Source organism: Bifidobacterium aemilianum, assembly GCF_003315635.1.
Classification (GTDB): Bacteria; Actinomycetota; Actinomycetes; order Actinomycetales; family Bifidobacteriaceae; genus Bifidobacterium; species Bifidobacterium aemilianum.
In genome coordinates, this window is record NZ_PDCG01000002.1 from 288,358 (window position 1) to 346,028 (window position 57,671).

Genomic DNA, 57,671 nt, shown 5'->3' on the forward strand with positions numbered 1-57,671 from the left:
CGTCAGAGCCGCCTCGGCCGGGGCAACCATGGCAGAGTCCGTACCAACTGCCACAGCGGTTAGGTCACTGCCATCGTGGGCAGCGTTCAGATAGGTGCCGATCCGAACGGCCGTGAACTTATGCCCATTCATAGCCTTGCCCTTGCCTTTGATGGCCAGGGTGCCGGTGGTCCCCTCAAGGTCAGCTGCAGGAATCTGCTCCTCAGCAGCCGATGCCGTACCAGCCCCTGCCAGCGACAGGCCCAGAACCATGGCAGCACTGAGAACCAAACCCAGAGCTCCCCTTGTATGTGATAACTTTCTCATATCTACTCCTTATTTTGTTATGCATTTTGTGTTTGTTCGGACCCAGTGCCGTAAGTGGTAAGTGGGCGCGCAAAGCCCAACGGACTACCCCGGATGGGACAGAAGGAAGAAACCAACGAACCGCATAATCTGATATCGATGGTCAGAGTTTCAGCCCGCTCCGCTTATGACGGGCCAGCAATATGGCCACAAGGACCAGGGCTGCAATCAAGCTGGCCGTTCCGCCCAACAGAGACCAAATCTGCCTACCAGTGAAGGGCAGAGCCTTGACCGGCGGTATGCTGTTGAGTTTGTACTCGACTTTGGCTGACTCGTTGCCCTGAGAATCCTTGGCCCAGACACCGATGTCGCCGGACTTCATGGCTGCCGGCAGGGAAACCTGCCAGCTGCCATCGGATCCCGAAACATTTCCGACCTCGTAACCGGTGCTGCTCCTGTCCGGCCAGGACACTTTCATTCTGGCGGCCTCCTGAGGGGCACTTGCGGAACCTACCTGCCCGTTGAGGGCAGTCCCATGAACACCGGTCCAGTTGGCCAGCGTCACCCCAGGATCAGGAGGGGTCACATCCACCACGTCTGTCTTCTCTCCTGAATCCGAGACCAGGTCCGTCGAACTTGTCAGCGTGGCCGTAAAGACATACGTCAGATCTGCCCACGACTGCGGGAATGTGGCCGTAGCCAGATCAGTGGACCACGAGACTGTGTGTCCGCCGGTCGGTATGGTCTCACTGTAGACCTGCCTGGGTTGGGCTGACTTATCAGCCTTGGACTGGACGTAGAGCTTGAGCACCGAATGCTCATACCTGGGAGAAGCCGTTCCTGAAACCTTGACGACCGCACCGCCCGGCAGACTCCCGTCAACGGTGTGCGGCACCAAAACCTGGGTGATGCTTGGGGCCGGATCCGCTGTGCTATTGAAGAAGAGGTCAGCTATGTTGGAGAAGCCCGAAGCAAGCTCATAGCCGTCGTTGAGCTCCACCAGCCGTGCGTGGTAACGTGCCTTACTGCCATCAGTGTTTTTGCCGTCTGCGTTGCCGTCTTTGATCGACCAGTGTCCGCTGGCATCGGTCTGCACTGAACCTATGAAGACTCCCTCCGTATCATAATCATCAGGTTCACTCGCATTGATCGGCTTGCCGGGATCCTCACGGAAGAGGTCGACCCGGTACTTCTTGCCACCGGCGCTCGCCGTACCTGTACCACTGATAGCGGGAGTCAAGGTGGATGAAAAGCCATTCACCGGTATGGCGTCTATGGTCGGGTTCTCCGGAAGAGGCACTGTGTACTTATAATAAGCGGTATCTACGGTCCATCCTTCGCCGATCCTCTTCTGGACCTCAGGCTGGGCCATGCCATCGGTGATACCTGCAGCAGGATTGGTGGCCACGCCCCAGTCGCCGGTCGCGCATCCATCTACGCTGCCGTCAGCATTCGTCGTGATTGGCCAGGTTACCAGCTTGAAATAGCCATCCAGACCGTCCTTGGCTTTGGCGGTCTTGAAGTCGATGGAACCATCCGCCTTTTGGGCCTCTCCGGTCGACATAAGGGTGTTGCTGGTGTGGGCACCATTGCTCGGCGCGTTGAAGGCGGCTATATCACCGGCGCCACCGATGATTGCTGGCGGCCAGTAATGCGTATTCGGAACCTGTCCGTCAACCCTTTGCACCGTCGGCGTCAAGGCACTGACCGGAACCCAGTCATTGCCATCCTTTAAGCCCACCCACTGGTAGTAGAAGGAAGTAGTCTTGGAACACGGATAAGGCTTGGCAAGTCCCTTGGCATCCCTATATGTGGCTTTGTAGGCTGGATTGTTCCAATAGACGAAGAAGGACCGGGGCGGGGCCACACCCTCTCCCATATTGAACTCCTTGGAACCCTTACCATCCGCATAGTCGAAGGTGTACTTAAACCCGTAATCGGTCACCAGGCCCCAATTGGCCTGTCCTTTGCTCCATAGCAGCGGTAGGTTGTCCCAGCCGATGAAGGCTATAGGGCCGTTGTGTTTGCCTGTGTTGCTAGCTTTCGGATCGGATAAAGAATACTCATAGAGTTGAGCAGGAATTTGGTCCGACAGGCTGACTATGGAACTGTCGGTGAACTGGCTGGTGTCATTGGTGTAGATATTTCCGTTGCCATAGGTGGCGCCAGGCCGTTGGTTGGGTACCCACCCCCAATAACCGGCATCCTGCCCGACGAATGCATAGAGCCATTGAGGGAATTCGGTGCCACCCAGATTGCTGGAGCTTATGGGGGCTACCCCTTTGTCGAATTTGTTGAAGAGGCCGCTATTGTTGTCAGGATAGTTGATATCAGCCTCTATGGAGATGGTCATATAGTCATATTCACCTGAGTTCATCAGGCTGTGAATGGTATAGAACTGATTCCAATTGGAGGCCCACTTGCTAACGGCGTCGACTGAATCAGCCTGTTTGCCACCATCGTCGGCCATGGTTCTGATGTAGTTGATCCGCCCCCATTGCTTGGTGCCATCATGACCCCCATAGTATGAGTACAGGAAACCCAGATTGCCACATGCATTGTTAATCGCACGGGAGCCGGCAGCTGGGGTTCCTCCGACGGGAACCTGCCCTCTACAGGTGGGGTCCACATCACCGTGAGCCACACGGAGAACGAAATCCATTCTTATTTCATCATCCTCGGTGGAGATACGGTTGTTGTATGCCAGCATCTTGAACAGTTTTGGCTTGTGGTCAACCACAGCTGGACTACTCGATGGATCAGCATTCGCCCCTGGTATCAGCGCAAAGGATCCGAGCAAGAATGCAATCAGAGTCAGGAGAGCAAGGAGTTTACCCCTCATCCCCCCGCAGAAAGTCATATGCGAGCCAAATTTGGCTGTAGAACGATACGGCATGAAAACTACCCCTATCTCAGCCTTTTCGTCTACAACGTCCTGGAACGTGTGTGGAATCCAGGCGGAATCCACAGAATCAGCATATTGGTCACAGCGTATGCCCGTACCTCATTTTTGACAAATGCTGCATGTTGTGTCAATAAATTGGAGGAGTCGACCATGCAATACACGGACCCCAGACATTGAAGCCGACATGAACACAAGGTAGGGGTAAACCAGGAAAACCCGGCACCACAGCGAACAACAGATAGGCAGATAGAAGTAATCCAGGAGCCCGCGACCGACCAAGGCAGTCTAGAGACCTCCGCGGATTCCACAGAACTTGGCACGGAGGAGCTCATGCATGGCCTCCATGAAGACTTCCCCCTGCCCGCCCGTAGGAGCAGGAGGATGGCCATCAGCAGCACCTACGGAATGGCTATGCAGCAGCAGCCCCATTCCAAGCCCTAACCGCACGAAAGAGTGAAGCCCGCAATGAAGGACTCAACAGATGCGCCGATTCCTCACATGCGGTGCAGACAACTCATGTGCCCGCTCTCACAAAGCACAGCCCCATAGCTGTTCAGAGCGGCATCGATCCGCCCGGCACCCAAGCCGTATGGTAAGGCAACGCCAGAAGGACACAGTAGTTGGACACCAGCGAGCAAGCAGCCGGCGCAACGGCCGTCAGACACAAGGAGCAGGCGGTGACCTTGCCGGTAGCGAACCTCAGCGCAATGCTATCGGACACGAGGGCCGAGGCGATGGTGCAGGCGGATACGACCGTGGAGATGCGGCTGCCCAGGTGACCGGTCCAGCGAAATCATGGCTCAGGGAAACCAGACAGAACCCAGCAGGGCATCGGTAAACCCCAGACTGATCAAGGCCAGGTAGACGTGACAGACATGAGCAACTGTGCCACGCGATGCTTCAGATCAAAGGAACTTGTCAATGTGGGAACATGATCATTCACTCACATGAAACCAAACGACTCGCTTGACCATTGCTCTTTTCTTATTCTCAGCAAGTATCTAACGTATCCCTAGCCACACTATCGGAATACCTGACCACAAGCGTACCCGCAACCGGCCCGAAGGACTGCTGTGCCATCACGGAACCCCTCTGCCGCCAGCCCCTAGCTGCGAGCGTGGCGTATAGGCGGTGCGGACCTGTGGCTGCTACTGGCCCAGGGAATGACCATACCGGTCATCAGCACTCCCATGACCACCATACCGGCCATCAGCAGAGCATCGACAGGAGCTTGTTCCGTCTCAGGAATCTAATGCGGGCTTGCCTGCCGTACCCCTTGGACGACCAGCCGCTGGTTATTGACCACATAGGGAGTACAGGTTATCGAGGTGACCAGGTCACGCCCGACCTGACCCTTGTACCAATGGCTATCGTCAGGATTAAACCTATCATATAGATAGATTCGACCCTGTAGCCCCGTCGTCTAATTGCAAGTGCAACGCCTCTTCATGCAATGGTGATTCGTCTTGAAAAACCAGTCGGAAGAAAGTGTCGCACCGTGAACCCATCATATTCGCACCTATCGGCACACGAGCGTCATGAGATCATGGCCGGTGTGGCCTGCGGGCTGTCCTTCCGCGCGATAGGCCGTCGACTGGGCCGTCCGGCCAGCACGGTCAGCCGCGAGATCAGGCGCAATACCTGGTTCACCCCTCCAACCACAGCGGGGCCTGGCGGCCCTACCGGCCCACACGGTTGAGGACCGGGCGGTGGACGGGCCGCTACTACGTGTCCGGCGAGGCCCAGAGCAAGGCCGAGCAACCCAGGGCCATGGCACGAAAGCCCTATCGCCTGGCCTGCTACCGGCTGTGGGCGCAGATGGCCCGGGGCCTGATGGCGGCTGGTCGTTGGCGGCCATATCGGGCTGGCTGGCCCGCTCCCACCCGGAGGACAGGACCATGGGGGTATGTGCCGAAAGCATCTACTGGTGGATCCACGTCGACGGGGAGGGCGCGGGAGGTGGGTCCAGTACTTGGCACGCGCCCACCAGCGACGGCGAAGGGCCAAGGGGCGGCGGGCCAAGGGCTCCTGGATCGAACGGCGAAGGCCCATCGGCAGCCGGCCCGCCGGCGTGGACACGCGCTCCGAGTTCGGCCACTGGGAGGCCGACTCGGTGATCGGCTCGGGCCGTTGCAACCTGCACACCGTGGTGGAAAGGAAGACCCGGTTCCTGGTCGCACGCAAGGTGGTCGGCAAGAGCGCGGCCAACACCATAGCCGCCCAGCTTGCCGTTTTCACGCCCTTGCGACCGCGGCCCGTCTGAGCGTCACGGCACGACAACGGCGCCGAGTTGGCCCGACACTATGAGCTGGCCGACTCGCTGGGCAGGGACACCGGGTTCGCCACCCCCTACTCCTCCTGGCAGCGCGGGTCCAACGAGAACCGCAACGGCCGCATGCGCCGCCACCTGCCCAAAGGCACCAGCCTGGACGGCCTGACGGACGGCGAGCTACAATCGCTCGTCGCCGAGATCAACAACACCCCTTGAAAGTCCTGGACTGGATGGCACCCGCCCAGGCCTGATAGGAGGAGATCGACCACCTATTAGCACCAAACCAAGACCGGTGTTGCACCTGCAAATAGACAACGGGAATGTTGGCTTAGAACGAAATCGTCAGATAATCATAATCACCTGATTTAATCAAGCCATGATGGCGTATAATAAACTCTGCTTCATGACCCAACCGGTTACCGCCTGGGCGGTCTGAACCGGCGTGGAATCCAAGCCCGCCATAGTCTGCATGCATTGAACCCGCTTCCACAGTTTGGCCCCTTCATGGCCACCACAGAAGGAGTGGATGAAGGTCAATCTGCCGCAGGCATTGACCAGGTCCCGGTTGGAGGCTGTATTCTCCCCGACCGTGACAAGATCCTTACAATAGGGATCCACCGCCCAATATGCCACGCGAAGCACAAGGCCCAGGCGAATCTCATCTTGCATTGTCTATATGCGGTTGTTGTAGGCCAGCATCTTGAAGAAGCTTGGGATCGGGATCACATCCGTCTCTGCCTACTCGCCAGCAGACTCAATCGCACGTACTGGAAGCAGAGCACCGCACAAGGCAATTATCACTATCAGACACAGCGCTCCAAATATGGGCCGCAACTGGCCGCGTCTGCCTTCCCCACCACTCTCATTTTCCTTACCTCTTGTATCACAACATACGTTCAACCTTGCCAAGTCCGCAGTATCTGGAACCAGACCAGGATTCCTATCAGCCGGGGATGGAACACATAACAGGCCCTTGCCTCAGCAAGCCCCCCCACATGCACCTGAGCCGTTTACCTCGCCCTCTTCGCCTTGAAGGACATGTCTTCGTTTGCGCGTGTACAACCAGTTGCTTACTCAGACGCCCAGTAATCTATCAAATGGTTTTACCAGAAAAAACGCTGAAACAGTGGGCTTTCTCGTGTTCAAGCTCAGCAAGGGAAGACCGGAACAGTAACTTGAGCTAGACCGACAAACAGGCTTGGACGGGTAGGTGGAAACTCCACCGTCACCATTGACCATATCCCTCGACTCAAGGAATCGTGCCCGTTGAGACCCTCCCCAAACCAATCTCCCAACAACTTTGAAAGCTTGGTTTCCCGCCGGAGAAATATGACAATACAAACAGGAATAAGCAAATATAACCAATACGCTGTCGTATGGCATATATCACATCTGTTTAGACTTGGAGACCAAGGATATGATTGTAAAACGATGCTTGGCAGAGCTAACCCACCAGTAGCCGCGGGCTTCAAACGAACCCAAGAGCACCAGTCCATCGCTGGTGGTGATATTGAAAAGTGAGTTTGTCCCTCATTCCTGTCCTCTGGCCCAATGCGGGAGCTGACCGGACCTGGGGCGGGAAAGGACCGGACATATGCGATGGTTGCGTGAATTCATGGGGCTGCCGGCTTTTCTGAGGGCCATGCTCATCATTGATCTGATCTGCAGCTTCGGCATCGGTCTGGTCATGCCCATCGAATTGCTCTTCACCACACATTCTCTGGGAGCCTCCATCTCCGAGGCCAATTTGACCGTCACTGTCAGCTCCGTGGGCTCCTTGATCTGCCACCCGCTGGTAGGCTGGCTGTCGGACAAGAAATCGCCCTGGCTGGCCTTGCACCTGACCCTGGTCCTCTCGGTTGTCGGACCGCTGCTCTTCGCCTTTGCCCAAACCTTCACCATGGCTCTGATCGCTGCCCTGGTCTCTGGCATGGGCATGTCCATGTACACAGCCTGGACCTCCATTCTCACCCAGGTCTCCACCGAGGAACAGCATAAGATCGTCTACGGCATCAACCAGGCCGAGGTGAACCTGGGCATCGGTCTGGGGGCGGCGGTGGGAGGACTCCTGGTGGTCGGCGGATCAGACTTCTACTTCCGTCTGGGGTTCGCTGGCCGCGCCATCGGCTATGCCATTGTGGCCCTAGCCCTGCTGATCGTACAGCGTCACTACGGGCTTACCGGCCTGAAGGCCAGCAAGCCTGTGACCCCCATCGAAGTCCCGGCACAGTCTGGGTTCCAGGAGGCGGACGGCCAGAAGCGGAAGGGAATCGCGGGCATTGACCGGCAAGTCTTGACCACCATGATCCTGCTGACCGTGGGCACACTCTTCATGGACATCTTCGGCTACGCCCAGTTCGATTCGGGCATGGTCACCACCCTGATCTCCGACCCGCATATCCCCTCCTGGTCACTGTCCCTGGTGGACACGGTCAATACCTTCGGCCTGGTGATCATCAACGTAATACTCCTGCCCCGGCTCAAGGACGGCAACCATGTACTGATGCTGAGGACCGTGCCAATCTTCTGGGCCCTGGGCTGGACGGTCATTGTGCTGGGACTTCGGTTCGATTCCCCCGCCATGGCCTTGGCCACAGCCTGCCTGGGCGGCCTCATCTTCTGCTTCGGCGAAGTCATGCTTGGCATCTCCCAGCCAGTCGTAGCGGCGGAATTGGCGGGGCCGCGCTTCAGCGGGAGGATGTTCGGTCTGCTCAACACGGCCGGCTCCACAGGCTACATTCTGGGCCCCCTCTTCTCCTCCTTCGTTCTTGATGGCCACCAGCCCATACCGCTGCTGACCATGTGCTCCATAGGCCTGGTCCTACTGGCCTTCCCCTGGTTCCTGGCCATCAAGACCAGCCACAGGAACCCGGAGATCTTCCTGGACGGTCCATCCACAGGGCAGGCCGACCGCCGTAAGTAGCAGCCCCCAGGGCACATTTGCAGTCTCCTGTCGGCTATGCCGACATTGGGATGTCGGTCCGTGCCTCCTGCATCCCAATGGCCCATACGTCTTGGCATGACCTATATCAGCCTGTTCGGCGAAACACCGAAGAAGGGCGGTGAACCAAGACTATGCGCCCGTTCGACTGACAAATTTCAGCCAGGCCTATATAATCGCGATGATGAATATGGCAGCATTCCGATGAAAGACGGTCAAGTCATGAATCACAGCGAAGGTTCCCAGTCCACTGTTCACTTTTCCGATACAGGGACTGGCCAAGGCCAGAAATGCCGTATGGAGCACGATTGCCTCGGCCATATGTCGGTCCCCCGTGATGTCTACTGGGGCATCCACACCTTGAGGGCCATGGAGAACTTCAGCATTTCAGGGGTCCATGACGCCGACCACCCACAGCTGATTCATGCCCTGGCAGCCGTCAAGGAAGCCTGCGCCGCCGCCAATGAGGAGCTGGGACTCCTGGAGCCGAACAAGGCATCATTGATTATCTCCGCCTGCAGGGAGGTCCAGGAGGGGCGGTTGTCCGACCAGTTCCCCATCGACGTTCTCCAGGGTGGCGCGGGCACCTCGGCCAACATGAACATGAACGAGGTTATCGCCAACCGGGCCTTGGAACTGGGAGGCCACGAGCGAGGCCAGTACGAGGTCATCCACCCCAACGACCATGTCAACAAGTCCCAGTCCACCAACGATGTCTACCCGGCCGCCTGCAAGCTGGCCCTGGCCTGGCATGCCCAGGACCTGTCCGCCAGCTGCGGTCTCTTGGCCCAAGCCTTCCACGACCTGGCAGACCGGCACAGCAAGGATGTGACGATAGGGCGCACCCAGCTTCAGGACGCTGTTCCCATGACCTTCGGCCAGGAATTCCACGCCTTTGCCAGCATGCTCAACACCGACCTGCAAGCCTGGCGGGAGCTGGAGGGCCAACTATGCGTGCTCAACCTAGGAGCCACCGCCATCGGCACCGGTATCTGCGCCGACCTGCGCTTCCGACAGCTAGCCACCAAGCATCTGGCACGAATCACCGGACTTCCCATACAAGCCGCCCCTGACCCCATTGCTGCCGTTACAGACACCGCCGCTTTCCTGGCTGTATCTGGGAGCTTGAAGACCCTGGCCATGCACCTGAAGAAAGCCGCCGATGACCTGCGACTGCTGAACTCAGGACCCCGCACCGGTTTCAACGAGCTGGACGTGCCAGCCCGGCAGGCTGGTTCCTCCATCATGCCCGGCAAGGTCAACCCCGTCATTCCCGAGGCCGTGGACCAATGTTGCTTCCGGATCTTCGGCATGGACACCACCGTCACCTGGGCGGCCTCGGAGGGCCAGCTGCAGCTCAACGCCTTCGAGCCGGTCATGATTCACGAGCTGCTCAAGGGCATGACCATACTGGCCTCGGCCATGACCATGTTCCGCACCAAATGTGTGGAGGGCATCACCATCAACACCGACCAGGGCCTGACCCATGCCAACTCTTCGGCCTCGGTCTCCGCCGCCCTCAACGCATCAATCGGCTATGAGAAGGCCGTGGCGATTGCCCAGAAGGCCACAACTGAGGGAAAGACAGTACGACAGGTGGCAGGCGAGGACACGGACCTGTCTGGCGAAGAGCTGGACCGGCTGCTGGACCCCCTGGCCCTTTCACGCGGCCTGGGCCAGACCTGCCGCCAACAGCAAGATGACCACGCCTAGTTCGCTCGGTTGGAGTTACTCCTCTAGCTCCGCAGCCGACCACCACCCCTGTTCCAGCGGCACTTGTCACTCGCCACTGAGTTGAAACGGCCTTGCAATAGCTATCACCACAGGCCACGGCAAGGCACAGCTCAGCAAGGCACGGGAAATAACAAAAGCCAGCTTCCAGCGGAAGCTGGCTTGACCATCCCCCATGGGAGGGGCAGGCTGTAGATCAGGTGTCGATCTTGGAGCGGTCGAAATCATCGGCGTTGTCGACGATGAACTGCTTGCGAGGCGGCACGTCATCGCCCATGAGCAGGTCGAAGACCTGACTGGCGTGCTCGGCATGCTCCATGCGGATTCGTCGAAGCATACGGGTTCGGGGGTCCATGGTGGTGTCGGCCAGCTGGTCGGCATCCATCTCACCCAGGCCTTTGTAGCGCTGAATGTCAGGGTTGAAATCAATCCCCTGGCGCTTGAGGTCATCCAGTTTGCCGGCCAGCTCATCATCCGAATAGGTGTAGATGTACTCCCCCTTGTGCTTGCCGGCCAGGGAGATTCGGTGGAGGGGAGGCACAGCCGCGTAGACCCTGCCGTTCTCGATCAGGGGCCGCATGTAGCGGTAGAAGAGGGTCAGCAGGAGAATGCGGATATGGGCCCCGTCCACATCCGCATCGGTCATCATGATGACCTTGTTGTAGCGGGCCTGGTCAATGTCGAAGCTGGCCGAGGAGCCGGCGCCGATCACCTGGATGATGGCCGCGCACTCCTTGTTGGCCAGAATCTGGGCCAGGGAGGCCTTCTGCACATTGAGAATCTTGCCTCGAATGGGCAGAAGGGCCTGGAAGCCGGCGTTTCGGGCGGCCTTGGCCGTGCCCAATGCCGAATCACCCTCCACGATGAAGAGTTCGGCCACATCGTCATTGCCGGGTTGGCAATCGGAAAGCTTGGGTGGCATGGAGGCGGACTCCAAGGCATTCTTGCGCCTGGTGACCTCTTTGGTCTTACGGGCTTGGATACGAGCGTGCATCTCTGAGGTGATCTTGTCCAGCACCCTGCCGGACTGCTCCTTGTAGCCACGCTTGGAACCGGAGATCATCTCACCGAACTGCTTGTCGGTCATTTTGGAGACGATGGGCCGCACCGGGGCCGTACCCAGCACGTCCTTGGTCTGGCCCTGGAACTGGGGCTCGGCAATCCGCACGGTGACCACTGCCACCAGGCCGGACATGATGTCGTCACGCTCGATGCGGGTCTTGGCGTCCTTGAGATTGACCTTGTACTTGCGCGCGTTGGCCTCCACAACCTTGCGAATCTGCTTGGTCAAGGCCTGCATGAACCCGTCAACGTGCATGCCACCACCGGGGGTCTCCACCACATTCACGAAGGAGCGGATGACCGAATCGTAGCCATTGACCCAGCGCAGGGCTATGTCAACGCCGCAGGTGCGCACAATCTTCTGGGCGTGGAGGTTACCATTGGAGTCGACCGCCTGGGTCTCCTCCGTATAAGTGTCCTGGCCGGAGATGTGCCAGATGTCGGATACAGGCTCTCCTGAGGAGAGGAAGTCAACGAAGTCCTTGACACCTCCACGATGGAGGAACTCCTCCACCCGACGGTGGGCGGGGGGCCGGCCGGCCTCAAGGGTCAGGCCTGCGATGGCGTCCAAATCCCGGGCGGAGTCCGAGTCACTGTCGGAATCCCCAGAGTCCTCTCCTTGAGACTCTTCGCCCCTCTCGCCGGCACTGTCACCAGCAACGGCGCCTGCAAACAGGCCCAAGGCTTCGGATGGGTTGTCAGCATCCGCATCGCTGTCAGCACCCACAGACTCCACTGCCAGCAGGTCCGCAGAAGCTTGCGCAAAGACCTCGGTATCGGAGGCTTCAGAAGCCGCTGCCACCTGCTCGCGGCCTTCACCGGCTGCATCCGTCTCGATGAGGTCGTCGATGGCGGCGTCACCGGTTTCTGGTATGGACTCGTCGATGACGGTTATCTTGAGGCCGGGAACCAGGAAGCTGGTCTGCCGCACCCGGTCTATGAGCTGTTCATAGCTGAACATGGCGGTCTGGTTGAAGATCTCGGGGTCGGCCCAGTAGCGGATGCGCGTGCCGGTGGTCTTGGCAGGGACCTTGCCGACCACCTCCAGCTCAGTGGGCTTGTTCTTGCGGGTTTGCTTGAAGGGCGAGTCGGGAGATGGATGGTCCGGGTCCGCATCCTTGTATACGCCAGCATGGCCCTGGTGGAAGGCCATGTGGTAAGTCTTGCCGTTGCGGTCCACCTCCACATCCAGGCGGGAGCTCAGGGCGTTGACCACCGACGAACCCACACCATGGAGGCCACCGGCGGCATTGTATGAGGCGTTGCCGAACTTGGCTCCGGCATGGAGCTTGGTCAGCACCACCTCCACACCAGTCAGGCCGGTCTTGGACTCGACATCGACAGGGATGCCGCGGCCATTGTCCGCCACTTCGAGGGACCCATCGGTATGGAGGGTGACGACGATGTTGTCGCAGGCCCCAGCCAGGGCCTCATCGACGGAGTTGTCGATGATCTCCCAGAGACAGTGCATAAGCCCCTGGCTATCGGTGGTGCCGATATACATGCCGGGGCGTTTGCGGACCGCATCAAGCCCTTCAAGCACCGATAAGTCTTTGGCGCTGTACTCCTCAGCCACTTCTCTCCTTTAGGTCGGTATGCCTCATTCCTTGGTAGGCACCCCTGGCGCCCCTGGCGAATCAGGCAAGTCTCAGCAGCTTACACCCCAGCCGCCATATTGCAAGACAGCGACAGCGGGGTCCGCTAACCCTCCAGCTGCCTGGCTTCTGGCCCTATCTCGTCACTGGTCCAGGAAGTCACGCAAGGTCTGCGAGCGTGAGGGGTGGCGAAGCTTGGACATGGTCTTGGATTCGATCTGGCGAATACGCTCTCGGGTCACTCCGTAGACCCGGCCAATGTCGTCCAGGGTCTTGGGCTGGCCATCCTCCAGGCCATAGCGCATTTTGATGACACCGGCCTCACGGGGGCTGAGGGTCTCCAGGACCTGCTGGAACTGGTCCTGCAGGAGAGAGAAGGCCACAGCGTCGGAGGGGGCGATGGCGTCGGTGTCTTCAATCAGATCACCGAACTCCGAGTCACCGTCCTCGCCCAGGGGAGTGTGCAGGGAGATGGGTTCACGGCCATACTTCTGGACCTCCTGAACCTTCTCGACCGGCATGTCGAGTTCGCGGGCCAGCTCGTCGGGCGTGGGCTCGCGGCCCAGGTCCTGGAGCATCTGCCGCTGGACTCGGGAAAGCTTGTTGATGACCTCGACCATATGTACGGGCACACGAATGGTACGGGCCTGGTCGGCCATGGCACGGGTGATGGCCTGGCGAATCCACCAGGTGGCGTAGGTGGAGAACTTGAAGCCCTTCTTCCAATCGAACTTCTCGACGGCGCGAATCAGACCCAGGTTGCCTTCCTGGATGAGGTCCAGGAAGAGCATGCCACGGCCGGTGTAGCGCTTGGCTAGGGAAACGACCAGACGGAGGTTGGCCTCCAGTAGATGGTCCTTGGCCTTCTTGCCGTCATTGGAGGCCCACTTGAGCTCCCTCTTGCGCTTGAAGTCCATACCCTCGGACTCGGTGTCCAGCAGATGCTGGGCGTAGAGGCCGGCCTCGATACGTTCGGAGAGGTCAACTTCCTGCTCGGCGTTCAGTAGGCTGACCCTGCCGATCTGTTTGAGATAATCCTTGACCGGGTCGGCGGTCGCACCGGAGGTGACCACACGACGCTTGGGGTTGCCCGAAGGGGCCAGGTTCTCATCGTCGTCGTCATCGCGAACCACGAAGGCACCCTTGGCCTTGATCTCAGGCTCCTCGGGCTTGGCCTCGTCCTCATCGCCGTCGTCCACGTCGTCTGAATGGTCGGAGATATCCGAGTCATCATCATGAGACTCATCGGCGGAATCCGCATCTTCCAGATCGACGTCAACATCCTCCAGTTCGGCATCGTCAAGGTCCACGTCCTCCTCGTCGTCGAGAACCTGGCTGTCCTTCTCCTCCTTAGCCACAGGAGCCTTGCTGCGGGCGGTCTTGGTCTTGGAGGTCTTGCCCGCCTCCTTCTTCTTGGCGGGGCCTGACCGGGCAGTTTTCTTGCCAGCCGCAGCCTTAGGGGCCGATGTCTTGGTCCTCTTGGCTTTCTTGGCTGCCGATGCAGATCCACCCTTGGTCTCGGCGGTCTGATCAGCTGCTGCTGGTTGAGCTGTCTGTTCCTTCTTGGCCAAGCTTATCCTCCTGAGGTTCCTCGCCAGCGAACGCATACCATAAGGGCAAACTTCTAGCAAGGGCAAATTATCAACTATTGGAGTAAACCATCTCGCAAGGACTATTATTCCCAGCTGTGATAAATCCCTGTCAGCACCGCAGGCGCCAACCCCTTACTCATGCCCGCCAGACCGCCAGCAGTCGCCTTCCCGGCACGGACGGCCTCAAGAGCCGCAGGACCCTAGTGTATCCAAGCCGGCCAGATGTGATGGTCCAAGGCGGAGCAGACGATGGCCGCCAGGGTGCAGTTGGGATCCATCTCTATGGCCTCCCGGGAGTATTGGTGCACCTCCTTATAGCCCATCCACCAGCAGCAGTAGGCCACCACGGCCAGTATCTGCGCCCGGGCCGGGCTCTCCAGCCTCCAGGACATCTCATCGAGAATGAACAGTCCCCTACGGCAGCGGCCCCTATCAGCCGGGGGTTCATCCTTGGTGAAGGCCTGTTGAAGTAGGTGGTAGAGGGTATCCACCGTGGCCGGATCATGGGGGTGGCAGGCCAGGTTCATCATGACCTGCTTATCGTCCTCCTGGCCGGTGCCAGCCACCAAAGAGATGATCAGAGCGTCACGGATGGAAAGCATTTCCGAGGCCCCCACAGCCAGCAGGTTGATGTCCTCATCGGGAGGCATATAAGGGTAGATGATGGGTGCAAGCGTGTCATCCTGCGAATAGCCATCCCTAGCCAAGCTGCCGTCGGAGTCCCTGAGTGGTTCCTGCCTGAATTCCTCGTCTTCCACCAAACATCGCAACCATCTGTCGAAGGGGCCATCCATCCATAACCTGACGGCCTCCCCAATGCCCAGTTCCTTGCGGTCCCTACGCAGTTGGCCGACCAGAGGTGCAATGGCGGCAGCCGATTTCCCCAGATGGTTATCTGTCGGCCCCTCACCTTCGAACATTGACTGCCCACTGGCCCACTGACGACTTGAATCCTCCGGCTGTTGAGCACACCGAGGCCCACCAGGACTCTGGCCGGCGGCTCCCCCATTCTGGCCCTTTCGTCGTGTTGTCGTACTGCTAGCTGTCTTCGTGCTCACCATGGGTCTCCTATCATCCTTGCGCTGGCCCGGCTGGCCGTCAGCCACCGGTTGGTCAGACTGTCTGGGGCATCAGGGGTTGCCAATCCCTGTTTTACCTCTCGTTCAAGGTTGCCCGATATACGGCCGCCAGCGGAGGAAAAACAACCCTTGTGGTCGAAGGCTTGGAGAAATCGGTCAGGTCGCGTGTCCCTTGTCGTAACCTTGTGGATAACCTCGTGTCATGAGCATGGACCTGAGAGGCAATTCCTTGGATGAGCGGATGCGCCGGCTGTTGGATGAGGCACTGGAGCTTGACAGCGATCAGCTGATCGCCCCTGCCTGCCTGCCGCTCCTGAGGTCGGCCTTGGAGCAGGGTCAGACCTCCAACCAGGGAGGCAAGCACCTGCGGGCGCAGCTGGCCCTCACCAGCTTCAGACTGGCCAGGCGTGAACAGTCGGACAGGCGGCCGGTGGAAGCTCCTGTGGCAGCTGATGAATCCGCCATGGCCGACCTGGCCTGCGCCGTGGAGATCTACCAGACCTCGGCCCTGATCCATGACGACATCATGGACGACGCCGACCTGCGCCGGTCCAAGCCCAGTGCCCATCAGGCCTTGGGCCAGCTGACCGGCACGGCCGACCTGGGTCGGAGCCTGGCCCTGATGCTGGGTGACCTCCTGGCCACAGCCAGCCTGTCCATAGCCCAGCAGGCCGCGCAATCCCTGGGCAACCCCCAAGCCATCCTCGGCTGTTTGCTGGCCATGCAAAAGAGCGTCGCCATCGGCCAGATGCTGGACATGGCCACCGAGCTGACCAACCTTGACGACCCACAGGTCCTGGCCGACCAGGCCCTCAGCGTCTACGAGTGGAAGACCGCCTCCTACACGACCATCGCCCCCATAGAACTGGCCCTGCTGGCAGCAGGCACAGACCCCAAAACCGCCCACAGCCAGTCACGGACCATCGGCCTGCCCCTTGGCATAGCCTTCCAACTGGCCGACGACCTCCTGGATGTCATCCCCGGTTCACAATCCAGCGGCAAGCCCCTGGGCGGCGACATCCGCGAGGGCAAACGCACCGTGTTGCTGGCCGACACCCTGCAATCCCCATCAACCACCACCCAAGACCAAGCTCGGTTGGTCAGCGTCTTCTCCAAAGCCTCCCGCTCCAGACAGGACGTCGAATGGGTCACCAAGCTCTACCAGCGCAGCGGAGCCATAGACCGGGCCCATAGCCGCATCGAGAACGCATGGGAGCAGAGCCGGTTAGCAATCAGCACACTGCCATGGAAGGGCGAAAGTCAGGACAAACTGATCGCCATGTGCGCCCATTTCGTCCCCACCGTTGAAACCTGAAAGACCAAGGGAACAGCGTTAATCGCCCAATTCGAACCAGATGCCCAATGGCCCCGGCCACACGACTGTCACGAACTGGCGAGTGCGAGCAGCACACGATTCCTCATGACATTGCCTGACGCAGGCACAAGCAACTGCGGCCGAGGGAAACAGTTCCATTTCCCATCGACGCAGTTGTCTGCTCCCCGCCACCGGCACAGGCAGAGCATGGAAGAGTGAATCCGGCCCACCCACTTGTGTACATACCCTGTGGGAATGGGGGTGGGGCGCCCTGGCGCATAGGGGCTGGCATGTACACTAATGGTTGGAATTGCACGAATACAAGGAACCGCATAGACAACCATGACTGAAGCTGTGGAGAATCCCCTGGGGCAGACGATCGACGGGCGCTACGACATCGTTCGTAAGATCGCGGACGGCGGTATGGCTACGGTCTATGAGGCGCGGGATAACAGGCTTGATCGCAGGGTCGCCATCAAGGTCATGCATACGCAGCTGGCCCAAGGGCCCCATCGGGAGCAGTTCGTTCAACGCTTCCAACGGGAGGCCCGATCCGCCGCCTCCATCGCCAACGCCCATATCGTGCAGGTCTACGACACCGGCGAGTTCCAAGGCCTGGACTACCTGGTCATGGAATATGTGCATGGGGTCAACCTCCGCCACGAGATGAACCAGCAGGTCACCTTCACCGTGCGTGAGACCCTGCGCATCGTCTCCCAGACTCTTGATGGGCTGGCCGCCGCCCACCGGGCCGGCCTGGTCCACCGGGACATCAAGCCCGAGAACATCCTGCTCAACGACCGTGGCCACGTGCAGATCACCGACTTCGGCCTGGCCAAGGCCGTCTCCCAGGCCACCCTCTCCTCCACCGGCATGCTGCTGGGAACGGCCGCCTACCTGGCCCCCGAGATGATCGCCGACAACCTGGCCACACCCCAGGGCGACCTGTATTCCGTAGGCATCATGGCCTGGGAGATGCTGACCGGCCAGGTGCCCTTCCAGTCGGACAACCCTGTGACCCTGGTCTTCAAACATGTGCATGAGGATGTGCCCTCGCTCCTGACCCTGTGCCCAGAGCTGGACCCGGCCGTGGCTGAGTTCATAGGGCAGCTGTGCGCCCGCAAGGTGGAAGACCGGCCCGATGATGCCGGTCAGGCTTCGGCCATGCTGCGCAAACTGACCTCAACCCTGGCCATTGATTCCTGGCTCTACCGGCGGGGCCCCAAGCTGGCGGCCGCAGGCGGCCAGGAGACCGGACTTAAGGCGGGTATCCTGGCCGCGTCAGCTGGAAAAAATGCTGGACAAGAGACAACAGCCGTCCCAGCAGCCAGCCCTGCCAGCGGCACCACTCCCAATCACGGTGCTGACGATGCCGCAGTCGGCATCAGCCATGAGGAAGCCAATCGCCCACTGCCTTCCGCCGCCTCACCTGCCCCAGAGGAAGGCAAGCCCAGTCACAGCGACCCTGAAGCAAATACAGGTTCAGATTCGACCCTACCGGTTGCCGTACAGGCGACTGGCGACAGTGGCCAGCCTGCTCAGGCTTGGGAAGATCAGTATGCCGGACAGTCCGATGGTCCGGTCAAACAGGACGGACCGACCAATCAAGCGGCCTGGCAGACTTCCGTCCTGCCGCCAGCAGACCAGCCCACACAGGACCTGGCAGGCGCGAATCAAGCCCCCAATCAGGCCCAGGGACAGACCGCCCGCGCCGGCAGGTCCTCCGCATATCGTCCCCAGCGCTTCGCCCAGACCCAAACCATCGCCACTGCAACTATGAGTGAGGGCGGCACCGCAGACCTCATTATCAGTCCGGCAACGGAAGATTCCATCACAGGCCAGTCCGTGGACCCAACCACTGGGCAGGCCAGGGAAGTGCGGGGTCATAAGAGCCATAAGGGCCTGATCATCGGCCTGGTCGCATTCCTCATACTTGCCTCACTGGGTGGCGGCAGCGGCTGGTGGTACTTCATGGGCCCCGGCAGCTACTGGACCATGCCCAAACCCAGCGACCTGACCTGCCCCGACCAGGGCGTCTGCACCATCAGCGATGTGTCCTGGGACTCCTACGAGAGCACCCTGAAGGTTGCCGGCATCCCCTACCGGATCTCCAAGGACTACAGTGACAACGTGGCCAAGGGCAAGGTCATCTCCACCGACCCTGATGCCGTGGGCTCCAGGGTCTCCAAGCGGCATGAGCAGCCGGTGAAGGTGGTCATCTCCCGGGGTATCGAACAGGCCACCGTCCCCAAGGATATCGACAATTCAGCCTCAGTGGCGGGAAAGGACCCCATCGCCGCCCTCAAGCGTGCCGGCTTCAGCAGGATCGACCACCAAGACGACAAGGACCAGTACAGCGAGACCCTGCCCGCCGGCGCCCTGGTCAGCATCGACCCACAGCCTGGTAGCACCGTCAACCATAACCAGACCGTACACCTGGTGCTCTCCAAGGGTCCCATGCCCGTCTCCATGCCTGACGTGCTGGGCCGCGACAAGGACCAGGCCCAGACCGCCTTCGACGATGCCAAGCTCAGGCCCTCCTACAGCGAGGAGTTCAGCGATACCGTGCCCGCCGGTTCAGTCATCTCCGCCTCGGTCGACAAGGGTGCCCAGCTCCACTGGGGTGACGAGGTGAAGGTGGTCGTCTCAAAGGGCCCCGAGACCGTCACCCTGCCGGATGTGCGGGGCAAGGATGCCAATGAGGCGCAAAAGATCTTGGAGGCCCTGGGTCTGCAGGTGAAGGTTTCAGCTCCCCTGCTTGATTTCACGCATGTGGTGCGTTTCCAGGATCCGGCACCGGGCCAACAGGTTCGGGTCCGCGACGACCAAGGCAAGAAAACCGTCATCACCCTCACCGTGGTCTGAGGGGCAAAGCGCCGCCGGGTAGGGCGACGGCTTCATTGCCGCCTTACTGCCCTCTGGGGTGCCAGGCTACGTAGGACAGACCCGCAGCTGGCGCCAGCCCAGCTTACCGGGCCTCCTGCTCCACTTGGAGCCGGGCCTTGACCGTCTGGGCGTACTCATCCACGTATTCCTGACCACTCATCTTGCCGATCTCGCCCACCAGGCGGTCGGTCAAGGTCCGCAGATCCTCGTGGCCGATGGCATCGGCTGGCTTGCGCTCCACCGCAATGGGCTTGCCATAGATGACGGTGGTCGATCCCTTGCCGGGAATGACCTGCCCAGGCTTCTGTATCTCACGACTGCCGATGATGGCTGTTGGAATCAGCGGGCAGCCGGTCTCCAGGGCCAGCTTGGCCGCACCTGCATGCCCCCGGTAGAGCCGGCCATCAGGACTGCGCGTGCCCTCCACATGGATGCCGAAGAGATGGCCCGCCTCAAGAATCTCCTTGGCGTGGGCCAGGGCCCCCAGGGATTTGGACCCGCCGGACCGGTCGACCGGGAATACGCCGACCGAACTGAACCACCACTTCTTGAACTTGCCCTTGATGTCCTTACCCTCAAAATACTCTGCCTTGCCCATGAAGTGAATCATCCGGGGGCATGTCAAGGGCAGGAGGGCATCGTCGATCACGGCCAGATGGTTGGCGGCGATGATGGCCCCACCGGTCCGTGGAATGTTCTCCAGCCCCTGTGCATGGGGGTTCATACGCATGCGTGCGACCCCGCCCAGGGCCTTGACGAAAAACCAGTAGAGCACCGACCCTCCCCTTCCTTCTGACGAGTTCCGGCGGCACTTGGCCGCGCTGTTGATTAGAGTAGTGTCTATGACTGACCTCAACAATAGCAAGGCTGACCAACCGGACCCCAAGGACGAGCCGGAGCAGGTGGCCGGAACCCCGACACCAGAGGCTGCTGGCGCCGCCGGGAGTGGAGAGGATGATCTTTGGGCAAGCTTCGAGCAGGAGCATGCCGACGACCTGCAGGACATCGCCGATTCCAAGCATGCCCGTCGTTTCGAGAGGCATATTAAGCGTCAGAAGAAAAAGGCCCTGCTCTCGGTTGATGATCTGGACCCCAAGGCCTTCACTGGTGGTTCCCGGTCCAAACGCGGCAAGAACCAGCAGGGCGTCGGGCCGCGTGATTTCACGGGGACCAGCTGGTTGGACACCGATGACGTGATGGATACCTATGGTGATGACTTCGTACCACCAAACATATCCCTGGGGCACTTTGGTGGCTCCAGATTGGTCTTCTGGATACTCTTCCTCCTGGGCATCGCAGGATTGATCGCTTCGGTCCTCCTGCCCAATCTCACCCCCCTACTGGGCACCGTATTCGGCCTGTTCGCACTGCTGGGCGGTGGAGGGCTGCTCTTGGTGCACAAGGGATTCTCCGAAACCAAGGATGACTATTGCGACGACGGCGCACGCGTCTGAAAACCCGGGTGAGCCTGAGCCTCATAGGGCACGGATACAGCTTGCTGGCCATGTCACCATTGATGATACGGCCAGCAAGTGCCAGAGGAAACCCTCGGTCTTGCCTACCCTAAGCCAGGGACTGGGCCAATGAGATCCAGCTGTCCAGGAGACTGGCCGCGCATCCTGAGTCGACGGCTTCCTGGGACATGCCGTATGCCTGCCTGAATCTGTCCTCAAGGCTGCCTGGGTCCAGCAGATGGCCGTCAGCCACCACGGCCGAGGCGGCATTCAAGAGGGCCGTGGACCGGCAGGGCACGGGCTTGCCGGCCAGGAACTCCCGGAAGATGGCCGCATTGACGGGAGGCTTCCCGCCACGGAGGTCTTCCAGATCAACCCGGTCCAGTCCCAAGTCCTCAACCGGGTCGAAGGTCAACTCCCTGACCTGCCCATCGGCAATCTCCCAAATCGAGACCGGGCCGGTGGGTGCCATCTCATCCAAGCCCTCATGGGAGGTGAAGACCATGCCGTCCTGGCCACGTTTGGCGTAGACCTGGGCCATGAGAGGGCTCAGACGGCTGTCCGCGCAGCCGATGGCCACATGCTGGGGTCGGGCCGGGTTGGTTAGGGGGCCCAGAACGTTGAAGACGCATGGAACACCCAAAGCCGACCTGACGGGCCCCACGAAACGCATGAACGGATGGAAGGTCTTGGCGAAGGCGAAAGTGATGCCGACCTGGTTCCCCACCTGGGCCACGGCCTCTGGGGCCAGGTCCAGGGGAAGGCCGAGTTCCTCCAGCACATCCGCGGCCCCGCATTGGGAGGAGGCGGCCCGGTTGCCATGCTTGGCAATACGCACCCCTGCCGCCGCAGCCACCACGGAACCCATCGTGGAGAGGTTGACGGTGGATGCACCATCGCCGCCGGTGCCGACAATATCGGTCACCTCCCCCTGCATATCCAGAGGGACGGCGTGGGCCACCATGGCCTGGGCGGCACCCCCGATCTCGGCTGCTGTCAGTCCCAGCTGCTGCTGAGTGGCCAGAACAGCGCCGACACTGGCCGGGTCCGCATTGCCCTGCATGAGGTCGTCAACGAACCATCGGGACTCCTCCGCACTCAGGTGGTCGCCTGCGACCAGCTTGGTCAGAATCATTTTCCAGGTCATCTGAACCATGTCACTTCCCTTCCGTGCGGTGGATAGATGGTTGACAATACTAGGCTTGTGTCAAGTCACCCATGGTCCTTGTCCCATATGCTGGAGCGTAATCTGGCCCGTAAGGCTTGCCAATCCGGCAGGCTCGGCAGACCCTGCTCAGACAGAGCAAGCCCACAGATAGATCCTTGCAGAGGTCAGCCGGGACCATGCCTGGACCTATAGCGACATGACTCCCGCATATGACTGAGGGGGCCGGGCAAATGGCCGGCCCCCTCAGGGTTTCAGATCTTCAGTGCCTGAGTCACCTTACTGTTCATTCTGGCCGTGGCACATCTTGTACTTACGGCCTGAGCCACAGGGGCATGGGGCGTTCTTGCCGGTGCCGGGGAAGGTGCGTCCGTCAGCCCAGGGAGTCTTCAGCTCTTCGCTCTTGGGCTTTTTGCTGGTCGGAACCTTGCCGTCGGCATGGCTGACGGGAGCGGGGCCCACGATGACCGAATCATCCACGGGACGCTGGTCGTCATCAGCCGACTCCTGATTCCGTCTGTCGGCCACGGCCTCCACGTCGGCATCCTCATCACGCTGGTCGGGGTCGGCTGGCCCGGAGGCGGATGTGGCGGCCTCCAGATCGGCTTCCTCGGCACCATGCTCGGACCCAGGAACAATAGGCGATTGCTCGTCGATGTCCTCGTACAGATCCTGGGTCTCGGATATCTGCTGGATATCCACATGGAAGAGGAGCTGCACGCTCTCCTCCTTGATGGCCTCGACCATGGAGTTGTACATCTGGAAGCCCTCGCGCTGGTACTCGACCAGGGGGTCGCGCTGACCCATGCCACGCAGGCCGATGCCGTCCTTGAGGTAGTCCATCTCGTAGAGGTGCTCACGCCACTTGCGGTCCAGCACCGCCAGGACCACACGGCGTTCCAGCTGGCGCAGGGAGTCCTCACCCAGCTGCTCCTCGAGCTCCTGGTAGAGCTTGTCGGCGTCCTCGACCACCAGCTCCGTGAGCTTCTTGACGGCCTTGTCTCCCTTGAGCTTGGAGACCTCCTCCTTGGCCTCGTCAGCATCGAGCTTGATGGGAAAGAGGGCGTCGAAGGCTTTGAAGAGACTGTCCCAATCCCAGTCGGCGGCCTTGTCCGAAGCCTTTCCGGCAGCCTTGATGTAGCTCTCGATGGTGTCGGAGATGAAACGCTCGATATCCTCGTGAATGTCGGCGCCCTTGAGGACGGCCTGACGCTCCGAGTAGATGACCTTACGCTGCTTGTTCATCACGTCGTCATACTTGAGGACGTTCTTACGGATCTCGTAGTTGCGCGATTCCACGGTCTTCTGGGCGTTGCGCACACCCTTGGAGACGGACTTAGCCACAATGGGCTCGCCCTCGGGGATGCCCTTGGACATGACCCTGGCCACCAGCTGGGTGTTGAACAGACGCATGAGGTCGTCTTCCAGGCTCAGGTAGAAGCGGGACTCACCCGGGTCTCCCTGACGACCGGAACGACCGCGCAGCTGGTTGTCGATACGGCGGGACTCGTGGCGCTCGGTGCCCAGCACATACAGGCCGCCAAGTTCGATGACCTCCTCATGCTCGTCCTTGGCCTGCTCCTTGACCTCAGCCAGGGTGCCCGGCCAGCGCTTCTCATACTCATCGGGGGTGTCCTCAGATGAATACCCCTCTGACTTGAGCTTCTGATCGGCCAGGAACTCGACGTTGCCGCCCAGCATGATATCGGTACCACGTCCGGCCATGTTGGTAGCCACGGTGACGGCACCCTTGCGACCGGCGACCGCCACGACCGCAGCCTCCTGGGCATGGTGCTTGGCGTTGAGGACCTGGTGGTCGATGCCCGCCACATCCAGCAGGGAGGAGAGTACCTCGGAGGATTCAACCGATGCGGTGCCCAGGAGGACCGGCTGGCCCTTGGCGTGCCGCAGGGCCACGTCCTTGACGATCGCCGTCAGCTTCTCCTTCTGGGTCCGGTAGATCAGGTCGTCCTTGTCCTCACGGACCATGGGCTTGTTGGTCGGAATCGGCAACACACCCAACTTATAGGTGTTCATGAACTCGGCGGCCTCGGTCTCAGCGGTACCGGTCATACCCGAAAGCTTGTCGTACATGCGGAAGTAGTTCTGCAGGGTGATGGTGGCGAAGGTCTGGTTCTCAGGCTGGACCTCGACACCCTCCTTGGCCTCCAGGGCCTGGTGGAGTCCCTCGTTGTAGCGGCGGCCGGGCAAAACACGGCCGGTGTGCTCGTCGACGATCATGACCTCACCCTTGGTGACCACATAGTCCTTGTCACGTAGGAAGAGTTCCTTGGCCTTGATGGCGTTGTTGAGGTAGCCGATGAGGGCGGTGTTGCTGGGCTCGTAGAGGTTGTCGATGCCCAGGAAGTCCTCCACCCTGGCGATGCCAGGGTCCAGGATGCCGACGGTCTTCTTCTTCTCGTCGACTGTGTAATCCTCATCACGGGAGAGCTTGGGGGCCAGCTTGGCGAATTGACGGTACCAACGGGTCACGTCGCCCTCGGCTGGGCCGGAGATGATCAGAGGGGTACGGGCCTCATCAATCAGGATGGAGTCGACCTCATCGACGATGGCATAGTGGTGGCCACGCTGGACCAGCTCGTTCTTCTCCCATGCCATGTTGTCTCGCAGGTAGTCGAAACCGAACTCATTGTTGGTGCCGTAGGTGATGTCCGCCTGGTACTGCTTACGGCGTTCGGCCGGCTTCTGGTCGGTGATGATGCAGCCGACACTCATATCCAGGAAGCGGAAGATGCGGCCCATGAGCTCCGACTGGTAGGAGGCCAGGTAGTCGTTGACGGTGACCACGTGGACACCCTTGCCCTCCAGGGCGTTCAGATAGGCCGGCAGGGTGGCGACCAGGGTCTTGCCTTCACCGGTCTTCATCTCGGCGATGTTACCCCAATGCAGGGCCGCGCCACCCATCAGCTGAACATCGAAGTGCCGCTGGCCCAAGGTGCGCTTGGAGACCTCACGGACGGTGGCGAAGGCCTCCGGCATCAGGTCGTCAAGTTTCTCGCCATGTTCCAGGCGTTCCTTGAATTTGGCGGTCTGCCCCTTGAGCTCCTCGTCGCTCATTGCCGAAATCTCATCCTCGCAGGCGTTGACTGCCTTGGCCACATTCTCAAGCTTCTTGATCTGGTGGCCTTCGCCCATGCGAAGAGCCTTGTCGACGATATCTACCACTTTCGCTCCCTAGCTGCTCTATAACGCGCGTAGCCCGGTCGCTTCCACCAGGCACAAACTCTATTCAATAGTACGCGAAGACACGGATTTTTGCGGTCAATCCCGGCAGATTCCCTATGGAGTATGGGGCTTCTCCTTACTCTCACTGACGGCAAAATGCGGCAGGGCCCACATCGACACTCCGATGTGGGCCCTGCATTGGGGGCTGCTGTGGCTCATTGCCTGGTGCCTTGCAGGCTTCCTACCGACCGCCTGACCTCACTTGCCCTGCTGGTCCTTACCGATGTTTTCTGCGGTGTCGATTTCGAAGACACCATAGGACCAACCGTGCCGGCGGTAGACGACCGAGGGGCGGTTGGTGTCCTTGTTGACAAAGAGGAAGAAGTCATGACCGATCAGCTCCATCTCATACAGGGCCTCGTCAATGCTCATGGGTTCGGCGACATGCAGCTTGCGACGGATCACAATGGGTGTGTCACCAACTTGCACCTCAATGGACTCGCCCGGTCCCAAGTCGGAGGCCAGGTCCTGGGCATCGCCATCCTTGTTGGGCTCCTCCTCCTTCAGGGCCTCATCCTGCGAGGGATCGGTCACTACAGGGCCCAGATTGGCGGGGGCCGGCCCCAAATCGGCGGGTATCGTGCTCTTGTAGCCGCGACGATGGTCCTTGCGGCGGTCACGGGTGCGGCGCAGGCGAAGGGTCAACTTGTCCACGGCCAGGTCCAAGGCGGAGATCTCGTCGGCGCTGGAGGCCTCGGCGCGGATGACGGTCTTACCGGCGTAGACGGTGATCTCCACCTTCTCGGCAATGTCCGACTGGCGGGGGTTGCCCTCGTGGCTCAGGACGATCTGCACCCGCTGTGCATCCGGTGCGATGGTGGTCACACGACTCATCTTGCTGTCGACCAGGTCACGAAACTTCTGCTTGATCTGCGTATGGCGTCCGGTAACGGCGATATCCATGTGAACCTCCTCAATTCAAGCGGCCAAGCCGCTATGTGACGGGCCAGACGGCCACTTCACCGTCCTGGTATGTCTTATTGTAGACGCGAATGGTTCGGTGCTGGCTGAACCCGCCCGAGATGACCGCCATTTCCTCAGTCAACGAATCGCGCGGGTCCACGTGGGGATTCACCGCTATACTTGAACTCTTGAGACCTCTTGATGGCCGCGACCCCACCTTGGTGGGGTTGAGGAACTTCCGGGCTCCGCAGAGCACGATGGCGGATAACGTCCGCCCAGGGTGACCTGAGAGATAGCGCAGCAGAGAATAGACCGCCTGACCGGCTTTTGCCTGGTCAGGTAAGGGTGAAACGGCGGTGTAAGAGACCACCGGGCCGCTGGTAACAGTCGGCCGCATGGCAAGCCTCATCGGGAGCAAGGCCAAGCAGAAGGCACTAAGGGCTGCTCGCCCGAGCCTTCGGGTAGGCTGCTAGAGCCTGGCGGCAACGTCAGGTCGAGATGGATGGCCATCCGTGTGGAAACACACGACAGAACCCGGGGTAGAAGAGGTCTCACCTCCCCTTTCACTCCACTGCATACATGCAGTGGAGTGCCAACAAGGAACGTTGGAAGACCAACAGTTTTAGCGCATCGAGGACATCGGGTGCATGACAGCTGATATAGCCGTGTTGTATCACCTATGTGTCACTTTGACATCATTTCCAGGCGCGATAGGACATCTACCAAGCCGACCCCAATCAGCCAACAGGATTATCCAGGTCAGTCCCCATCGGTGAAGAGGGCTGAGGCAATCTCATTGAGGATGGCCGGATCATGCCCCTTGCGCCCTCCGGCACTCCAGAAACGACGTTTACGGACCTGCAGGTCCAGGCCTGCGGTCTTGCGGGCCGTCCTGCGGCCAAGTTCCCAGGCTGCATCAACAAAGACGCCGGAATCCTCAGCCTCCCCGGCCACTTGCAGGGCCAGGGGTCTGGCGACGCCCTTGCGGGTCAGTTCCATGACGGTGCCACGCTTGCCCATCTGCCGGGCAGCGCAATAGCGAACCACCGACTGGGCATAGGCAAGATCGTCAAGCAGACCAAGTTCGGTCAACCTATGAATGACGGACTCAACAACATCCACCTCATAACCCTTGGCCAGGAGACGTGACCGCAGGCTTTCCGATGATTTCGCCGAGGCGTCCAGGAGCCTGAGTCCGGCCTCCCGGCAGGCATCAACATCAGTCGGATCCTTTGGACTCTGAGGAGTGCAGGAACCGACACTGCTCCCCTTCCTGCCGGACCTAGCCTTGGCCGGCCTCCCCCAGGAGGACCGTTGCCGCTGAGTCGCAGGAGCCTCCATGCAGGCTCCGAAGCCTCCCCTTGGCAGGGTGAGGGTAGACCCACCAATGGAAGGGCTCTCGTCAGGCAAGCCAGTAGGCACAGCCCGAGGAGCCTTTGCCTGATCTCTACCTGGGGCTGGGGAGGCCTCTACAGCCTTCATCGCTCCGGTTTCAGCAGCCGTAATAGGTCCACCCATCTGCGGCGGCAGAGCCCTGGCTGCCGCCAGATCAGACCCATCGGCCAGGTCCTGCGGTTCAGGCTCATCTGGCACAGTGGCGGCCTCAGGCAGAAGCTCCTTGCCTTCCAGAAATTCCTCGACACTGATCATGATGTTTGCTACAAACCCTAGGGCGCGACCGCTATCAGCCGAGGTCCGCGCTGGCACCAGCCGGAGCCTTCGCTTCAGCGTCGGTGGTCTCGGGACCGGCGCTTTCCGCAGACGCTTCGCCATCCGCTGACTCATCGGATGGGATGACGCCGAAGGCAATCTTGACCTTCTTCTCAATCTCGTCGGAGATGGGCGGATTGTCCTTGAGGAATTGACGGACATTCTCACGCCCCTGCCCCAATTGGTCACCCTCGTAGGTGAACCAGGAGCCGGACTTCTTGATCACATTGGCCTGCAGGGCCATGTCGATGATGGAGCCCTCCTTGGAGATTCCCTCACCGTAAAGCATGTCGAATTCGGCGAACTTGAAGGGCGGAGCCATCTTGTTCTTGACCACCTTGACCTTGGTGCGGTTGCCCACGGCCTCGTCCCCGTTCTTCAGGGTCTGGATACGACGAATATCCAAGCGGACCGAGGCATAGAACTTCAGGGCCTTGCCACCGGTGGTGGTCTCGGGACTGCCGAAAAAGACACCGATCTTCTCACGCAGCTGGTTGATGAAGATAGCGGTGGTGCCGGTCTGGGACAGGGCACCGGTCATCTTGCGCAGGGCCTGGCTCATGAGCCTGGCCTGCAGGCCCACGTGGCTGTCTCCCATATCGCCTTCGATCTCGGCCTTGGGAACCAGGGCGGCCACGGAATCAATCACGATGACGTCGAGGGCCCCCGAGCGAATCAGCATGTCCGCGATTTCCAGAGCCTGCTCGCCATTGTCGGGCTGGGAGACAATCAGAGAATCCGTATCGACACCCAAATGCTTGGCATAGACCGGATCCAGGGCGTGCTCGGCATCAATGAAGGCCGCCACGCCGCCATTCTTCTGGGCGTTGGCCACACAATGGAGGGCCAGGGTGGTCTTACCCGAGGATTCAGGACCATAGATCTCGACGATTCTGCCCCGAGGCAGACCACCGATGCCCAAGGCCATATCAAGGGCAAGCGAACCGGTGGGGATGACCTCCACATCCTGGGCGGGCTTGTCACCCAGCCGCATGGCGGACCCCTTGCCAAAGTTCTTCTCGACCTGTGCCAGAGCGGTCTTCAAAGCCGCCTGACGCCTGGGATCAACACCAGGCTCGTCGGCCATGTTCTGGGGAGCCGCCTTGGACTTGCCCTTTGACTGCTGTGCCATTGTCTTCTCCTTAACCATTTATGCCCCGAAGGAACATCACCACTGTTTGCCACTTCCACCCTATGCATCCCGGGGAAGGCAATCCACCACCACAGCCCATGTGGTCGAAGGCCTGCCCTTTCGACACGCCGGCCATTGCATCTACGGGCCGAACCTTGCCTCCAAGGCCCACATCCAAAGGTTTCACATCAGTGCTTGCAACTGTCAACTACTATAGCGGAAGATACGAACATATGTTCGAATATCTCCCTGGACACGCCGATATCGGCTGTAGCCAGTCACACGTATTGAACCGCCCAAAGCCTAGCCAGCCCTAGGCCGCCGGCAAAGGCGGGGCCACATGGTCCTTGCCCCAACGCTGGGCATCGGGAATGTCCATCTGGTCACATAGGACATTCCAGACGATCCGAGGCTCCACACCAGCCTCCAGGGCCTCCACTACGGTCATGTCGTCCAAGGCGGTCAGTTTCATATCACGGGATATGCTGCGGCCGTAGACCCGACCCAGCACCTCCTCCAACAACTCCCAAAATTCACGTTCTCTCACAACTCCACTCTAGCGACTCCCAAACCCGGCTTGTGCCTTCAGCGGACATGGAGGAGCCCGCCAACCACTCAGGGCCGGCGGGCTCCTCCTCACGCATTCCAAGAGACGGCCCCAGCACTGCGGGGAGCCATCCCTATGTACACCATCAGGCCTGGTCGGACTCCAGATAATCAGCGACCATACGCAGCATCTGTGCGGTGCTCAGCCCCAGGGACTCGGCAATGGAGGCCAGCAGTTCGGAGCTTGCCTCCTTCTGCCCACGCTCAACCTCGGACAGGTAGCCCAAGGAGACACCCGCCTTCTCGCTGACCTCACGCAGGGTCTTGTGGTCACGGGTGCGCAGGTCTCGCAGGACATGGCCAATTGCCTCACGCAGGGAGAGGTCCTTGTTCCGGTCGGAGAAGTCGTGCTTGTGGGCGCTGGAGCGTGACTTGCGCTGCTCGGCATCCTCCTCCTGCCACATGCGGCTTAGGGCAGCCTGGCGCTCATCCTTGGCCCTCTTGGCCTCACGGGCCTTGATCACCTGCTGCTGGGCGTACATCACGGCGCGGCGCTGGGCAGGGGTCAAGTCACGCACACGGGCGTTTGGCTGCTCAGAGCGGCCGGTCAGGGTGTTGACATCCATTCGTTCATCGGTTCGAGTCATCATTTCCATCTCTACTGTCCCCTTTACCCCTATCGTTCTCTGCTTACACCATACCCAACAGACTTTTCGAGGTATTATTCCTGGTCGGCTCCTGTGAGCTGGACCACAGTACGCAGCAGGTGGACGACGGTCTGCAGGCGCACCGACTCCCGGGACCCCTGCAATCTCAGTTCCGTGGCCTCCAGCAGGCCCGAGTCCAGCCTTCCGGAAACGGCAACCGGCACAGGTAGGCAGACTCCGACGTAGACCAGTCCTGCTGGTTTGTCGCCGTCAGGGCCGGGGCCAGCCACCCCCGTGGTCGACAGGCCGATGATCCGGTCGCCATACTGGCTCTGCCGGTATAGGGCCGCCGCGCCTTGGGCCATCTGCCGAGCCACCTCCGGATCCACGGCACCCTTGCGGGACAGGAGATCAGCGTCGACATGCAGTATGGATGCCTTGGCGGCTATGTCATAGGTGACGGCAGATCCCAAAAATACGGCTGAGGCGCCGGGAATCCGCACGAAGGCATCGGCCAGAAGACCGCCGGTCAAGGATTCCGCGGCCGCAATCCTCAGCCGCCGCTTGCCGCAGTATTCCATAATGCGAGCGGCAAGCGTGTCGGCCTGCCCACGCAGGTCCTGCCCACCGGATGTGTCAAATGGTGATGGAACCTCAGCCATGACGGTCCTCCCTGAGTTGCGCATAGACAGTACTCAACACTCACCATAGCGCAGACTGGGACCTGTGTCTGCCGCCGCGAACCAGCAAATCCGGTGGGGTATGCGCAACCTGCCTAGCGGGCTGAATCCTCGCTCTTGGCCCCGGCGCGCTTGCCGCCAAAGACCTGGTAGAGGTAGAGACCACCCGAATATAGGCAGAGGACCAGGGCGATCAGGATGACGATGTAGGTGACGATGTCGTAGACACCCATCCAGGTGAGGAAGCCATCGCTGTTGCCCAAGGTGCGCAGGGGCAGCAGCAGCATGGACAGGCCGACACATTGGGCAAGGGTCTTGTACTTGCCGGACTTGGAGGCGGCGATGACCTTGCCTCCGGTGTCGATGACGAAGAAGCGCATGACGGTGATGCCGATCTCACGCAGGAGGAAGAGGGCGGTGATCCACCAGTCCAGCTCGCCAAAGACTGAGGCTACGACCAAGGTGGCACAGATGAGGAACTTGTCGGCGATGGGGTCCATGAGTTTGCCCAGCTCGGTCACCTTGTTGTACTTGCGGGCCATCCAACCGTCCAGCTTGTCGGTCGAGGCCGCGACGATGAAGAGGATGGCCGCGATCCAACGGTAGTTGTGGTTGTGCAGGCCCCAGGGACCGCCTGCGATATAGAGGCCCAGAAAGACCAGGACCAGGACCATGCGGGTGTAGGTCACCAGGTTGGGTGCGCTGTTCCACCCGTCCAGTAGGGACGATGCGTGTTTGTCTTGTGTCTGCTCTGTCTGCATGACGATTACTCTACCTCTTACGCACTACCTGGCCCTAGGCTGCCGGGCCAAGGCCAAAGCTCCCCCGGCCACCGGCACTTTCTGATCTATAGCTGCTGGTCCAAGGAACCCTGTTGGGGGCCGCTTGCCTCGAGGGTGGATGTACGCCCCTCGATGAAGGCCAGGACCTGGGGTAGGTCATCGGGCTTGACCAGGACCTCCCTTGCCTTGGAACCCTCGGAGGGGCCTACCACACCACGCGATTCCAGCAGGTCCATCATGCGACCTGCCTTGGCGAAGCCGATACGCAGCTTGCGCTGGAGCATGGAGGTGGAGCCGAACTGGGTGTTGACCACCAGCTCGGCCGCCTGCAGGAGGATGTCAAGGTCCTCACCGATCTCCTCATCGGGCTCGACGGCCTTCTGGTCGGACTCCTTGGCCATAAGTTCGATGTCCTCACGGTAGCGGGGCTTGCGTTGGGTCTTGACGAAGTCGACGGCGGCCCGCACCTCCGACTCCCCCACCCAGGATCCCTGCACGCGCACGGGTTTGGCGTAGCCCATGGGCAGGAAGAGGGCATCCCCCTGACCGATGAGGGTCTCGGCGCCGACCGTGTCGAGGATGACGCGGGAATCAGTCGCCGAGGAGGTGGCGAAGGCCAGGCGGGAGGGAATGTTGGCCTTGATCAGACCGGTGACCACATCGACCGAAGGTCGCTGGGTGGCCAGGACCAGGTGAACGCCGGCGGCCCGGGCCAGCTGGGTGATGCGCTGGATGGAGCTTTCCACATCGTTCTTGGCGACCATCATCAGGTCTGCCATCTCGTCGACGACCACCAGCAGGTAGGGGTAGGGGGCCACCTTGCGCTTGGAGCCCGGCGGCACATGAACCTTGCCCTCCATGACGGCCTTGTTGAAGTCCTTGACATCCCGGTAGCCGAAATACTGGAGGTCGTCGTAGCGCGAATCCATCTCCTTGACCACCCACTCCAAGGCCTGGGCGGCCTTCTTGGGGTCTGTGATGATGGGAGTCAGCAGGTGGGGAATGCCCGCATAGACGGTCAGTTCCACCCGCTTGGGGTCGACGAGGATCAGACGGACCTGTTCAGGTGTGGCCCGCATGATGATGGAGGTGAGCATGGAGTTGACAAAGGAGGACTTGCCCGAACCAGTGGCACCCGCCACCAGCAGGTGGGGCATCTTGGTCAGGTCGGCCTTGACGAAGTGACCTTCCACGTCTTTGCCCACACCCGCCAGCATGGGGTTAGGGTCCTCGCGGATCTTGTCGTGGCGAAGGACGTCGCCCAGGTGGACGATCTCACGGTCGGCGTTGGGTATCTCGATGCCGATGGCCGACTTGCCGGGGATGGGCGAAAGGATGCGCACATCCGAGGAGGCCACGGCATAGGCGATGTTGCGCTGGAGGTTGGTGACCTTCTCCACCTTGACACCCGGACCCAGTTCCACCTCATACTGGGTGACCGAGGGACCACGCATGTAGCCGATGACCTTGGCGTCAACAGAAAACTCCCGGAAGGTTGAGGTCAGGGCCTGGATGATCTTGTCGTTGGCTGGGGTACGGGCCGCGTGGGGCTTGCCTTTGACCAGGAGGTCCAGGCTGGGCAGCTGGTAGGGACCCTCCGGTCGCCCATCTCCCCCAGCTTCGACTTCAGGGTCTGCTGGTTCGTCACCGGCCTCATACTGCGGGTCCGGCGCATTGCCGATATTGGCCCAGGGATCATTGTCCCCCCAGTGGACGGCGGAAGCTGCCGGAGCGGAGGAACCATCATCTCCTTGACCAGCAACGGCTCCGGCTTGGTCGTCTTGGGGCTGGAGAACCTTGGTGGGATCGCCGGCGCTTGGGTAGTCGGTTTCTCGATTACCGTCAGCAGGCTGAACCATGGGCAAGACGCCGGTTCCGGTGCCCATGGGCTGGGTCTCTTGGGCACCCGTCGGGGTCTGGTCATAACCGTAGCCCCCGTATCCGGCCACAGTCTCAGCCATGTCGGGTTCGGCCCCATCCAACAGGGTCTCTCCCCCGCTGCCATGGTGACTGGCCGCAGCCACGAAGGGGTCATCGCCCTCGTAGCGTTCCAGGCTGTCGTCCGTGTCCTGGCCATGGCGACGGGCAAGGAACCTGGAGAACCAGCCCTTGAGACCTGACCGTCTGGCCTGGGTCTCATCTGGGGGCTCGGACCCATCATGGGCGGGCACCCCCTCAGCCAGGGGCAGACTGCCATCCTCCAGCTGGACCTCGTTGGGGAACTGGTCTTCCTCCAGGTCGTCAGCATCAGCGGAGGCAGGCTCCTGGCCCCGCACTTTAGCCCACAAGTTCTGGATGAACATGGCCACATCGGTGACATGGCGCCGGGTGATGAGCAGGAGGGCGAAGAAGGCCACGACCATGAAGAGGATCATGGCGAAGACCTTGGAGAGCCCCCAAGCCAAGGGCGACCCCAGACAGAAACCCAGCACCCCGCCTGCCTGCTGGACCCGTGCCAGGGAGAATGAGCCGTCATCGGCGACCAGGACAATGTCCAGAATCGAGCAGATGGACCAGACCAGAAGGGCCCAGCCGGTGATGACCGAGCTGTTGTTGGAGTCCTTGCCGCTGTTGCGGACCAGTCTGAAGGCCACAATGGCCAGAAGGGCCGGCAGGAGCAGGCTCATATAGCCCAGAGCCCCCGAAGCCAGCGCATGCAGCCACTGGCCGAGCACCCCCTCGACCCGGAACCATTCCGAGGCACAGAAGAGGATGGCCAGGACCAGAAGGATGAAGCAGAGGCCGTCGCGCCGGGCGGCGGGGTCGTAGTCGCCTACACCAAAGATGGAGCGAATCAGGGAGCCAAGCCCCCGAGGTATGGCCAGGAGCACCCTCTGCCACCAGGGTTCCACGGGCAGCTCGGTCTGGGCCCGGTCGCTGTTGCGATCGGCCCTATCCTTCTTGGAGGACTTGTTGCTGGATCCTTTGTCTCGTGAGGATACTGTTCTTGCCATAGCAGACCACATCTTACCGACCCCCACTCCCATCGCCCAGACATCGGCTAGGATGAGGGCATGACTCCTGCGGAACGTGCGAGCGCTATGGCCTTCGCCCTGTGCTCCGGCCGGCTGGATGGCTTGGAGGCCAGCGGGCGGATCAGGCGTGTCGCCTACGACTACCAGCTGGGGAATCTTGATCTGGAGGACCTGTGGTCGGAGGCCGGCCTGGATGATGACACTGTCGGCACTGAGGCCAGCGTCCAGAGCCTGGCGGACCGAATCCTGGTGCGTACCATCTTCCTGCAGGAACGGGGCTGGCCCATGACTGGAGACCTGCGGGAGCTGCAATCTATTCATCGCTGCATCTTCCACGGGATCTACCCCCATGCCGGCCTCTTGCGGACAAGTGATACGGAACCCCGGCAGCGGGGCTCGCCCCAGACCTGCTTCCCCTGGCAGCTGATCGCCACTGGGGCCATGAACATCAGCGGGGAACTGGCTGAGCGGCAGAACCTCGGCAACCTGGACCGGAGCAGGTTCATCCAGGAGCTGACCCTGATCTATGACCAGCTGGGTTATCTCCACCCCTTCAGCCAGGGCAACGCCATCACCCTGCGCATCTTCGCCTCCCGCCTGGCCCATTATGCGGGTTGGGACCTGGATTGGGGACAGACCGACAGGCGGACCTATCAAGTGGCACAGGAACAGGCCTATCTAGGGTGTCTGGAGCCATTTGGGAGACTCTTCACCTCCATCGTGCGCCCAGCCAATCCCACCCGCATCTTTCTGATTGCCGGCTGGGACCAGGGTCCCGCCCACTAGGATCAGCGGTCTGGACAGGCCGCCAGCCCCCGCCAGAAGCCCCCCCCCCAGAAGGCACTTGGGCAGGCTGCGACTTGCGGGAAAGCAATCCTCCGTTGGCCACATCGGACATCCGGGCCTTAGCGCTCCTGAAGGTCACCCAAATGATGCTGGGTTCCCTCAGCCACCTGGGCATCACCAGCATCGAAAAGGCCGGCGTCGGCCTGGTCGACCAGGTCCAGGGCCCGATTCAACAGATCGCCATCCAGGGCCTGGAGCCAGTGGATCCGGGGGTCTCGACCGAACCAGCCCATCTGCTTGCGGGCCAACCGCTTGGTCTTTTGGGCAATATCAGCGAAGGCCTCGTCCAGCCCCCAGCGGTCGTCCAGATAGTCCATGATCTGGCTGTAGCCAAGGGCCCTGCAGGCGGTCGTGCCCAGGCGAGGTCGTAGGCTTCGGACTTCCTCGACCAGACCCTGCCTACGCATCAGGTCGGTTCTCAGGTCTATCCGGGCGTCCAGTTCCTCCCTGGGCAGGTCGAGGCCGATCTGCAGGGAGGGTATCAGATACTCGTAGCGGGGCAGGCTGGCGGAATAGGGGCGACCCGTGAGCTCGATGACCTCCAAGGCCCTGATGGTACGACGAGGATTGCGGGGGTCCATCCGGGCCGCCGCCTGCGGATCCCTGGCCTCCAGCTCAGCGAAGAGCGCCCCCGGCCCCTGGCGCTGGGCCTGTTCCTCCAAGCGTGCGCGAACCTTGACATCGGTACCTGGGAAGGAGATCCTGTCTATGGCTGCCCGGGCGTACAGCCCCGACCCACCGACGAGGATGGGCCTGACCCCCCTGGCCTGCAGGTCGGCTATGGTCTGCCGGGCGAGGTCTTGGAACCAGGCCACGGTCATGGTCTGGTCGGGGTCGATGATGTCGATCAGATGATGGGTTACGGCGGACCGTTCCTGCCTGCTGGCCTTGGCGGTGCCGATGTCCATGCCCCGGTACATCTGGTAGGCGTCGGCGTTGATGATCTCCGCCCGCTGCCCACGCCGGGCCAATGCCTGGGCCAGGGCTATGCCAAGACCGGTCTTGCCCGAGGCTGTCGGGCCGACTATGGAGATGACCCTGGTCTGGGCGCTCGAGCCATTCTTTGGCACGGACATGGGAGCGCTCACGCCCTTCAGCCCCGGACCCTGTAGGTCTGGCCAACAGTTGGGTCTGGATCCGCTATGAGATTGTGCTTGCCTGCATGGGTGACGGTTGCGGTCACGCAATCACCGATGTTCGGCTGCGGCTGCCCCTCCGGCACACCGACGTGGACCAGGACACCGGTCCGCTCGCGGCCACTGACCCGGTGGGTCTGCTCATCCTTGCGCCCCTGGCCGCCGGTGATCATCACCTCGACATCCCTGCCCTCGAACTTGGCCAGCTCCTCCTGGGTTATCCGCTCCTGGAGGGCGATGAGCCGCTGGTAACGCTCCCGAACCACGTCCGAGGGGACCTGCTCCATGGCTGCGGCCGGGGTGCCTGGCCGGGGCGAATATTCGAAGGTGAAGGCGGAGGAGAAGCGGGCCTGCTCGACCAGGTCGAGGGTCTGCTGGAAGTCCTCCTCAGTTTCTCCAGGGAAGCCGACGATGATGTCGGTGGAGATCTGGGCATCGGGCATGGCAGATCGCACCTTGCCCAGGATGTCCATGAACCTGGCCGACCGGTAGGAGCGCCGCATGGCCCGCAGGACCTTGTCGGAGCCGGACTGCAGGGGCATGTGCAGCTGGTGCATGACATTGGGGGTCTGGGCCATGGCCTCGATGACATCATCGGTGAAAGCGGCCGGGTGGGGCGAGGTGAAACGCACCCGCTCCAGCCCCTCGATCTGCCCGCAGGCCCTCAGCAGCTTGGAGAAGGCATAGCGGTCGCCGATCCCATAGCCGTAGGAGTTCACATTCTGGCCCAGCAGGGTCACCTCCTTGGCCCCGCCATCGACACAGGCCCTCACCTCGGCCAGCACGTCGCCCGGCCGCCGGTCATACTCCCGGCCACGGGTGGTGGGCACAATGCAGAAGGTGCAGGTGTTGTTGCAACCCACGGATATGGACACCCAGGAGGAGACCCTGGAGGATCGGGAGGTCGGCAGCTGGCTGGGGAAGTATTCCAGATCGTTGGCCACTTTGACCTGCGGCTCGCCCGTGACCCTGGCCTGGTCCAGGAGCTGGGGCAGGGAGCCGATGGACTTGGTCCCGAAGACCGCGTCCACCCAAGGCACCCGCTTGGCTATCCGCTCACGGTCCAGCTGGGCCATGCAGCCACCCACGGCGATCTGCATGTTGGGCCGTTCCCTCTTGCGTTCGGCCCACATGCCCAGGGTGCCGTACATGCGGTCGGATGCGTTCTCCCGCACCGCGCAGGTGTTCATGACGATCAGGTCTATGTCATTGTCGTCGACCTCGCCCTGGGAGGCCGGCCGGTAGCCCTGGGCCTCCAGAACGCCGGCTATGCGCTCAGAATCATGGACGTTCATCTGACAGCCTAAAGTATGGACATGGTAGATGCCCTTGTGGCCACTGCCGGCAGCCGATCCGGCCTGTTCGCCGTCGACCTGTGCGGCCATGGGGGACCGTCGTTCATCCTGGGTCATCATGTCTTCGTTCATAAGAGGCGATTGTAGCGACGGGCCAGGCCATACTCCCGCGGACCTTTTCGGAAGTTGCCGTCCTCGCTTATGATGGTTGACCGTGATACTTGATCGTCATGACAGAATGAGCTCGTCGGACCTGGAAGCCCGGCTGGAAGCGCTGGACAAGGCCCACAATGGGTTCCCCCAGGAGGAGATACCTCAGTTCGTGGACCTCATGCAGGTTTACGAGGGCGCCATGTTCGAGATCTCCACCAAGTTGGACATCCTCGACAGCGAGTTCCAGGTCCGCTTCTCCCACGACCCCATCCACCACCTGGAACGTCGTCTCAAGTCCGTCAATTCCATCATCGGCAAACTGGAGCGCAAGGAGCTGCCGATGACCATCGAATCCATCAAGGACAACCTTTTCGACGTGGCTGGCATCCGTGTCATCTGCAATTACCGGGACGACGTGTATTCAGTCTCCAACTACCTGTCCGCCCAGTCGGACATCCAGGTCCTGCGGGTCAAGGATTACATCAAGACCCCCAAGCAGAACGGCTATCGGAGCCTGCATGTCATCTACGCCGTGCCGGTCTTCCTCTCCTCCGGGCCCCATTACACCCCTGTCGAGGTCCAGTTCCGCACCATCGCCATGGATTACTGGGCCAGCCTGGAACACGCCCTGCGTTACAAGTCCGACCTGCCCGACGCACGCTTCGAGGAGCATTCACAGACCCTGCTGGACTGCGCCCGAAGCCTGCAGAACGTCGAGAGCCAGATGCAGAACATCCATCGCGACATCAATGGCGCCCCCCAGGTGGAGGACGCCCCGCAGTCCTAAGCGCACGATTCCTTACGGCCCATATCTCCCGGTGCGGTCATCATGGCCTAGAAGTCGAAGTTGTCGGGATCGGCCCCATTGCGCTTGCCGGTGTTGAGGGCTGAGATCTCATCAATCTCCGCATCGGAGAGCTCGAAGTCGAAGACATCGAGATTCTGCCGGATCCGCTCCTCATGGATGGACTTGGGGATTACGATTACGCCCCTCTGCAGGTGCCAGCGAATCACGACCTGGGCCGGGGACTTGCCATGCCTGTCACCGATCCTCTTGAGCGCGGGATTGCCCAGGAGGCTGCCGCCCGTACCGCCCAGGGGGCTCCAGGCCTCCACATCTATCCGCTTGCCGTTGCTGAAGTCAATGAGCTCCTGGTTGGTGAACTGGGGTGAGGACTCGATTTGGTTCACCGCTGGCCGCACATCACTGATGGCCATAAGGTCCTCAAGATGGTGCTGCTCGAAGTTGCACACGCCGATGGCCCTGACCCTGCGCTCCCGGTAGAGCTCGACCATCTGCTCCCAGGCCTTCTCCCAACCCTGGGCCGGCCAGTGGATAAGATAGAGGTCAACATAGTCCAGGCCCAGACGGTCTAGGCTCTCATTGAAGGCCTCACGGGTGCGGCCGGCACGGATGTCGTCGTTCCAGAGCTTGGTGGTCAGGAAGATGTCACGCCGCTTGACGCCGGACTCGCGGATGCCCTGGCCCACGGACTCCTCATTCTGGTAGATCCTGGCGGTGTCGATGTGGCGATAACCGGCCTGCAGGGCCGCACGAACCGCATCGACAGTGGTCTGACCCACCGGGGTCTGGAAAACGCCCAGTCCAAGTTGTGGTATGTCCACACCATTGTTGAGCTTGATGTTTGGGACCTGTTCCATGTATGACTCTCCTATTGCTAGCGCCGGATATGTATAGCTTCATGATAGTCGCGATGTGGGCGTGCCACTGTTGGCCGGCAGCGCAAGATCACCACAACGGGCCTTGCGGGAGTCGGTAAGCGCCCGCGCCGAAGTTTCACAAGACTTTCATGGTCTTCAGCTGCTACCTGAAGGCGGCTCACAGGATGCCCCCGTAGCCTAGAATGACAGCAACGACAGAAGACTGACTCATCCCCTGTCCAAGCAGAAGGAGAAGCTATGGCATTCGGACGACAGCCCCAAGACCAGCAGACCAGTGGCGGTATGAACCACACCTACAACGCCCAGCCGGGGCAGGTGCCCCAATACGGGCAGCCGTCAGCGGCACACATGCAGGCCGGCTATGGCCAGTACCAGCAGGGTTACCCAGGGCAGCAGCCCTATCAACAGCCAGGCATGCAGGCCGGTGTTCCCGGCGGTCCCGCCAGCATGAATGCGCAGATGGTCTACTCCTTCGAGCAGGCGCGGCATAGCTCCACGGCACGGGCCTATGGGGAGATGACCCTGGGGCTCCTGCTGACGGCGGTGGTCGCCATCGTCACCCAGATGTCCAATGGTCTGGAGCTCTTCCTGGCCGCCACCGGCATGATCGGCTGGATCGGCCTGGCAGTAATCCAGGTGGCGCTGGCGATCTTCCTGGGAGCGCGCATCATGAAGATGCGGACCGGCACCGCGCGGGCCATGTTCTACATCTACGCCGCCCTGATGGGCTTTACCCTCAGTACCATCTTCGCTGCCTATGACCTGGGCTCGATCGGCTTGGCCCTCGGTATGACGGCCGGTTTCTTCTTCGTGCTAACCATGCTGGCTCTGACCACCAAGATTGACATGCTCAAGGCGGGCCCCATTCTTCTGGTCGCCCTCCTGGTGATGATTGTCGGCGAAGTCATCCTCCTCTTCGTGGCACCCAGCGACAGCATGCTCATGCTGGTCTCCGCCATCGGCCTGCTGATCTTCGCCGGTCTGACCGCCTACGATGCCCAGTCCACCCGTGCCCTCTTCGCCCAGTACGCCGGTGACCCCGAGACCATCAAGCGGCTCTCCATCCTGTGCGCACTGAACCTCTACCTGGACTTCATCAACATGTTCCTCTACGTCCTGCGTCTCTTCGGCGACAGAAACTGACAGAGCAACGAGCAAATAAGGCTAGGCCTCACACCGGACAGTCGGTGTGAGGCCTTCCTCCATACCACGCAGGGCATGCGCGGCCTTCAGCATCTGCAGCTTAGGCATCAGTTGGCGTTCAACCCCCTGAGGGTACCCAGAAGGATAGGAACCACCAAAGAGGAAGTCGTGACGCTCCTGGTCTCGCACTCGCATATACCGATATTACCGTATAACAATAGTATCGCAATACGACAGTACAGATAGGTGTTGCTCCCAGCTGATCGCTTCCAGCCGCTACCCCAAATCAAACATGTGTCACAGACATGTAGCCGTCTTCCTGCTTCTGCCTAGCAGGCGGGAGATCAGCCAGGTGATGGCGTAGATCGCGGCGGCCAGGACCAGGACGATCATGGTGGCCCTGAGGGTGCGGTCGGAGGGGATCGACAGGGCGAAGAAGTTGGCCACAGGCGGCACGAAGATACCGATGACACCAACGGCGGCGAAGAAGGCCACCAACAGACCACGCCAGGATTTGAGCGGCATGGCCACCCGCCCCAGAACGAACACGCCGAGCACGAAGACAACAATGGCGCAGGTGGTTCTCAATGTGGCCAGGTCGGAGGGCTTGGAGAGATTCCAATGCAGCATAGGCGGCAGCAGCCAGGCCGACAGGAGCACGGACAAGGCTATGGCGATGCCTCCTGGCAGGGCGAAATGAACCACGCGTTTGAGGAAACCAGGAATATAGCGGCGGTTATTGGGGGCCAAGGCCAATATGAAGGCTGGCAGGCCGATGGTCAGGCCACCGATGTAGGTGATGTGCCGGGGCAGGTAGGGGAAGGGAATGGCCGTCAGTACCACCCCCAGGGAGATGAGCGCCGAGTAGACTGTCTTGACCAGGAAGAGGCTGGCGACCCGCTCCATGTTCGCCATGACCTGCCGGCCCCGCGCCACCACATCAGGCAGGTGGGAGAACTTGGAATCCACCAGGACCAACTGGGCTACGGCCTTGGTGGCCGCTGCGGCATTGCCCATGGCGATACCCAAATCGGCCTCCTTGAGAGCCAGGGCATCGTTGACCCCATCGCCCGTCATGGCGACCACATGCCCCTTGGCGTGGAGGGCATCGACAATGGCCTTCTTCTGCTCGGGGAGGACCCGGCCCAGCACGTCCACATCCTCCATGACAACGGCCAGCTGATTGAGGTCCGAGGGGAGCTGGCGGGCGTCCATGATCCGAGGAATCTGGTCACCCGTCAACCCGACCTTGGCTGCTATGGCGCCGACGGTGACCGGGTTGTCACCGGAGATGACCCGGCAGCGCACGCCCTGATCCCGGAACCAGGCCAGGGTTGGCTGCGCGTCCTCACGGATATGTTCGGAACACAGGACCAGGGCCACTGGCTGACTATCTGCAAAGAGTGTGGGGGAATCCATGAATCCCTCGATATCGAAGCCGCCCTCATCCGACTGACTGGCTGAGTCAGCAGCCGTCACCGAATCCAAGGATTTTCTGGCCAGGAGGAGCACACGGCTTCCTGACTTGGCGTAGCCATCCACCCTGCCGGCCACCGACGCGGAGTCTCCTTCAAAGGCGGAGAGCAGGAGTTCTGGGGCACCCATGGTCCACAGGGTCCCATCCTCAATGATGGCGCTCCACTTGCGGGCCGAAGAGAAGGGAACCCTCCCCTGCACCGGGCCGGGTTGGTAGCCCTCCTTGGAGAGGCCGGCCAGAACGGCCTGACCTGTGCCGTTGGGGTTTGCCTCGTTGGATAGGTCGTAGAAGGCCTGACGAACGATATGCCCATCAATCTGCCCATCCAAGAGGACCACATCGTCCAGCACGATGCTGCCGTCCGTGATGGTGCCGGTCTTGTCCAGATTCAGCGAGTCCACACGGGCCAGCGTCTCGACCGATTCCAACTCCTGGACCAGGGTGTTCTCCCTGGCCAGGCGTATGGAGGCGATGGCGAAATTCAAGGAGGTCAGGAGGACCAGGCCCTCAGGAATCATGCCCACCACCCCGGCCACAGCCGACACCACGGCCTGCCGCCACAGGCCGGTGCCAATGGCTGTCTGCCAGCCGCCCACCGCCCGTATCTGCGACCAGATCAGCAGGAGGCACAGGGGAATGACCACCACGGTCATGACCTTCAGGATCGTATTGATGCCCTGGGTCAGGTCAGAGGTCGTCTTCTTGTAGACCCTGGCCTTGGCGGCGAGCTTGGCGGCGTAGCCGTGCTCCCCCACTTGGTCCACCCTCACCAAGGCCAGGCCGGAGACGGCGTTGGAACCCGAATACACCTGGTCGCCAGGCCCCTTCCTGACCGTGCGGGATTCGCCGGTCAGCATGGATTCATCAAGCTCCAGCCCCCAGGTATGCACAATGGTGGAGTCAGCAGGAATCTGCTCGCCTGAGCGCACCCAGAGCAGGTCTCCCAAGACTATCTGCCCATGGTCGATCTCTATGTTGCCCCCATGGCGGCGGACCAGGGACCGCGAGGAGACCAGGATGGAAAGCTTGTCCAAGGTGAGCTTGGCCTTGAGCTCGGTACCAATGCCAATGCCGGTATTGAAGATGATGATGATGCCGAAGACCGCGTCCTTCCAGGAACCAGTCAGGAGCACCAGGAGCATGGCGGCCACAATGATGCCATTGAAGAGAGTGAATACATTGGCACGAATTATCTGCCCCAGAGACCGGGAGGTCTCCTCCTTGAGGGCGTTGACCTTCCCCTCCTCCGTCAGGGAACGGACCTGGGCCTGGCTGAGTCCCTGCTCACTGACCTCCGGCATGGCATCGGGAGTGCCTGGACCGGTAGGCTTTCCAGCAGTCTGGGCTGTGGGCACACCGGCATCGGTCCGTGTCTCGGATCTCTCCTGCCGTAGCTGCTTTAAGCCTTCCTGGTCCCTCATAGCACCCTCCTACTGTGTCTTCACTATCAGGTCGCGCTTATGGGGATTGGCGTTGACGATGCTCATCAAGGCGGCATCCATAGGCACTGCCTGCCCACTATGATTATCCACGGTCAGCCTGGCCGCAAACAGCCGCTCATCCTTTGGCTGGTCGATCGGATCCACCAGCACCACCGCTATGCCGGCGGCGCGAACCTTACCCAAGGCCCGGTTCCACGCATCGGTCTGAGTCCCCTGCCATTGCAGACGGTTGATCACGACACCATTGACGGCCTGCCCTGCCAGGTCTTCCAAGCCACGTCGGGCGGCTTGGAAGGGATCGTGGACATCAGTAACCGCTATGTAGGTGGTCTTCAATCCAGCGTCAGAGCAGGCCTTGAGAAGACGGGCATCGGATTGGAGGTCCATAGAGCCGATGAACCCCAGGCGCACATCCGGCCGGTCTATGCTGTCATGGTCCACGGCGGCTGCCGACCGGGAGTCGCCCACAGCTGCCCCGGAGGGTGTGCAGGCACTCAGAAGGCCGCAAAGCGGTAGGCAGGCCGCGACCATTGCGCTGACCAACCGAACCCGCCCGAAGCCTGAATGCTGAGTCATCGGCGCCCTGCCTGGGACCTGTCCGGCAACTTCCTGGTGAAAAGGGCCACCGTCTCCACATGGTGGGTCATGGGGTAGATATCGAAGGCCCGAATGTCGGTCAGCCCATAACCCAATTCAGTCAGGATGGCCGTATCCCGGGCCAGGCTGGTTGGATCACAGGCGATATAGATGATGTTCCTGGCCTTGGATTCGGCCATGAGCCTGCATACCTTGGCTTTGGCACCGGCTCTGGGTGGGTCCAGAACAATCAGTTCAGGGTGGCTCAACCGCTTGGGGAGATTGGTGGAGAGGACCCTGGCCACATCCCCTCCCCTGGCGACCACATCGCCGAATCCGGCCGCCTGGAGGTTGGCGTGGGCCTGCTTGGCGGCGATCTTGTTGCCCTCGATGCTCAAGACCTTGGAGGAATCCTGGGCCTGGGCAGCCAGCGGCAGGGTGAACAGGCCGGCCCCTGAATACAGGTCCCAGATGGATCTGGGCTTGGAGGCGCCACAGACCCGGTCGACCAGTTCCATAAGATGGCTGCCCAAGACTTCGGGGGCCTGCCGATGGACCTGCCAGAAACCTTGGGAGCCGACCTGATAGTCATGGATCCCATCGGCCATACCCACCTGCTCACGCAGGACCGCAGAGCCTGCCCTGAGCTGACCGCCAACAGTGAAGGCGTAGTCGTCGCCAACAGCCTTGACCAGCGCCTCCTGGTCAGCGCTGGCTGTATCAATGCCCCAGGGCTCTGGTACAGCCAGTCGCAGCTGGGCACCAGGCTCATAGGACGACTGCCAAAGTCCCAGTTCGGCGGCCACAGCCAGGAGGGCCTTGCTCGCCAGGGGCATATCCTTGATGGCCACCCGTTCATGGGTGCCCCGCCTACGCATGGAAGGCCTGCCCTGCTCATCGGCGATCAGTTCGATGCGGGTGCGCCAGTTGAGCCCGCCCAGAGCCAGGTCCGATTCGACCCGTTCGACGGGCACATCCGCCAGGTCCTGGTGGCCCATTCGGCGCATCTGTTCCTTAATCAGCGCTGACTTCCAGCGGAGTTGACCCTCAAGGCTGACATGGACCAGATCGGCCCCACCAACGCCGCCGCCCTGGGCCAGGGGTCCAGCCAGGGGCCAGGTGGGCTGGACCCGGTCATCACTGGCCTCCTCGACCGCCACAACCTCGCCTGTCCAGAAGCGGTCCTCACGGTCATAGGGTTCATCAAGCTTTACCTGGACCAGCTCGCCAGGCAGGGCGAACCGCACGAAGACCACGCGCCCATCAATATGGCCCACGCAGCGGCCCTGATCGGCATAGCGTTCAATGCGAACTGTCGTCTGCATAATTCCTTCTTGTGTCTTCTTGGCTTCTTGTATGTCGTAATGGCGAATCTTGCGTCCGCGTCTAGGCCGGATCCGCAGCCCCAGTCGCCAGAGTCGGGTCTGCCCCACGGCTTGCGCCGGTCTGTGAGTCCGTCAGCTCGCTCCTGCCAGCATCCTCGGCAGGAGCCTGTGGGTTCGGAAGATCATCAGCGCCTTCAGCCTCTGCCTGGCGCTCCGCCAGCTTGTGCCGGTGCATGGGGCCTGCCACAATCAGGTAGGAGACCCAAATGGTCAGGGCCCAGAGTGGAATGCCCATGGCCAAGCGTGCGCTTCCCAGGGCGGTGACATGGTTGGTCAGGTAGAGGGGAACCTGAATCAGCAGTCTGCCACCAAACAGGCCTATCCACAGCAGGGTGATGACATCATAGGCCCTACGCAGCTCACGATCGGAACGCCAGGAGTTGAGCCATTCCCTGAAGTGGTCCATGGGCAGGCTGCGGATGAACTCGATGACTGCTCCCAGGCCAGGCACCCGGACCAGCAGGGACAGGCCCAGGAGCGAGGCGTAGACCACATTCGTGATGAAGCCAAACATGTAGTAGTTCCGGGCCTCGTGGCTCTTGGCTGCCCAGACCAAGCAGATGCCCACCGCTATCAGTCCGCTCAAGGCGCCCAGCACCGACTGACGCTGGCAGAGTCTGACCACCACCTGCAGCAGGGCCAGGAGGCCGGAGATGATGATAGTCAACCGCAGGTCGGAGCTGATGATGAAAGCCACGACGAACACCAGGCCGGGTAGCATGGATTCAATGACGCCACGCGGGCCACCGATGGCTGCTATGACGGAGAAATCATCCCCATCGCCAACCTGTGCCAAGGCCGCCAGACCCGTCCCCTTGGCCCGGGCCTTGGACCCAGCCTTGTCTGCCGGCCTGTCCGGACCGGCTCCTGGGCCAGCCAATCCCTGCCCAGCTTCCGTGTTCCGTTCTTCCTCTGCCATATCCGCCTTATCTGTCATGGCTGCCAGCTCCTGACAGCACCGGCCCCTACTGTATCGCCTGGGTCCGGCTCTGAAATTCCGGTATGGTCAGCGCACTTCCGAGAACATGGGACCACGGGAGAGGGTTGTCTTGACCTCTACCTCCTGATCGGAATCAAAGGGGCCAGTGGGCTTATCGGGAATGCTGGCGGCACCCGACTCTTCATTGCTTCCATCGCCATCGACGGCCTCTGCCGCCGCCTTGCGTTCAGCTGGTGAAACGGGAGGGTGCATGGGGATCAGATCATGGGGGGCCAGGGGCTCCTCACCACGATCGACGACAATGTCAGCGAAGTAGCCGTTCAAGGCCTCGGTCTCAGGGCTGTTGGGGTTCGTCGCCGCCTTGCCGGTGAAGATGCCACGCAGCATCCAACGGGGTCCGTCAACAGCCACGATGCGGGTCACCACGGTCTTGCCGCCCTTGACCGATACCGGCATACGCACCTCTGTGCCGAAGACACCCTCAACCTCGCTGGCACCGTCCTTGTGTAGGAGCTCCTCGCGCACATCGTCCCACAGGCCCATGGACTTGGGGGCTGCGAAGGCCTCCAATTCCAGGCTGGAGGAGCCGTAACTGATGGTGCAGCTCCTGACCTCCTGACGGGTCTTGTCCGCCCCGATCCTCAGTTCGATGCCCTTGAGGAAAGGCAGGTAGAAGGCACCCATGTCCAGGTACTCGTCATAGTCGGGCAGGTCCTCATCCTTGATGTCCCATGGGCCGCGATCCTCCCCTCGGCCCTCATAGGAGCCGGAGACCTCCCCGCTAAAGGACGGATGGTCACCCTGGTTTTCAGGGTCCTTATCCACTTCGCCATCAACCCCGGCAGCCTCGGTCTGATCCAGCTCATCCGCAGGCTGCTCCTCAACCTCATCACGATGCTTTTTCCTGCCGAATCCAAACAATCCCATGGTTCCTCATTTCAAACGGTTGCAACCCTCAATAGCCTAACACCCAGGCGGTAATTCATCGGCCTCCTTTCCACCGACTCAAGGCCCCCGGCAGTGCCTGTGAACGGCAGCGCAAGCCTAGGCCCGGGGGAAAGCCTGTCCGTATCGCTCCTTGAGCTGTTCAATGGAGACATGCGTGTAACGCTGGGTGGTCCGCAGGGAGGAGTGGCCCAAGAGCTCCTGGACCTGCCGCAGATCGGCTCCCCCATCCAGCAGATGCGTGGCCGCACTGTGTCGCAGGGCATGGGGGGCTATATCCGGCACGCCGGCCTCCCTAGCTTTGGCATGGACCACACTCCGGGCTATGCGCTGGTCCAGTCGGCCCCCTCGCGCTCCCAGGAAGAGGGCCTGGGTCACTGTGCCGTCTGAAGCCAGCACCGGCCTGCCCTCCCCGCCCAGCCAAGCCTCCAGGGCACGCGCTGCGGGCTGGCCGAAGGGAATCACGCGTTCCTTGTCCCCCTTGCCCAGCACCCTGGCCGTACGATTGCCGAAATCAAGGTCGCGCATGTTCAATCCGACCAACTCGGCCACACGCATACCGGTGGCATAGAGCAGCTCCACTATGGCGGCATCACGGAGGGCCAGCGCCTCCTGCCGGGGACTGCGTTCGACGGCCTGGCCGGCTGGTCGACCCCCTGCGGCGCCGGCTGGTTGGCGCTGATCGCAGTCATCCTCGACCTGCTCCATCAGATGTTCAGCCTGGGCCTGGCTCAGAACGGTTGGCAGGCTGTTGGCGATCTTTGGGGTCATCAGGCTGGCGGCTGGATTGCTGCTGATGATGCCATGGTCATGGGCCCACCCGAAGAAGGCCCGTAGAGCGACCGTCTTTCTGGCCATGCTGGAACGGGCATGGGAACCGGTCTGGCTGGCCATCCAGGACCGCAGATCGTCAATGGTGAGTTCCTGAAGGTCCTCGTTCCCCTGCTGCCACAGGTAGTGCAGGCATTGGCTGATGTCAGCCCCATAAGCCTTGAGCGTGTTGGTGCTCAGCCCCTTGTTGGCCCGGGCATAGGCGAGAAAACCATCCAGCTCCTTGTTAAATTTCATGCTTCCACTCCTTCCCTGCCCTCATTCACAGCTCACTGCCCTGGGCCCCAGACCCCCTTGACCGGCAGGGGCTAAGATGCCTGTCAGAAGCTTAATCGTCCACGCAAGGAGCCAGACCACATGCCCATACCATTGCCTTCGACCATACCAAGCGGTGCCAGAGTGGTGGTGCGCACGGCCGAGGGCCGGGACCCGGCGGATGGCCGCATGAAGTACCGGGACTACGTGGGCCATGTGATCTCCTGGGATGGGCGGACACTCAAGCTCAACCGCGATGCCAGCGCCAACGGCGAGCGCCCCGCCCAATCCATCTGCCTGCAAGCGGCCAGCATAGTCGCCCTCAAGCCCATCCCCGAACGCCCCGAGCCCAAGAGCGGCCGGTAAGCACCTCCAACCGCTCAGCAACCCCTGTCACGCCACACAAGGCCAGGACCTAGGCCTGAACTGGTCTAGAGGGTGGGGCCTTGCAGGACTATGGCCTGGTCGGCGCTGGGCATGGAGACAATACGCTGACCTTGCTTGGCGGAGTTGATCAGGGTCTCTTGCCAGGTCGAGGGGCTTAGGGACAGAGGCATGGTGGCCTTGGCCTGCTGCGAGGAGTCCGCCTCAGCTGGCTCCTGTTGTGCTGGCTCTTCGGGGGTCCGAGCATGCGCTGGGGCAGGCACAGGGGGCCGGCCGGCCTGGGCCTTGACCTGGCGGAAGGGCTGGCCTTGGGTGAAGAAGTCCTGCATGGCCTCCTCCCGCCCCTCCCTGATGGCATCCGCATAGGAGACCAGGCGGTCGGCCATCCGCCGCAGCAAGGCCTCCACATTGATGGGGTTCTCATCAATCATGGCTCGGGTCCGTTGGGGATCGGTCAGCGCCACTCGGGTCATATCCCGCCATGAGCCGGCAGATAGGGCCAAGGCGACGTTGCGCTCGGGACTGGCACAGAGCTGGTTGATGAGGGCCGTGGCCACGGCGTGGGGCATGTGGGAAATCAGCGCGGCGGCCCTGTCATGGGTATGGTCATCGAGGACAATCAGCCGGTTGTGCAAGGTCTCGGTGATGGTTTGGGACACCTGAAGGAAGCGCTGAAAATCAGTGTTCTGGTCCACGGTCACAGCCCACAGGGCATCATCGAAAAGCTCCGGATCGGAAGCGGCGAACCCCGACCTCTCATTCCCGGTCATGGGGTGGGCCCCCACATAGACGGACTCAAGACCAGCCTGGCGAACCTGCTCCCTGACCAACCCCTTGACCGACCCCACATCGGTCAGTGTGCTGGCCGGATCCATGACCGGCGCCAGCGCGGCAAGCATGTCAGGCATGGCCCTGAGCGGATTGCACAGTACCAGCAACTCGGGCTTGGCCTCAGCCAGCGCCTGAAGGCTGGGCAGGCACTCGATGCCATCGGCCTGGGCGGCAGCGTAGGGGCGGGGCGTGTGGTTCCATGCAAGCACCTGGCAACCAGCATCAACCATACGCCGGGCCAATGAGCCACCAATCAGGCCCAGTCCCACTATGCCGACGGTCCTTACCATAGCAATTCCCTCCTCATTGCCTCGCCTTGACCTTCCATCCGCGGATCCTGCCCTGGCTGGCTTGCAGCAGTCGCAAGATCCAAACCGGGCAATTGACCCGGCGCAGCAGGGGCGGTCCCAGAGTCTGCCTTGATGATATTCCTGGCCTGGTCGGCACACTCAGGCCCCAGATACACGCCGCCATGGGGCAACATGGAGGTATCGACCGGTGGATCCGGCCTCTCACTGCGCGGATATACGGCCAGGGTCTTGACCCACTCGCCCTGGGAGAGGAACTGGGCCAGGACCCAGCGAAAATGAGGCTGCCAGGGTGCCGCATCGACCGTTGCGAAAAAGCTGTAGGCGCCGTCATGCCCCTTGACCGGCCTGGACATGAAGCTTGTCATGTTCAGACCGGCGTCACGCATGAGGTCGAGAACCTTGGATAGGCTTCCGGCACCGGTATGCAGCAGGACGAAGGCGATGACCGTCTCGAACTCCCCCAGCTCCCGACGGCGATAGTCCTCCAACACGTCCAAAACCTCGCCTCTGGGGGCCAGGACCAGAAAGTCGGTGTGGGCATCCGCAAAGTCCTGTACAGAGTTGGCCAGGGTTTTCAACCCATATAGGGGACCGCAAATGGCGGGGCCCAGGGCCACCTGGCCGGGCATGAGATCTCGGCAGGCCGCAGCATTGGAGGTGGCAGGCAACTCCTCCAGGCCATGTTCCGCTGTGAACCGCCGGCACTGGGCCAGTCCGTGGTGGTGAGCGCATACCTGGGTCAGTCCGCCAGGATTCCGGACCTGTGCCTCATCCAGCACGAAGGCATCAAAGGCGACATTGATGGTCACACGGGCGAAGGCGGCGATGTCCTTGGCATCTATCAGGGCATCAAGGTTGGGGACCACATAGCCCTCAACGTTATTCTCCCAAGCTATGACACCCCAACCCTTCCCCCGCTGGACTGCGGTCATAATCTCTTCAACAGTGTCCAAGGGCTGGGGGGCAATAATAGCCTCTGGGGAGAGTGCTTCCATGACCTTAGAGGCCTCTATGGCCGCCTGATGGGTGAAGGTTCCCTGAGGACCCAGATAGTTGAGTCTCATTGCCGCTCCCCCTGCTCGGCCCCTTCCCCTCCGGTCGCCGCAGCCTGGGTGGACGGGGTCATGTTGAAGCAGCGCGAGGGCAGGACCAGCACAAGCAGCTGCACCACGACCAGGCCGAAGAGCCAGAAGTAGCCGACATGCTGGGACCAATACGGAATGGGGGCGGAACCACCAAAGCCGATGGGAATCAGCACCTCTCCTCCCCTGCCACTGATGGCCAGAAGCCACAGGGCCGCAGAGGAGGAAATCAGATGCAGACCCAGACCAATAACACCGCTGCGTGAGCGGGCGCACCAGGCCGAAAGGCCCACGATGACCAAGGCCAGGACCCACCCATAGGGCAGGTTCCTTGAGGCTCCCATCCGGTGGGCGAAGGTGCCGATGAGAGCTACACCCATGCCAGCCAGCAAGCATACCAGCAGGCGTACGGCAGGTGTAAGCCTGTGGGACCAGGGCAGTTCATCGGCAGGGGCGGAAGCATTCATGTCTACCAGTATGCCGCGCAACCCGAACAAAGACCATTACAGCCAGCACGGCATACTCCTCCAGCATGGAAATGGACCGCCTTGGGCGGCCAAATATGCGGGAAGCCACCCGTAAGTGGCTTCCCGGCAATTGTACGCCTATGGATGGGGAACCTACCTCCTTGGGGAGCTCCCGAATCCAGTCGGCATCAGGCATTGTTGTTCTGACGGCGCTGCTTGGCCCTCCACTTGTACCACTCGTCACGGTTGAGGATCAGCTTGCGCACACGGATGGATTCGGGCGTGACCTCCACGCACTCGTCCTCGTTGGCGAAGTCGAGGGCCTCCTCCAGGCTCATCTTGATGGGAGGGGTCAGGGTCTCCAGCACGTCGGCGGTGGCGGAGCGCATGTTGGTCATGTGCTTGGCCAAGGTGACGTTCACGTCCAGCTCGTCAGGCTTGTTGTTGACGCCCACAATCTGGCCCTCATAGACGGGGTCCTGGGGGTCGACGAAGAAGTTGCCACGGGCCTGGAGCCGCTGCATGGCGTAGGGGGTGGCCACACCGGCACGGTCAGAGACCATGGAGCCGTTCTGGCGGATGACGATCTGCCCGGCCCAGGGGGCGTAGCCTGCCGACAGGGAGGAGGCGATGCCGGTGCCGCGCGTGGCGGACAGCAGGGCGGTCCTGAAGCCGATCAGACCACGGGAGGGAACGGTGAACTCCAGCCGGACCCAGCCGGAGCCATGGTTGGTCATGGAGTCCATACGGCCCTTGCGGTCGGCCATGAGCTGGGTGACGGTGCCCATGTACTCCTCGGGCACGTCGATGGTGGTGTTCTCCATGGGCTCATTGATCTTACCGTCAATGGTCTTGGTGACCACCTGGGGGCGGCCCACGGTCAGCTCGTAGCCTTCGCGGCGCATCTGCTCAGCCAGGATGGCCAGGGCCAGCTCACCACGGCCGAGGACCTCCCAAGCGTCGGGACGCTCGGTGGGCTTGACCTGGATGGAGACGTTGCCGATCAGCTCGCGGTCCAGACGGTCCTTGATCATACGGGCAGTCAGCTTGTGGTCCTTGCCCTCGGTACCGGCGATGGGTGAATCGTTGATGCCGAAGGTCATGGAGATGGCCGGCTCATCAACATGAATAAGGGGCAGGGGCTTGGGGTCTGAGGGGTCGACGATGGTCTCGCCGATCATGATGTCGTCGACACCGGCCACAGCCACGATGTCTCCAGGGCCGGCCTCGTCGACCGGGAATCGGTCCAGACCCTTGGTGCGCAGTATCTCGGTCAGCTTGAAGTTCTCGATGGAACCATCCACGCGGGAAAGGCCGTACTGCTTGCCCTTGAGCAGGGTGCCGTTGTAGATACGGACCAGGCCAAGCCTGCCCAGGTAATCGGAGGCGTCGATGTTGGTCACATGGGCCTGGAGGGGAGCTCCCTCCTCGTACTCAGGGGCAGGAATGTTGGAGATGATGGCGTCGAAGAGGGGTTCCAGATCCTCGTTGTCGGGCAGGCCGCCGTCCTCGGGCTGGTTGACCGAGGCGTAGCCCGCCTTGGCGGCGCAGTAGATGACCGGCAGGTCCAGCAGGGAGTCCAAATCCAGGTCCACGCCTTCCTCGGACACATCCTGTGCCAGACCCAGCAGCAGGTCGGTGGACTCGGAGACGACCTCGGAGATGCGGGCATCGGGGCGGTCGACCTTGTTGACGCAGAGAATGACCGGCAGCTTGGCCTCCAGGGCCTTGCGCAAGACGAAGCGGGTTTGGGGCAGGGGGCCCTCGGAGGCGTCCACCAGGAGTACCACACCATCGACCATGGAGATGCCACGTTCCACCTCACCACCGAAATCGGCGTGGCCGGGGGTGTCGATCACGTTGATGGTGATGCCTTCGGGGTGGCCGTACTTCTCTGCCAAGGGGCCGGTGTACTGGACGGCTGTGTTCTTGGCCAGAATGGTGATGCCCTTCTCACGTTCCAGGGCGTTGGAATCCATGACACGGTCGGGAACCTCCTCACGTTCGGAGAAGATGTGCGACTGCTGGAGCATCGCGTTGACCAGCGTGGTCTTACCGTGGTCAACGTGAGCCACAATCGCCACATTTCGAATATCGCCGCGTACTGCCATAGAAACCTCTCTTATGATTCTTTTCCTGTGCCCGAGCCGGCTCGAGAAACCTACTGGCCGCTGTTTACGCACAAACCCAAGCAATTCTAGCCATGGTTACCGACAGATAAGGCCACTGTCCCATCAGCCGGGACTCCAGGCTGGCGGCAACGCCCCGAGCCCAGGCGAAGCGGCTAATCCTCTTGGACGGCCGGCGGCACCAGGGAGCTTTCGCTGGGCATGAAGGGGGCAAGGGAGGGAAGCTGGTCCAAGGACTCCAAGCCCAACTTCTCTAGGAGCATGGGGGTGGTGACCAGGAAGGCCGCCCGCGTCTCGGCGTCGGCACCCTCCTCCCGGATGAGGCCGCGCACATTCAGGGAGCGGACGACACCATCGGAGTTGACCCCACGGATGGCCGCAATCTGGGCACGAGTGACGGGCTGGCGATAGGCCACGATCGCCAGGGCCTCCAAGGCCGCCTGGGAGAGTCGGGCCGTCTGCCCGTCGGAAACGAAGGCGGAGACCACCGGCTCGAAATCGACACGGTTGGCGTACTGCCAACCACGGGCCGTATGGCGCAGCTCGAAACCCCGGGGGGTCCGTCCGCTGACCGGGCCTGAAGCCGTGGGGTCGGGCAGACTGGCGCAGTCACCGCCATAATCGGCCTGCAACCCCTTAAGGGCCTCATCAACAGCAGCCTGGTCGACCGCCAGGACCCGGGCCAGGTCCTCAGCCTGCTGGGGCTGGTCGGTGACCATCAGGATGGCCTCAAGACAAGCCCGCAAGCCTCCGGGAAAATCCTCGACGTTGAAGTCGACATACTCAGGCCGACTGGCGCCAGCAGCTACTGGCGCTACGCCCTTGCCTGGAGCATCCCCAGCCTCAAGAGCCACTTGTCCAGCGGTGTTGCCGGCCTGGGGCAGCGACCCATTGTCCCGTGCGACTTCATCCTCATGTGCGCTCATGGCCATCTCCTCACTCCCCACAACTGCCAGCAATCCCCATAGCGGCCGACTCCCCCGCCCGCCTGGCTGGCGACGGTCGGCAGTCCTGCTTCCACTCATGGCCACTCATGCGAAATCACCCTGACTGACAGTCACATGGCCGCCGGCCGCCCCAGTTTCGGCCTCCTTGACCCAGCGCAGGTGAAGTGCCTCGAAAGGTCCCGTCTGCTTGAATTGGACCAGCCCCTGCTTGAAGAAGATCAATATGGCCAGAAAACGGGCGACAACCTCCAAGCTGCTGCCTGCGTTTTCCGTCAGTTGGTCAAAGGTCATGGAATGGCCCGACGCCAGACCGCGTAACTCGTCGCGCACATAATCCGACTGGGCCTGGAGGTCCACCAGGGGCACATGGAGCTGACTGATGGCCACCTCGCTGGCGGGGGCATTGGCGAAGACCTGTGCGGCCAGCAAGGCCAGCTGCTGGGGGGTGAGCGTCCATTCCAACTCCGGCAGGCTCGCGGCCGCCTGTGGGTCAAGATAGGCGGGGTGGGCGAATCGCCCGGAGTTCTCGGCCAAGCGCAGTTGAAAGTCTGCAGCCACCTCCTTGAAGGCCCGGTATTGGAGGAGTCTGGCGAAGAGGAGGTCACGCTCGCGCAGGGCCTCCATGCTCTGCTCATCGCGTTGGCCCTCGGCGTCACCTGGCAGCAGGGCCGCGCTCTTGGCCTCGACCAGAATGGAGGCCACATCCAGGAAGGAGCTGGCCTCCTCCATGTTGCTGGCCAGGTCCAGCCCCCGCACATAGGCCAGGAACTCCTCGGTGATGGCGGACAGGGAGAGCTCCGTGAGGTCCAGGCGCTTGTTGGCTATCATGCTCAGCAAGGCGTCGAAGGGCCCGGAGTAGACCTCCAGGTCCACGGAAAAGCCTGTTCCGTGGCCACTCCGGTCGCCGGTGACACCTTGAAGCTCGACTGCCTCCTCGGGCATGGGAAGGGTGGATTCATTCATGGATCCACCTCCTCATACATCTTTGGAACCTCACAAGGGCCGGTCTAGGACCAGTCTGACCTTACTCTTGCCTGCCTGCTCAGGCCACAATCCTGCGGGCTATGAGCTCCCGGGACACCTCCCGGTACTCCTTGGCCGTCTTGTGGCTGGGGGCGTAGATGGTGATGGGCGCGGCGGCGACCGTGGAGTCGGGCAGCTTGATGGAACGGGAGATCACCGAGTGGAAGACCTTGTCGCTGAAGGCCTCATCAATGCGCTGCAGGACCTCCTCGCAGTGGAGGGTGTGGGTGAACATGGTGACCAGAACACCGTAGACCTCAAGGCTGGGGTTAATCCGGGCCTGGACTTTCTCTATGGACTGCATGAGCAGGGCCACACCACGCAGGGCGAAGAACTCCGCCGCCACGGGAATGATGACCCCGTCGGCCGCAGCCAGGGCGTTGACGGTCAGCAGCCCCAGGGATGGCTGGCAGTCGATGATGATGACATCGTACTCATCGCGCAGCTTGCGCAGCACACCGGCAAGGATCTGCTCCCGACCCACCTCAGTGACCAGCTGGACCTCAGCAGCTGACAGGTCGATATTGGCCGGCATGATGTCAAGGTTCTCGAATTCGGTATGCTGGACGACCTCATGGGCGTCGATGGAGGGATCGAAGAGGGCGTTGTAGACGGTCGCATCAAGGAGGTTGGCGTTGACGCCCAGCCCCACGGTTGCCGCGCCCTGTGGGTCGAAATCGACAATAAGCACACGGCGGCCATATTGGATCAACGCTCCGGCTATGTTGATGGACGAAGTAGTCTTACCGACGCCACCCTTCTGGTTGCACATGGCGATGACACGGGCCGGACCGTGTTGTTCGAGCGGTCCCGGCACTGGGAAGGTTTCATAGGTGCGTCCAAGCAAATCCGTAGGCATAGCATCACCTTATCAAGAGGTCTGTTCACCGGTACATGCCCAGTGTCTCGCAGTGCGTCCACCCCCCTGGGGGCCATGGTGGGAAAGCCTGCGGGATGTTTCCTCGCTACCGGGCCCTGGGGTGGGAGGACAGGTAGGTTTCAATGAGGTTCTCGGGGCTTACATGGGTGTAGATCTGCGTGGTGGTCACGGAGGCATGGCCCAGCAGCTCCTGGACGGTGCGGACATCGGCGCCACCCTGGATCAGATGGGTGGCATAGGAGTGTCGGAGGGTATGGGGGTGCAGGGGGCGGTCGATATGGGCCCGCTCCCCGGCCTGTCTGGTGATCTCCCAGACCGATTGGCGCGAGAGCCTGCGCCCCCGCTTGTTCAGAAAGATGGCCCGGCGCTCAGGGCTGCCCTTGCCCCTGCCCTTGGCTTCCAGGGCCTGCCGTCCTCCTGCCAGATAGTCATCCAGGGACTGGCGGGCGTATGCGCCAAAGGGGACCAGGCGTTCCTTGGAGCCTTTGCCCATGAGCCTGACCACCTGCTCGTCCATGTCCAGGTCCGACAGGTCCGCTCCCACCGCCTCCGAGACCCGGCAACCGGTGGCATACATGAATTCCAACAGAGCACTGTCCCGCAAGGC

45 protein-coding genes, 1 other RNA gene and 2 pseudogenes (2 of these 48 only partly in view) are annotated in these 57,671 nt (G+C 61.4%); 13 read left to right on the forward strand and 35 right to left on the reverse strand.

All coding sequences use genetic code 11. From position 1 onward, the window contains the following. Window positions 1–306, reverse strand: partial view of an isopeptide-forming domain-containing fimbrial protein gene (locus CRD60_RS03360; RefSeq protein WP_113859876.1) — the start only. It extends 1,650 nt beyond the left edge of the window; 306 of the gene's 1,956 nt are visible here — the first part of the coding sequence; the start codon lies at window positions 304–306; its stop codon lies off the left edge, out of view. A gap of 142 nt (window positions 307–448) precedes the next feature. Beyond that, window positions 449–2,995, reverse strand: coding sequence for a hypothetical protein (locus CRD60_RS03365; RefSeq protein ID WP_127975634.1), 2,547 nt, complete (start codon window positions 2,993–2,995; stop codon window positions 449–451). Between the two features lie 1,741 nt (window positions 2,996–4,736). On the opposite strand from CRD60_RS03365, the gene CRD60_RS09420 reads away from it, so the two are divergent. The 3 genes from CRD60_RS09420 to CRD60_RS03380 all read left to right on the forward strand — a co-directional run bounded on the left by CRD60_RS09420 (window position 4,737) and on the right by CRD60_RS03380 (window position 5,678). Continuing rightward, window positions 4,737–4,889 carry a helix-turn-helix domain-containing protein gene (locus CRD60_RS09420; protein ID WP_161522178.1) on the forward strand — a complete coding sequence of 51 codons (153 nt, stop codon included), beginning with the start codon at window positions 4,737–4,739 and terminating at the stop codon, window positions 4,887–4,889. A gap of 273 nt (window positions 4,890–5,162) precedes the next feature. Continuing rightward, entirely contained in the window at window positions 5,163–5,453 is a 291-nt protein-coding gene (locus CRD60_RS03375; protein WP_113859879.1) for a hypothetical protein, read from the forward strand. Window positions 5,454–5,480: 27 nt separating this feature from the next. Then, the gene (locus CRD60_RS03380) at window positions 5,481–5,678 is read left to right on the forward strand and encodes an IS30 family transposase (RefSeq protein WP_113859880.1); all 198 of its coding nucleotides are present in this window, start codon (window positions 5,481–5,483) and stop codon (window positions 5,676–5,678) included. Between the two features lie 153 nt (window positions 5,679–5,831). Here CRD60_RS03380 and CRD60_RS03385 read toward each other — a convergent pair whose 3' ends face one another. Beyond that, window positions 5,832–6,095, reverse strand: coding sequence for a hypothetical protein (locus tag CRD60_RS03385; protein ID WP_127975635.1), 264 nt, complete (start codon window positions 6,093–6,095; stop codon window positions 5,832–5,834). Between the two features lie 961 nt (window positions 6,096–7,056). Between CRD60_RS03385 and CRD60_RS03390 the strand changes: the two genes are divergently transcribed. Next, the gene (locus tag CRD60_RS03390) at window positions 7,057–8,385 is read left to right on the forward strand and encodes an MFS transporter (protein WP_113859882.1); all 1,329 of its coding nucleotides are present in this window, start codon (window positions 7,057–7,059) and stop codon (window positions 8,383–8,385) included. Window positions 8,386–8,700: 315 nt separating this feature from the next. Continuing rightward, the gene (locus CRD60_RS03395) at window positions 8,701–10,116 is read left to right on the forward strand and encodes an aspartate ammonia-lyase (RefSeq protein ID WP_236630801.1); all 1,416 of its coding nucleotides are present in this window, start codon (window positions 8,701–8,703) and stop codon (window positions 10,114–10,116) included. Window positions 10,117–10,330: 214 nt separating this feature from the next. On the opposite strand, the gene CRD60_RS03400 is transcribed toward CRD60_RS03395, so the two are convergent. From CRD60_RS03400 to CRD60_RS03410, 3 genes are all read right to left on the reverse strand, one after another. Further along, on the reverse strand, window positions 10,331–12,772 hold the full coding sequence (locus CRD60_RS03400; protein WP_236630802.1) for a DNA gyrase/topoisomerase IV subunit B: 2,442 nt from the start codon (window positions 12,770–12,772) through the stop codon (window positions 10,331–10,333). Between the two features lie 162 nt (window positions 12,773–12,934). Beyond that, entirely contained in the window at window positions 12,935–14,362 is a 1,428-nt protein-coding gene (locus tag CRD60_RS03405) for an RNA polymerase sigma factor (protein WP_236630803.1), read from the reverse strand. Between the two features lie 221 nt (window positions 14,363–14,583). Continuing rightward, complete coding sequence (locus tag CRD60_RS03410) at window positions 14,584–15,303, reverse strand: hypothetical protein (protein WP_113859885.1); 720 nt, start codon at window positions 15,301–15,303, stop codon at window positions 14,584–14,586. A 361-nt stretch (window positions 15,304–15,664) separates the two neighbouring features. Between CRD60_RS03410 and CRD60_RS03415 the strand changes: the two genes are divergently transcribed. Together CRD60_RS03415 and CRD60_RS09425 are read left to right on the forward strand one after the other, a co-directional pair. After that, window positions 15,665–16,777, forward strand: a complete 1,113-nt coding sequence (locus tag CRD60_RS03415) for a polyprenyl synthetase family protein (RefSeq protein ID WP_113859886.1) — start codon at window positions 15,665–15,667, stop codon at window positions 16,775–16,777. 342 nt (window positions 16,778–17,119) lie between these two features. Further along, window positions 17,120–19,642, forward strand: a complete 2,523-nt coding sequence (locus CRD60_RS09425; RefSeq protein WP_113859887.1) for a Stk1 family PASTA domain-containing Ser/Thr kinase — start codon at window positions 17,120–17,122, stop codon at window positions 19,640–19,642. Between the two features lie 103 nt (window positions 19,643–19,745). On the opposite strand, the gene CRD60_RS03425 is transcribed toward CRD60_RS09425, so the two are convergent. Continuing rightward, window positions 19,746–20,438: a lysophospholipid acyltransferase family protein gene (locus tag CRD60_RS03425; protein WP_113859888.1), complete on the reverse strand. Its 693-nt coding sequence runs from the start codon at window positions 20,436–20,438 to the stop codon at window positions 19,746–19,748. Window positions 20,439–20,505: 67 nt separating this feature from the next. Here CRD60_RS03425 and CRD60_RS03430 point away from each other — a divergent pair, with 67 nt between their 5' ends. Continuing rightward, window positions 20,506–21,117 (forward strand): hypothetical protein, encoded by a 612-nt coding sequence (locus CRD60_RS03430; protein ID WP_113859889.1) that lies wholly within the window; start codon window positions 20,506–20,508, stop codon window positions 21,115–21,117. A gap of 109 nt (window positions 21,118–21,226) precedes the next feature. On the opposite strand, the gene trpD is transcribed toward CRD60_RS03430, so the two are convergent. The 4 genes and pseudogenes from trpD to hpf form a co-directional block, all read right to left on the reverse strand. After that, window positions 21,227–22,273, reverse strand: a complete 1,047-nt coding sequence (gene trpD / locus CRD60_RS03435) for an anthranilate phosphoribosyltransferase (RefSeq protein ID WP_113859890.1) — start codon at window positions 22,271–22,273, stop codon at window positions 21,227–21,229. Between the two features lie 288 nt (window positions 22,274–22,561). Continuing rightward, window positions 22,562–22,744: pseudogene (locus CRD60_RS09490) on the reverse strand (SEC-C metal-binding domain-containing protein); the annotation flags it as partial. Between the two features lie 221 nt (window positions 22,745–22,965). Next, window positions 22,966–25,468: pseudogene (gene secA / locus CRD60_RS03440) on the reverse strand (preprotein translocase subunit SecA); the annotation flags it as partial. Between the two features lie 258 nt (window positions 25,469–25,726). After that, the gene (gene hpf / locus CRD60_RS03445; RefSeq protein WP_113859892.1) at window positions 25,727–26,431 is read right to left on the reverse strand and encodes a ribosome hibernation-promoting factor, HPF/YfiA family; all 705 of its coding nucleotides are present in this window, start codon (window positions 26,429–26,431) and stop codon (window positions 25,727–25,729) included. 189 nt (window positions 26,432–26,620) lie between these two features. Between hpf and rnpB the strand changes: the two genes are divergently transcribed. Beyond that, an RNA gene (gene rnpB, locus CRD60_RS03450) (RNase P RNA component class A) lies at window positions 26,621–26,989 on the forward strand. Between the two features lie 201 nt (window positions 26,990–27,190). Here rnpB and CRD60_RS03455 read toward each other — a convergent pair. The 7 genes from CRD60_RS03455 to CRD60_RS03485 all read right to left on the reverse strand — a co-directional run bounded on the left by CRD60_RS03455 (window position 27,191) and on the right by CRD60_RS03485 (window position 34,882). Further along, window positions 27,191–27,772, reverse strand: coding sequence for a regulatory protein RecX (locus tag CRD60_RS03455; protein ID WP_113859980.1), 582 nt, complete (start codon window positions 27,770–27,772; stop codon window positions 27,191–27,193). 343 nt (window positions 27,773–28,115) lie between these two features. Beyond that, on the reverse strand, window positions 28,116–29,273 hold the full coding sequence (recA, locus tag CRD60_RS03460) for a recombinase RecA (RefSeq protein ID WP_201737196.1): 1,158 nt from the start codon (window positions 29,271–29,273) through the stop codon (window positions 28,116–28,118). 313 nt (window positions 29,274–29,586) lie between these two features. Further along, the gene (locus tag CRD60_RS03465) at window positions 29,587–29,820 is read right to left on the reverse strand and encodes a DUF3046 domain-containing protein (protein WP_113859894.1); all 234 of its coding nucleotides are present in this window, start codon (window positions 29,818–29,820) and stop codon (window positions 29,587–29,589) included. Between the two features lie 145 nt (window positions 29,821–29,965). Continuing rightward, the gene (locus tag CRD60_RS03470) at window positions 29,966–30,475 is read right to left on the reverse strand and encodes a helix-turn-helix domain-containing protein (protein WP_113859895.1); all 510 of its coding nucleotides are present in this window, start codon (window positions 30,473–30,475) and stop codon (window positions 29,966–29,968) included. Window positions 30,476–30,540: 65 nt separating this feature from the next. Next, a complete protein-coding gene (locus tag CRD60_RS03475; RefSeq protein ID WP_113859981.1) occupies window positions 30,541–31,128 on the reverse strand; it encodes a CinA family protein in 588 nt (195 codons plus the stop codon). 113 nt (window positions 31,129–31,241) lie between these two features. Further along, window positions 31,242–31,907 (reverse strand): CDP-diacylglycerol--glycerol-3-phosphate 3-phosphatidyltransferase, encoded by a 666-nt coding sequence (pgsA, locus tag CRD60_RS03480; RefSeq protein WP_113859896.1) that lies wholly within the window; start codon window positions 31,905–31,907, stop codon window positions 31,242–31,244. 86 nt (window positions 31,908–31,993) lie between these two features. Continuing rightward, window positions 31,994–34,882 carry an FtsK/SpoIIIE family DNA translocase gene (locus tag CRD60_RS03485; RefSeq protein ID WP_113859897.1) on the reverse strand — a complete coding sequence of 963 codons (2,889 nt, stop codon included), beginning with the start codon at window positions 34,880–34,882 and terminating at the stop codon, window positions 31,994–31,996. A 60-nt stretch (window positions 34,883–34,942) separates the two neighbouring features. On the opposite strand from CRD60_RS03485, the gene CRD60_RS03490 reads away from it, so the two are divergent. Beyond that, window positions 34,943–35,689, forward strand: a complete 747-nt coding sequence (locus tag CRD60_RS03490) for a Fic/DOC family protein (protein ID WP_113859898.1) — start codon at window positions 34,943–34,945, stop codon at window positions 35,687–35,689. A gap of 119 nt (window positions 35,690–35,808) precedes the next feature. On the opposite strand, the gene miaA is transcribed toward CRD60_RS03490, so the two are convergent. Beyond that, window positions 35,809–36,825 (reverse strand): tRNA (adenosine(37)-N6)-dimethylallyltransferase MiaA, encoded by a 1,017-nt coding sequence (gene miaA, locus CRD60_RS03495; RefSeq protein WP_113859899.1) that lies wholly within the window; start codon window positions 36,823–36,825, stop codon window positions 35,809–35,811. Between the two features lie 17 nt (window positions 36,826–36,842). Next, on the reverse strand, window positions 36,843–38,312 hold the full coding sequence (gene miaB, locus CRD60_RS03500) for a tRNA (N6-isopentenyl adenosine(37)-C2)-methylthiotransferase MiaB (protein WP_113859900.1): 1,470 nt from the start codon (window positions 38,310–38,312) through the stop codon (window positions 36,843–36,845). Between the two features lie 106 nt (window positions 38,313–38,418). On the opposite strand from miaB, the gene CRD60_RS03505 reads away from it, so the two are divergent. Continuing rightward, window positions 38,419–39,120: a GTP pyrophosphokinase gene (locus tag CRD60_RS03505; protein ID WP_113859901.1), complete on the forward strand. Its 702-nt coding sequence runs from the start codon at window positions 38,419–38,421 to the stop codon at window positions 39,118–39,120. 47 nt (window positions 39,121–39,167) lie between these two features. Here the strand turns inward: CRD60_RS03505 and CRD60_RS03510 are convergent, their stop codons facing one another. Then, on the reverse strand, window positions 39,168–39,995 hold the full coding sequence (locus CRD60_RS03510) for an aldo/keto reductase (RefSeq protein WP_113859902.1): 828 nt from the start codon (window positions 39,993–39,995) through the stop codon (window positions 39,168–39,170). A gap of 258 nt (window positions 39,996–40,253) precedes the next feature. On the opposite strand from CRD60_RS03510, the gene CRD60_RS03515 reads away from it, so the two are divergent. Next, the gene (locus CRD60_RS03515) at window positions 40,254–41,159 is read left to right on the forward strand and encodes a Bax inhibitor-1/YccA family protein (protein ID WP_236630804.1); all 906 of its coding nucleotides are present in this window, start codon (window positions 40,254–40,256) and stop codon (window positions 41,157–41,159) included. Window positions 41,160–41,456: 297 nt separating this feature from the next. Here CRD60_RS03515 and CRD60_RS03520 read toward each other — a convergent pair whose 3' ends face one another. From CRD60_RS03520 to CRD60_RS03545, 6 genes are all read right to left on the reverse strand, one after another. Then, the gene (locus tag CRD60_RS03520; protein WP_113859983.1) at window positions 41,457–43,937 is read right to left on the reverse strand and encodes an HAD-IC family P-type ATPase; all 2,481 of its coding nucleotides are present in this window, start codon (window positions 43,935–43,937) and stop codon (window positions 41,457–41,459) included. 129 nt (window positions 43,938–44,066) lie between these two features. After that, the gene (locus CRD60_RS03525; RefSeq protein WP_113859903.1) at window positions 44,067–44,654 is read right to left on the reverse strand and encodes a sugar ABC transporter substrate-binding protein; all 588 of its coding nucleotides are present in this window, start codon (window positions 44,652–44,654) and stop codon (window positions 44,067–44,069) included. After that, window positions 44,651–45,979 (reverse strand): class I SAM-dependent RNA methyltransferase, encoded by a 1,329-nt coding sequence (locus CRD60_RS03530; protein ID WP_113859904.1) that lies wholly within the window; start codon window positions 45,977–45,979, stop codon window positions 44,651–44,653. Before CRD60_RS03530 ends, CRD60_RS03525 begins: the two co-directional genes overlap by 4 nt. A 61-nt stretch (window positions 45,980–46,040) precedes the next feature. Continuing rightward, window positions 46,041–46,958 carry a DUF3159 domain-containing protein gene (locus tag CRD60_RS03535; RefSeq protein ID WP_113859984.1) on the reverse strand — a complete coding sequence of 306 codons (918 nt, stop codon included), beginning with the start codon at window positions 46,956–46,958 and terminating at the stop codon, window positions 46,041–46,043. Between the two features lie 87 nt (window positions 46,959–47,045). Next, window positions 47,046–47,906: a DUF3710 domain-containing protein gene (locus tag CRD60_RS03540; protein ID WP_113859905.1), complete on the reverse strand. Its 861-nt coding sequence runs from the start codon at window positions 47,904–47,906 to the stop codon at window positions 47,046–47,048. A 117-nt stretch (window positions 47,907–48,023) separates the two neighbouring features. Then, on the reverse strand, window positions 48,024–48,992 hold the full coding sequence (locus CRD60_RS03545; RefSeq protein ID WP_113859906.1) for a tyrosine recombinase XerC: 969 nt from the start codon (window positions 48,990–48,992) through the stop codon (window positions 48,024–48,026). Window positions 48,993–49,118: 126 nt separating this feature from the next. Here CRD60_RS03545 and CRD60_RS03550 point away from each other — a divergent pair, with 126 nt between their 5' ends. Then, complete coding sequence (locus tag CRD60_RS03550) at window positions 49,119–49,376, forward strand: DUF6725 family protein (protein WP_113859985.1); 258 nt, start codon at window positions 49,119–49,121, stop codon at window positions 49,374–49,376. A 65-nt stretch (window positions 49,377–49,441) separates the two neighbouring features. Here the strand turns inward: CRD60_RS03550 and CRD60_RS03555 are convergent, their stop codons facing one another. The 8 genes from CRD60_RS03555 to xerD all read right to left on the reverse strand — a co-directional run. Beyond that, entirely contained in the window at window positions 49,442–50,515 is a 1,074-nt protein-coding gene (locus CRD60_RS03555; protein WP_113859907.1) for a prephenate dehydrogenase, read from the reverse strand. Continuing rightward, a complete protein-coding gene (locus tag CRD60_RS03560; protein ID WP_113859908.1) occupies window positions 50,509–51,600 on the reverse strand; it encodes a prephenate dehydratase in 1,092 nt (363 codons plus the stop codon). The genes CRD60_RS03555 and CRD60_RS03560 overlap by 7 nt, the downstream gene beginning before the upstream one ends. After that, on the reverse strand, window positions 51,597–52,085 hold the full coding sequence (locus CRD60_RS03565; RefSeq protein ID WP_113859986.1) for an alcohol dehydrogenase: 489 nt from the start codon (window positions 52,083–52,085) through the stop codon (window positions 51,597–51,599). Before CRD60_RS03565 ends, CRD60_RS03560 begins: the two co-directional genes overlap by 4 nt. A 188-nt stretch (window positions 52,086–52,273) precedes the next feature. Continuing rightward, a complete protein-coding gene (typA, locus tag CRD60_RS03570; RefSeq protein WP_113859909.1) occupies window positions 52,274–54,196 on the reverse strand; it encodes a translational GTPase TypA in 1,923 nt (640 codons plus the stop codon). 173 nt (window positions 54,197–54,369) lie between these two features. After that, window positions 54,370–55,068, reverse strand: coding sequence for an SMC-Scp complex subunit ScpB (scpB, locus tag CRD60_RS03575; RefSeq protein WP_407923166.1), 699 nt, complete (start codon window positions 55,066–55,068; stop codon window positions 54,370–54,372). A gap of 177 nt (window positions 55,069–55,245) precedes the next feature. Further along, window positions 55,246–56,103: a segregation and condensation protein A gene (locus CRD60_RS03580; protein WP_236630816.1), complete on the reverse strand. Its 858-nt coding sequence runs from the start codon at window positions 56,101–56,103 to the stop codon at window positions 55,246–55,248. Window positions 56,104–56,203: 100 nt separating this feature from the next. Next, entirely contained in the window at window positions 56,204–57,043 is an 840-nt protein-coding gene (locus tag CRD60_RS03585; RefSeq protein WP_113859912.1) for a ParA family protein, read from the reverse strand. A 106-nt stretch (window positions 57,044–57,149) separates the two neighbouring features. Continuing rightward, on the reverse strand, window positions 57,150–57,671 hold the 3' portion of the coding sequence (gene xerD, locus CRD60_RS03590) for a site-specific tyrosine recombinase XerD (protein WP_113859913.1). 405 nt of this gene lie beyond the right edge of the window; 522 of the gene's 927 nt are visible here — the last part of the coding sequence; its start codon lies beyond the right edge, outside the window — the gene reads right to left on this strand; its stop codon occupies window positions 57,150–57,152.

Bases quoted from the DNA above. Each gene is read 5' to 3' on its own strand.
- CRD60_RS03365 (WP_127975634.1), bottom strand. From the start codon at position 2,995: ATGCTGGCATACAACAACCGTATCTCCACCGAGGATGATGAAATAAGA.
- CRD60_RS09420 (WP_161522178.1), top strand. From the start codon at position 4,737: ATGGCCGGTGTGGCCTGCGGGCTGTCCTTCCGCGCGATAGGCCGTCGA.
- CRD60_RS03390 (WP_113859882.1), top strand. From the start codon at position 7,057: ATGCGATGGTTGCGTGAATTCATGGGGCTGCCGGCTTTTCTGAGGGCC.
- CRD60_RS03395 (WP_236630801.1), top strand. From the start codon at position 8,701: ATGGAGCACGATTGCCTCGGCCATATGTCGGTCCCCCGTGATGTCTAC.
- CRD60_RS03410 (WP_113859885.1), bottom strand. From the start codon at position 15,303: ATGTTCGAAGGTGAGGGGCCGACAGATAACCATCTGGGGAAATCGGCT.
- CRD60_RS03415 (WP_113859886.1), top strand. From the start codon at position 15,665: ATGAGCATGGACCTGAGAGGCAATTCCTTGGATGAGCGGATGCGCCGG.
- CRD60_RS09425 (WP_113859887.1), top strand. From the start codon at position 17,120: ATGACTGAAGCTGTGGAGAATCCCCTGGGGCAGACGATCGACGGGCGC.
- CRD60_RS03430 (WP_113859889.1), top strand. From the start codon at position 20,506: ATGACTGACCTCAACAATAGCAAGGCTGACCAACCGGACCCCAAGGAC.
- trpD (WP_113859890.1), bottom strand. From the start codon at position 22,273: ATGGTTCAGATGACCTGGAAAATGATTCTGACCAAGCTGGTCGCAGGC.
- hpf (WP_113859892.1), bottom strand. From the start codon at position 26,431: ATGGATATCGCCGTTACCGGACGCCATACGCAGATCAAGCAGAAGTTT.
- CRD60_RS03455 (WP_113859980.1), bottom strand. From the start codon at position 27,772: ATGGAGGCTCCTGCGACTCAGCGGCAACGGTCCTCCTGGGGGAGGCCG.
- recA (WP_201737196.1), bottom strand. From the start codon at position 29,273: ATGGCACAGCAGTCAAAGGGCAAGTCCAAGGCGGCTCCCCAGAACATG.
- CRD60_RS03470 (WP_113859895.1), bottom strand. From the start codon at position 30,475: ATGGAAATGATGACTCGAACCGATGAACGAATGGATGTCAACACCCTG.
- CRD60_RS03475 (WP_113859981.1), bottom strand. From the start codon at position 31,128: ATGGCTGAGGTTCCATCACCATTTGACACATCCGGTGGGCAGGACCTG.
- pgsA (WP_113859896.1), bottom strand. From the start codon at position 31,907: ATGCAGACAGAGCAGACACAAGACAAACACGCATCGTCCCTACTGGAC.
- CRD60_RS03485 (WP_113859897.1), bottom strand. From the start codon at position 34,882: ATGGCAAGAACAGTATCCTCACGAGACAAAGGATCCAGCAACAAGTCC.
- CRD60_RS03490 (WP_113859898.1), top strand. From the start codon at position 34,943: ATGACTCCTGCGGAACGTGCGAGCGCTATGGCCTTCGCCCTGTGCTCC.
- miaA (WP_113859899.1), bottom strand. From the start codon at position 36,825: ATGTCCGTGCCAAAGAATGGCTCGAGCGCCCAGACCAGGGTCATCTCC.
- miaB (WP_113859900.1), bottom strand. From the start codon at position 38,312: ATGAACGAAGACATGATGACCCAGGATGAACGACGGTCCCCCATGGCC.
- CRD60_RS03505 (WP_113859901.1), top strand. From the start codon at position 38,419: ATGAGCTCGTCGGACCTGGAAGCCCGGCTGGAAGCGCTGGACAAGGCC.
- CRD60_RS03510 (WP_113859902.1), bottom strand. From the start codon at position 39,995: ATGGAACAGGTCCCAAACATCAAGCTCAACAATGGTGTGGACATACCA.
- CRD60_RS03515 (WP_236630804.1), top strand. From the start codon at position 40,254: ATGGCATTCGGACGACAGCCCCAAGACCAGCAGACCAGTGGCGGTATG.
- CRD60_RS03520 (WP_113859983.1), bottom strand. From the start codon at position 43,937: ATGCCGGAGGTCAGTGAGCAGGGACTCAGCCAGGCCCAGGTCCGTTCC.
- CRD60_RS03525 (WP_113859903.1), bottom strand. From the start codon at position 44,654: ATGACTCAGCATTCAGGCTTCGGGCGGGTTCGGTTGGTCAGCGCAATG.
- CRD60_RS03530 (WP_113859904.1), bottom strand. From the start codon at position 45,979: ATGCAGACGACAGTTCGCATTGAACGCTATGCCGATCAGGGCCGCTGC.
- CRD60_RS03535 (WP_113859984.1), bottom strand. From the start codon at position 46,958: ATGGCAGAGGAAGAACGGAACACGGAAGCTGGGCAGGGATTGGCTGGC.
- CRD60_RS03540 (WP_113859905.1), bottom strand. From the start codon at position 47,906: ATGGGATTGTTTGGATTCGGCAGGAAAAAGCATCGTGATGAGGTTGAG.
- CRD60_RS03545 (WP_113859906.1), bottom strand. From the start codon at position 48,992: ATGAAATTTAACAAGGAGCTGGATGGTTTTCTCGCCTATGCCCGGGCC.
- CRD60_RS03555 (WP_113859907.1), bottom strand. From the start codon at position 50,515: ATGGTAAGGACCGTCGGCATAGTGGGACTGGGCCTGATTGGTGGCTCA.
- CRD60_RS03560 (WP_113859908.1), bottom strand. From the start codon at position 51,600: ATGAGACTCAACTATCTGGGTCCTCAGGGAACCTTCACCCATCAGGCG.
- CRD60_RS03565 (WP_113859986.1), bottom strand. From the start codon at position 52,085: ATGAATGCTTCCGCCCCTGCCGATGAACTGCCCTGGTCCCACAGGCTT.
- typA (WP_113859909.1), bottom strand. From the start codon at position 54,196: ATGGCAGTACGCGGCGATATTCGAAATGTGGCGATTGTGGCTCACGTT.
- CRD60_RS03580 (WP_236630816.1), bottom strand. From the start codon at position 56,103: ATGCCCGAGGAGGCAGTCGAGCTTCAAGGTGTCACCGGCGACCGGAGT.
- CRD60_RS03585 (WP_113859912.1), bottom strand. From the start codon at position 57,043: ATGCCTACGGATTTGCTTGGACGCACCTATGAAACCTTCCCAGTGCCG.